This is a genomic window from Micromonospora sicca (genome assembly GCF_003172935.1).
GTDB classification, from domain to species: Bacteria; Actinomycetota; Actinomycetes; order Mycobacteriales; family Micromonosporaceae; genus Micromonospora; species Micromonospora sicca.
The window spans coordinates 1-57,671 of sequence record NZ_QGKS01000182.1; the positions used below are offsets into that span (position 1 = coordinate 1).

At 69.3% G+C, this 57,671-nt stretch carries 48 protein-coding genes and 3 pseudogenes (1 of these 51 running past the window's edge); 25 read left to right on the forward strand and 26 right to left on the reverse strand.

Annotated elements, in window-relative coordinates; all coding sequences use genetic code 11:
- Window positions 1-427: 427 nt before the first annotated feature.
- The gene (locus DKT69_RS10720; protein WP_201749581.1) at window positions 428-757 is read left to right on the forward strand and encodes an integrase core domain-containing protein; all 330 of its coding nucleotides are present in this window, start codon (window positions 428-430) and stop codon (window positions 755-757) included.
- 313 nt (window positions 758-1,070) lie between these two features.
- Here DKT69_RS10720 and DKT69_RS10725 read toward each other — a convergent pair whose 3' ends face one another.
- From DKT69_RS10725 to DKT69_RS10735, 3 genes are all read right to left on the reverse strand, one after another.
- Window positions 1,071-3,731, reverse strand: a complete 2,661-nt coding sequence (locus tag DKT69_RS10725) for a M14 family metallopeptidase (protein ID WP_161557799.1) — start codon at window positions 3,729-3,731, stop codon at window positions 1,071-1,073.
- Between the two features lie 470 nt (window positions 3,732-4,201).
- Entirely contained in the window at window positions 4,202-4,459 is a 258-nt protein-coding gene (locus DKT69_RS38910) for a penicillin acylase family protein (protein ID WP_201749574.1), read from the reverse strand.
- A 179-nt stretch (window positions 4,460-4,638) separates the two neighbouring features.
- Window positions 4,639-7,242: a M14 family metallopeptidase gene (locus DKT69_RS10735; protein ID WP_146231029.1), complete on the reverse strand. Its 2,604-nt coding sequence runs from the start codon at window positions 7,240-7,242 to the stop codon at window positions 4,639-4,641.
- Window positions 7,243-7,417: 175 nt separating this feature from the next.
- Here DKT69_RS10735 and DKT69_RS40600 point away from each other — a divergent pair, with 175 nt between their 5' ends.
- Window positions 7,418-7,897 (forward strand): response regulator transcription factor, encoded by a 480-nt coding sequence (locus DKT69_RS40600; protein WP_109801416.1) that lies wholly within the window; start codon window positions 7,418-7,420, stop codon window positions 7,895-7,897.
- Window positions 7,898-8,315: 418 nt separating this feature from the next.
- The gene (locus DKT69_RS10745; RefSeq protein WP_109801417.1) at window positions 8,316-8,513 is read left to right on the forward strand and encodes a hypothetical protein; all 198 of its coding nucleotides are present in this window, start codon (window positions 8,316-8,318) and stop codon (window positions 8,511-8,513) included.
- 51 nt (window positions 8,514-8,564) lie between these two features.
- Here DKT69_RS10745 and DKT69_RS10750 read toward each other — a convergent pair whose 3' ends face one another.
- The 11 genes and pseudogenes from DKT69_RS10750 to DKT69_RS10800 all read right to left on the reverse strand — a co-directional run.
- Window positions 8,565-9,032, reverse strand: coding sequence for a hypothetical protein (locus tag DKT69_RS10750; protein ID WP_146231030.1), 468 nt, complete (start codon window positions 9,030-9,032; stop codon window positions 8,565-8,567).
- A 125-nt stretch (window positions 9,033-9,157) separates the two neighbouring features.
- Complete coding sequence (locus DKT69_RS10755; RefSeq protein ID WP_109801419.1) at window positions 9,158-12,007, reverse strand: FAD-binding and (Fe-S)-binding domain-containing protein; 2,850 nt, start codon at window positions 12,005-12,007, stop codon at window positions 9,158-9,160.
- A 146-nt stretch (window positions 12,008-12,153) separates the two neighbouring features.
- Window positions 12,154-12,987 carry a DUF6282 family protein gene (locus DKT69_RS10760; protein ID WP_109801420.1) on the reverse strand — a complete coding sequence of 278 codons (834 nt, stop codon included), beginning with the start codon at window positions 12,985-12,987 and terminating at the stop codon, window positions 12,154-12,156.
- A complete protein-coding gene (locus tag DKT69_RS10765) occupies window positions 12,980-13,801 on the reverse strand; it encodes a carbon-nitrogen hydrolase family protein (RefSeq protein WP_161557800.1) in 822 nt (273 codons plus the stop codon). Before DKT69_RS10765 ends, DKT69_RS10760 begins: the two co-directional genes overlap by 8 nt.
- Window positions 13,802-13,830: 29 nt before the next feature.
- Window positions 13,831-14,781, reverse strand: coding sequence for a glycine betaine ABC transporter substrate-binding protein (locus DKT69_RS10770; protein ID WP_161557801.1), 951 nt, complete (start codon window positions 14,779-14,781; stop codon window positions 13,831-13,833).
- 57 nt (window positions 14,782-14,838) lie between these two features.
- Entirely contained in the window at window positions 14,839-15,597 is a 759-nt protein-coding gene (locus DKT69_RS10775; RefSeq protein WP_109801423.1) for an ABC transporter permease, read from the reverse strand.
- Window positions 15,594-16,565: an ABC transporter ATP-binding protein gene (locus tag DKT69_RS10780; protein WP_201749575.1), complete on the reverse strand. Its 972-nt coding sequence runs from the start codon at window positions 16,563-16,565 to the stop codon at window positions 15,594-15,596. Before DKT69_RS10780 ends, DKT69_RS10775 begins: the two co-directional genes overlap by 4 nt.
- A 25-nt stretch (window positions 16,566-16,590) precedes the next feature.
- A complete protein-coding gene (locus DKT69_RS10785) occupies window positions 16,591-17,238 on the reverse strand; it encodes an ABC transporter permease (RefSeq protein WP_109801425.1) in 648 nt (215 codons plus the stop codon).
- Between the two features lie 175 nt (window positions 17,239-17,413).
- Window positions 17,414-18,202 (reverse strand): IclR family transcriptional regulator, encoded by a 789-nt coding sequence (locus DKT69_RS10790; RefSeq protein ID WP_109801426.1) that lies wholly within the window; start codon window positions 18,200-18,202, stop codon window positions 17,414-17,416.
- Window positions 18,203-18,336: 134 nt separating this feature from the next.
- Window positions 18,337-19,257 (reverse strand): alpha/beta hydrolase, encoded by a 921-nt coding sequence (locus tag DKT69_RS10795; RefSeq protein WP_109801427.1) that lies wholly within the window; start codon window positions 19,255-19,257, stop codon window positions 18,337-18,339.
- A 406-nt stretch (window positions 19,258-19,663) separates the two neighbouring features.
- Window positions 19,664-19,809 (reverse strand): annotated as a pseudogene (locus DKT69_RS10800) (DUF2277 family protein); the annotation flags it as partial.
- A gap of 1 nt (window position 19,810) precedes the next feature.
- On the opposite strand from DKT69_RS10800, the gene DKT69_RS38255 reads away from it, so the two are divergent.
- The 3 genes and pseudogenes from DKT69_RS38255 to DKT69_RS37700 all read left to right on the forward strand — a co-directional run bounded on the left by DKT69_RS38255 (window position 19,811) and on the right by DKT69_RS37700 (window position 21,838).
- Complete coding sequence (locus DKT69_RS38255; protein WP_161557802.1) at window positions 19,811-19,951, forward strand: hypothetical protein; 141 nt, start codon at window positions 19,811-19,813, stop codon at window positions 19,949-19,951.
- A 378-nt stretch (window positions 19,952-20,329) separates the two neighbouring features.
- A pseudogene (locus DKT69_RS10805) lies at window positions 20,330-20,797 on the forward strand (DUF2218 domain-containing protein); the annotation flags it as partial.
- Between the two features lie 801 nt (window positions 20,798-21,598).
- The gene (locus tag DKT69_RS37700) at window positions 21,599-21,838 is read left to right on the forward strand and encodes a hypothetical protein (protein WP_146231031.1); all 240 of its coding nucleotides are present in this window, start codon (window positions 21,599-21,601) and stop codon (window positions 21,836-21,838) included.
- Window positions 21,839-22,746: 908 nt separating this feature from the next.
- Here the strand turns inward: DKT69_RS37700 and DKT69_RS10815 are convergent.
- The gene (locus tag DKT69_RS10815; RefSeq protein ID WP_161557803.1) at window positions 22,747-23,388 is read right to left on the reverse strand and encodes a TetR/AcrR family transcriptional regulator; all 642 of its coding nucleotides are present in this window, start codon (window positions 23,386-23,388) and stop codon (window positions 22,747-22,749) included.
- Window positions 23,389-23,643: 255 nt separating this feature from the next.
- Here DKT69_RS10815 and DKT69_RS38260 point away from each other — a divergent pair, with 255 nt between their 5' ends.
- Together DKT69_RS38260 and DKT69_RS10830 are read left to right on the forward strand one after the other, a co-directional pair.
- Complete coding sequence (locus DKT69_RS38260) at window positions 23,644-23,823, forward strand: hypothetical protein (RefSeq protein WP_109801430.1); 180 nt, start codon at window positions 23,644-23,646, stop codon at window positions 23,821-23,823.
- The gene (locus DKT69_RS10830) at window positions 23,820-24,398 is read left to right on the forward strand and encodes an aminotransferase class I/II-fold pyridoxal phosphate-dependent enzyme (RefSeq protein ID WP_109801431.1); all 579 of its coding nucleotides are present in this window, start codon (window positions 23,820-23,822) and stop codon (window positions 24,396-24,398) included. Before DKT69_RS38260 ends, DKT69_RS10830 begins: the two co-directional genes overlap by 4 nt.
- A 74-nt stretch (window positions 24,399-24,472) precedes the next feature.
- Here DKT69_RS10830 and DKT69_RS38915 read toward each other — a convergent pair whose 3' ends face one another.
- The 4 genes from DKT69_RS38915 to DKT69_RS10850 are packed head-to-tail and all read right to left on the reverse strand — an operon-like array spanning window position 24,473 to window position 26,937.
- Window positions 24,473-24,877, reverse strand: a complete 405-nt coding sequence (locus DKT69_RS38915) for a DUF202 domain-containing protein (RefSeq protein WP_109801432.1) — start codon at window positions 24,875-24,877, stop codon at window positions 24,473-24,475.
- Window positions 24,874-25,335 (reverse strand): YidH family protein, encoded by a 462-nt coding sequence (locus DKT69_RS10840; RefSeq protein WP_109801459.1) that lies wholly within the window; start codon window positions 25,333-25,335, stop codon window positions 24,874-24,876. Before DKT69_RS10840 ends, DKT69_RS38915 begins: the two co-directional genes overlap by 4 nt.
- Window positions 25,336-25,343: 8 nt before the next feature.
- On the reverse strand, window positions 25,344-26,069 hold the full coding sequence (locus DKT69_RS10845) for a sulfite exporter TauE/SafE family protein (RefSeq protein WP_109801433.1): 726 nt from the start codon (window positions 26,067-26,069) through the stop codon (window positions 25,344-25,346).
- A gap of 1 nt (window position 26,070) precedes the next feature.
- Window positions 26,071-26,937, reverse strand: a complete 867-nt coding sequence (locus tag DKT69_RS10850) for a hypothetical protein (RefSeq protein ID WP_304598675.1) — start codon at window positions 26,935-26,937, stop codon at window positions 26,071-26,073.
- A gap of 139 nt (window positions 26,938-27,076) precedes the next feature.
- Between DKT69_RS10850 and DKT69_RS10855 the strand changes: the two genes are divergently transcribed.
- The 12 genes from DKT69_RS10855 (at window position 27,077) to DKT69_RS10910 (ending at window position 39,505) form a co-directional block, all read left to right on the forward strand.
- The gene (locus DKT69_RS10855; RefSeq protein WP_109801435.1) at window positions 27,077-27,844 is read left to right on the forward strand and encodes a DeoR/GlpR family DNA-binding transcription regulator; all 768 of its coding nucleotides are present in this window, start codon (window positions 27,077-27,079) and stop codon (window positions 27,842-27,844) included.
- A gap of 225 nt (window positions 27,845-28,069) precedes the next feature.
- The gene (locus DKT69_RS10860) at window positions 28,070-29,236 is read left to right on the forward strand and encodes a mandelate racemase/muconate lactonizing enzyme family protein (protein ID WP_236647634.1); all 1,167 of its coding nucleotides are present in this window, start codon (window positions 28,070-28,072) and stop codon (window positions 29,234-29,236) included.
- A complete protein-coding gene (locus DKT69_RS10865) occupies window positions 29,233-30,684 on the forward strand; it encodes an aldehyde dehydrogenase family protein (RefSeq protein WP_161557806.1) in 1,452 nt (483 codons plus the stop codon). The genes DKT69_RS10860 and DKT69_RS10865 overlap by 4 nt, the downstream gene beginning before the upstream one ends.
- 2 nt (window positions 30,685-30,686) lie before the next feature.
- Window positions 30,687-31,790, forward strand: a complete 1,104-nt coding sequence (locus DKT69_RS10870; RefSeq protein ID WP_146231033.1) for a 6-phosphofructokinase — start codon at window positions 30,687-30,689, stop codon at window positions 31,788-31,790.
- 11 nt (window positions 31,791-31,801) lie between these two features.
- Window positions 31,802-33,097 carry an ABC transporter substrate-binding protein gene (locus DKT69_RS10875; protein ID WP_109801439.1) on the forward strand — a complete coding sequence of 432 codons (1,296 nt, stop codon included), beginning with the start codon at window positions 31,802-31,804 and terminating at the stop codon, window positions 33,095-33,097.
- Window positions 33,098-33,102: 5 nt separating this feature from the next.
- Entirely contained in the window at window positions 33,103-34,056 is a 954-nt protein-coding gene (locus DKT69_RS10880) for a carbohydrate ABC transporter permease (RefSeq protein ID WP_109801440.1), read from the forward strand.
- Window positions 34,053-34,868: a carbohydrate ABC transporter permease gene (locus DKT69_RS10885; RefSeq protein WP_109801441.1), complete on the forward strand. Its 816-nt coding sequence runs from the start codon at window positions 34,053-34,055 to the stop codon at window positions 34,866-34,868. Before DKT69_RS10880 ends, DKT69_RS10885 begins: the two co-directional genes overlap by 4 nt.
- A 5-nt stretch (window positions 34,869-34,873) precedes the next feature.
- On the forward strand, window positions 34,874-35,863 hold the full coding sequence (locus tag DKT69_RS10890; RefSeq protein ID WP_109801442.1) for an alcohol dehydrogenase catalytic domain-containing protein: 990 nt from the start codon (window positions 34,874-34,876) through the stop codon (window positions 35,861-35,863).
- Entirely contained in the window at window positions 35,860-36,720 is an 861-nt protein-coding gene (locus tag DKT69_RS10895) for a 2-deoxy-5-keto-D-gluconate 6-phosphate aldolase domain-containing protein (RefSeq protein ID WP_201749577.1), read from the forward strand. Before DKT69_RS10890 ends, DKT69_RS10895 begins: the two co-directional genes overlap by 4 nt.
- Window positions 36,717-37,367 carry a GntR family transcriptional regulator gene (locus DKT69_RS10900; RefSeq protein WP_161557807.1) on the forward strand — a complete coding sequence of 217 codons (651 nt, stop codon included), beginning with the start codon at window positions 36,717-36,719 and terminating at the stop codon, window positions 37,365-37,367. Before DKT69_RS10895 ends, DKT69_RS10900 begins: the two co-directional genes overlap by 4 nt.
- Window positions 37,354-38,382, forward strand: a complete 1,029-nt coding sequence (locus DKT69_RS10905) for an alcohol dehydrogenase catalytic domain-containing protein (RefSeq protein WP_109801444.1) — start codon at window positions 37,354-37,356, stop codon at window positions 38,380-38,382. The genes DKT69_RS10900 and DKT69_RS10905 overlap by 14 nt, the downstream gene beginning before the upstream one ends.
- Before the next feature lie 130 nt (window positions 38,383-38,512).
- A complete protein-coding gene (locus DKT69_RS10910; RefSeq protein WP_109801445.1) occupies window positions 38,513-39,505 on the forward strand; it encodes a helix-turn-helix domain-containing protein in 993 nt (330 codons plus the stop codon).
- Here the strand turns inward: DKT69_RS10910 and DKT69_RS10915 are convergent.
- Complete coding sequence (locus DKT69_RS10915; protein ID WP_146231035.1) at window positions 39,458-41,836, reverse strand: PA domain-containing protein; 2,379 nt, start codon at window positions 41,834-41,836, stop codon at window positions 39,458-39,460. The two genes, DKT69_RS10910 and DKT69_RS10915, sit on opposite strands and share 48 nt — an antisense overlap.
- Window positions 41,837-42,151: 315 nt before the next feature.
- Here DKT69_RS10915 and DKT69_RS40605 point away from each other — a divergent pair.
- Window positions 42,152-43,120 (forward strand): annotated as a pseudogene (locus DKT69_RS40605) (amidohydrolase); the annotation flags it as partial.
- A 103-nt stretch (window positions 43,121-43,223) separates the two neighbouring features.
- On the forward strand, window positions 43,224-43,652 hold the full coding sequence (locus tag DKT69_RS40610) for an amidohydrolase family protein (RefSeq protein WP_255420194.1): 429 nt from the start codon (window positions 43,224-43,226) through the stop codon (window positions 43,650-43,652).
- Window positions 43,653-43,811: 159 nt separating this feature from the next.
- On the opposite strand, the gene DKT69_RS10925 is transcribed toward DKT69_RS40610, so the two are convergent.
- The 4 genes from DKT69_RS10925 to DKT69_RS10940 are packed head-to-tail and all read right to left on the reverse strand — an operon-like array spanning window position 43,812 to window position 48,376.
- Entirely contained in the window at window positions 43,812-44,834 is a 1,023-nt protein-coding gene (locus DKT69_RS10925; protein ID WP_109801447.1) for an ABC transporter permease, read from the reverse strand.
- Window positions 44,831-45,793, reverse strand: coding sequence for an ABC transporter permease (locus DKT69_RS10930; RefSeq protein WP_109801448.1), 963 nt, complete (start codon window positions 45,791-45,793; stop codon window positions 44,831-44,833). The genes DKT69_RS10925 and DKT69_RS10930 overlap by 4 nt, the downstream gene beginning before the upstream one ends.
- Window positions 45,786-47,312: a sugar ABC transporter ATP-binding protein gene (locus tag DKT69_RS10935; RefSeq protein ID WP_109801449.1), complete on the reverse strand. Its 1,527-nt coding sequence runs from the start codon at window positions 47,310-47,312 to the stop codon at window positions 45,786-45,788. Before DKT69_RS10935 ends, DKT69_RS10930 begins: the two co-directional genes overlap by 8 nt.
- On the reverse strand, window positions 47,312-48,376 hold the full coding sequence (locus tag DKT69_RS10940) for an ABC transporter substrate-binding protein (protein WP_201749578.1): 1,065 nt from the start codon (window positions 48,374-48,376) through the stop codon (window positions 47,312-47,314). The genes DKT69_RS10935 and DKT69_RS10940 overlap by 1 nt, the downstream gene beginning before the upstream one ends.
- 131 nt (window positions 48,377-48,507) lie before the next feature.
- Between DKT69_RS10940 and DKT69_RS10945 the strand changes: the two genes are divergently transcribed.
- Window positions 48,508-49,644 carry an RNA-guided endonuclease InsQ/TnpB family protein gene (locus tag DKT69_RS10945; protein WP_109801451.1) on the forward strand — a complete coding sequence of 379 codons (1,137 nt, stop codon included), beginning with the start codon at window positions 48,508-48,510 and terminating at the stop codon, window positions 49,642-49,644.
- Between the two features lie 119 nt (window positions 49,645-49,763).
- Here DKT69_RS10945 and DKT69_RS10950 read toward each other — a convergent pair whose 3' ends face one another.
- Window positions 49,764-52,658 carry an MGH1-like glycoside hydrolase domain-containing protein gene (locus DKT69_RS10950; RefSeq protein WP_109801452.1) on the reverse strand — a complete coding sequence of 965 codons (2,895 nt, stop codon included), beginning with the start codon at window positions 52,656-52,658 and terminating at the stop codon, window positions 49,764-49,766.
- A complete protein-coding gene (locus DKT69_RS10955) occupies window positions 52,655-55,141 on the reverse strand; it encodes a LamG-like jellyroll fold domain-containing protein (RefSeq protein ID WP_109801453.1) in 2,487 nt (828 codons plus the stop codon). Before DKT69_RS10955 ends, DKT69_RS10950 begins: the two co-directional genes overlap by 4 nt.
- Window positions 55,142-55,400: 259 nt before the next feature.
- On the opposite strand from DKT69_RS10955, the gene DKT69_RS10960 reads away from it, so the two are divergent.
- Both DKT69_RS10960 and DKT69_RS10965 read left to right on the forward strand, forming a co-directional pair.
- On the forward strand, window positions 55,401-56,237 hold the full coding sequence (locus DKT69_RS10960; RefSeq protein ID WP_201749579.1) for a DeoR/GlpR family DNA-binding transcription regulator: 837 nt from the start codon (window positions 55,401-55,403) through the stop codon (window positions 56,235-56,237).
- Between the two features lie 73 nt (window positions 56,238-56,310).
- Window positions 56,311-57,671: the 5' portion of a sugar ABC transporter ATP-binding protein gene (locus DKT69_RS10965; RefSeq protein WP_109801455.1), read on the forward strand. 148 nt of this gene lie beyond the right edge of the window; the window shows 1,361 of its 1,509 coding nt (coding positions 1-1,361); it begins with the start codon at window positions 56,311-56,313; its stop codon lies off the right edge, out of view.

Sequence of the window (57,671 nt, forward strand, 5' to 3'; positions counted from 1 at the left end):
ACTTCGCCGCGGTCCGCTCCTACCTGTCCACCGCCGCCAAGCACGGCCTGGACGCACTCGACGTGCTCAAACAGCTGTTCACCACCGGACCGTGGATGCCCCCAGCTCACTCAAGCTGAATACGTACCTTCGACCGGCCGCGGCTCGTGCTGCTGCGGACTCATCGCGGACCGAGCCTAAGGGACGTCTCGTAACGGGGTGAAGGTGTTGCCCGGCGCGGGACCGGTGGTCAGCCGGTGAGGATGATGTTGTGGAGGTTGGCGATGCCTGAAGCGACGTCGGTCAATGTGTGGGCGGCGCGGCGGTAGTCGGCGCAGGATCTTGAAGCACTTCATCCTGGCCAGGGCGTGTTCGACCCCTGCCCGGACGGTTCGGTGTTCGACGTTGAGGGTTTGCTGCGGTTCCTGCTCCGCGACCGCGATACGAAATTTACGGCGGTCTTCGACGCGGTGTTCACCGCGGAAGGCATCGACGTGATCAAACCCGGCCGCAGGCGCCTCGGGCGAACGCCAACGCCGAGCGGTGGGTTGGCACCGTACGCCGGGAGTGCACCGACCGGATGCTCATCGTCGGCGAACGCCACCTCGCAGCCGTCCTCGCCGGGTACACGACCCACTACAACAGCCATCGCCCACATCGATCACTCGGCCAGCAGCCGCCCAACCCGTCGCCGGGAGTCATTGACCTGACCGCCACCAGGATCCGACGGCGCCCGATCCTCGGCGGGTTGATCAACGAGTATTCGCAGGCAGCGTAGCCGAACCGACTTTGCGAGCCCCACAGGTCGTGCGGCCAGCGCAGCGGAGTTCACCGCCTCCGCCGTCGCGGACGCACCAACGTCCTCGTCGGCTTGCGCTTACATCTTCATGACGATGGCAACAGCGGCAAGGAACGAGTGTCGTACGACGGCCAACCATTGTCGGTCTCAGGTCGACGCCCTCGGTCGCCAGCAGCGTCAGCAGCGTCATCCCCGGACAATCATGAGACCTGAACCCACGAGAACGTCAGTAGAGCCGGATCGAGGCTAAGGCGGCGCCGCAGTGCGACCCCGCCTTAGCCGGCGGGTGGGACTATCGCCCGAGGCGCTGGAACTGATCCGGCGTGAGCTTCTGCGACGGCCCTTGGTACATCGCGTTGAAGATCATCTTCTCTTCGCCCCGGTTCCAGGTGCGGAACCCGATCTCGCTACCGAAGGTGACGACGGAGCCGCGACCCACGGTCCAGGACAGACCGTTCACCGCGCCGTTGAGGTACTCGCCACCAATTAACCAACCGCTCTGCAGTTGCTCGCCGCTGTGCGGGTACTTCGACACGACCTGCACCGGGTACTTGATCGGGTCGGTGAGCTCATATGCACGGTCCTCGTCGAACCAGGCGGGGTTCTTCGGATCCATACCCCAGGCGACCGGGTTGTTGCTGTCGATCTCCTGACTCAGCAGCGCTCCAGGGCAATAGAAGACCGACGAGTCGGACGGCAGGATGGACCGCAGCGGCAGCTCGAACAGCTGCTGCGCGGTGTTCGCCCCGCTGCCGTACGCGACCAGCGTCCCGCCAGCGGTGACGAAGTCGCGAAGCTTGTTCCAGCCGTCCTCGCCGACGCCGAACGCCCAGCTCCACTCCGCCGTGTAGTTGTTGGGGTTCAACCCGTTGGTGATGGAGCTCTTGCTCACGCCGGTCGGCATGATGATGGCGTCGAACCTGCCGGCAAGGTTCGTGTAGTCCTGCGCCTTGACGACCGAGTAGTTCACGCCGTACTGGTCGAACATCCACATCAGCCAGCCGGACTGGAGGTTGTTCGCCGGCTTGAGCAGACCGATCTTAGTGTCGGGCTTAAGCTGTACGCCTTCGATGCGCGGCACCGCCGAGAGGGCGAAGACCGCAATTCCGGTGCTGCTGGACTGGTTGTGCAGGATCTGCCGGGCGGCGTCGGTCGGCGGAACGATGAACGTGCCCGCCGGGAAGGTGCGGCCACCGTCGGCGAACTGCTTGGCAACCCGGAAGGTGGGGATGCCCTGCTTCTGCAGCTTGGACACGATCTGGAAAACGCCGTACGACTCCGCGCCGAGCGCGTACGCGCCGGTGGCCGGGGGTGGCGCCGGCATCGTGACCGCCGCCGGCTTGATCGCGCTGAGCAGCTTGGTGCTAACCGAAAACGCGCTGGTGACCAGGTTGGCCTGGAAGCCGAGCAGCATCGGCAGGGTCTGCGCGGTCACGTCGTACGGTCGCTGCGGGGGTCCGTCGGGGTATTGCAGGAGGTGCGGGTACTCCTGCACCTCCAGCAGCGTCTCGGCGAACCCGCTGTAGGGCTGGTTCATGTAGATGATGTACGACCCGGCTGGGTACTGCTGCCCGCCGGCGCTGAACGCCGACTGCGCCTGACGAATTTCGACGGCGCCGGTGTGCAGGATGTCCAAGGCGTCGCGGACCGCCTGCGGGTCCCGCTGGCCGGCCGGGATGATCCAGGCGCCGGTCCGGGAAACCGCCTTGGCCCCGACCCGGTAGAAGTTGTAGAGCCAGTTGTAGCGGTCGTACGCCACGGCCTCAATGCCCGAGTAGAAGGCCTGTGAGACGTAGTCGACGATCTGCCGCAGCGTCCAGGTGTTCTGGTCGTACGGCTCGATGAAGCTGATGGTCGATTGCTGGGAACCGATCGGACTGTTGCTGACCAGCGGGTAGGCGAGGTTCGAGCAGCTGGCCGCCTCGGTGAGGATGCGCACGGCGTTGTGGTAGACGCAGTACTGCCGCGACGGGGTCCAGTAGTCGTACGTCATGCCCCAGCCGACGCCCTTCATACCGGCGGCGGTCATTCCCCGCTGCATCGCGAGGCCGAGCGAGTCGCTCTGCTGCACGGTTATGGAGTCGATGTTGGGGTCGTACGGCGACAGGTAGGGCGGCGTGAACATCCGCGGCGCGTTCGAGCCGGCCTGGTGCGAGTCCTGCAGCACCTGCGGGTGGTACTTGTTCTGGATCTGTGTGGCCAGATGGCTTTCGACCTGAGTCAGCATGAACCAGTCACGGTTGTCGTCGTGGCCGGTGTACTTCTGGTAAAGGTCCGGATAGGTACGGGAATAGTTGGTGCCCGCCGTGGCGGCGAAGTGGTCGTTGACCTTGACGAGCCCGTCCGGGTTCTGACAGGGCACCAGCAGGATCACCAGGTCATCGAGGATGTTGTTCATGTACTCGGATTGCTCGGTGGCGAGGCGGTGCGCCCACTCGATGGTGGCCTGCGAGTTGCCGACCTCGGTCGAGTGGATGCCGGCGTACACCATGTAGAAGGGCTTGCCGGTGCGGGCGAGCTCCTCGGCCTCGGTCGGGGACAACCCGCGGGGGTCGGCCAGCCGACTGTTGATCTCGACGAGGTTGTCGAGGTTGGCCAGGTTCTTCGGCGAGCTGATCGTGAGCAACACGTACGGGTTGCCCTCGGTGGTCTTGCCGACCTCCTCGAGGTTCACCCGGTTGCTCTTCTCGGCGATGAGCTGGAAGTACGGGAGCATCTTGTCCCAGGTCGCCAGCTTGCCGTCGGACCCGATGCGGAAGCCGAAGTACTGCTCCGGGGTCGGAATCGCGGCGGCCTTCGCGGCGGCCAGCGCGTCGATGGGCTGGGCCGCGCGCGGCTGAGCCGACGCGGCATCGGGGTGGATCACGGTCGTCGCGGCTGCCGCGGCACCGACCGCCGCCGTGGACTTGAGCAACATGCGACGGGACAGGCCTGAGGTTTCACTGCTTGTCATCTGGCATCGCCTTCCGTGGCCGGTCTGCCGACCGGCCGTCATCTGGTGTGGAGATAGCGCGTCCCCACGCGGCTACCGGTAGGTCCTTCGTGCTGCCTCCGCAGCGTGGTTCCCTGGTACGCCAGGGCGACCAGGTGGCGTCGGCCCGGATTCCGGATGCTCCCGTTCTTTCAGACAGCGATAGGTCAGCAGCGCTGTCAGCCCCTGATCAGACGGACGTGCCCGGGGGAGCGCGGCCACGCTCCCTCAGTGGATGGCCGTGGCCGTTCAGCCCGTCGGCCCAGGCCAGCATCAGCCTGCGCAACCAGGCCGGGCTCTTCGCAAAATCCGCCTTCGGCACCTCGGGATCGACGAACAGCCCGGCGGCGCAGGTCCTGCCAGACCACACTCTCGCCCTCGCCCTCGGCCTCGGCGAGGCGGCCGAGGCTGACCAGATAGTTGGTCTCGATCCGGCTAAAGTCGTCCTCGGCCTAGCCATAGATCATCCCGAACACCGCATCGGCGTCGGTCTTGCCCGCCACATGCGCGACCCCCCAGTCATCGCGGATGATCGTCACGTGCGCCGCTTGCTTGCGCCAGCTGGCGAGATCGGGCGCGGTTTGCGCGGAAGCGGCGGACGCGCCGCCGGACGGCAGTCCCGCCGCGACGGGCGCGGCTCCAGCGGCCAGTCCGACTGCTCCGCCCAGGATGCGGCGCCGGCTCAGCCCTTCGTTCTGCGCGTGGTTCATGAGTTGGTCCACCTTGCTCGGGGGTCAATGGATCGTGCGGGGTTTACGCGAGCCGTCAGCATCGCGGCGACCACGCCGGTGTTGTGGAGGGAAGGGGTCGGCTCAGCTCGACGTGGCGCTGCCGCGCAACGCCCCTCGCCAGCGAGCCGGCCGGGGACGTTGCGCGGGCGTGGTACCTGCTAGCCCGTCGCCCCGAGGTAGAGGGCGTTGAAGAGCATCTTGTAGGTGCCGTGCGACTGCGCCCGGTGCTGCGGCTTGAAGCCGAGGACCACCACTTGGCCTTCCCCGAGCTCGGCGGTGAGGACGTTGGCCTTGCCGGAGATGACGTTCTCGCCGAGGAGCCAGCCGCTCTTCAGCAGCCCCGAGGCCGGGTACGCGCCGACCGTGGTGACGCCGACCGCGCCGTCCGCGACCGCGAACGCCGGGCTGGACGACGCGAACGCCGAGTACTCGGGGGTCATGCCGTAGGCGACCGGGCTGGTCGGGTCGACGGTCGAACGCAGGATCGAGCCGGGAACGTACAGCTTGTCGCTCGGTACCCCGGCCGTGACGTCGGTGATCGGGAGGCCGAACGCCTGGATCGGTAGCTGCGACGCCTGGTTGAGGGTCACCAGGGTCCCGCCCTGCTCGACGAACTTCTTCAAGTTCGCCACGCCGGCGGCGGTCATGCCCCCGGTGTACTCCTCCGGCAACGTGCCGGGCTTGCGGCCGTTGAGCATCGAGGAGTACGACGCGTCGGGCAGCACGATCACGTCGTACGACTTGCGCAGCGACGTGTTCGTGCGGATCTCCTTGTCCAGCAACGAGGTGCAGCCGAAGCCGAACCGCTCCAGGATGTAGCGGGTCCAGCCCTCGTCGGCGTTGCCGCCCGCCGCCTTGTAGAGCGCGACCTTCGGCGCGGCGATCCGGCGCTGAGCCGCCGGCGCCTTGTCCACCGCCGCCACCGACAGGCCGAGTTGCTGGGCCGCCGCGGCGACCCGGCCGTCGGCGCCGGCCCGCGTCTTGACCACGAACGTGCCGGCCGGCAGCTCGCCGTCGCGGGTCCTGACCGCGGCGGTCGCCCGGTAGACAGTCTCACCCTCGGTGAGCAGCTGGTTGATCGCGGTCGCGCTGTCGTTGACCCGCGGGTCGAACGCAAAGCCGTACGTGGGATTGCTCTGCACCGCGCCGGTGGGCACCTGCGCCCACTCGACCGGTTGCGAGTTGATGGTCAACGGCTGGTTGAACTTGTCGACCGTCACACCCATCTGCATCGGCAGCGTCCAGCCGGCGATGTCGTAGGGACGCTCCGGCGGCCCGCCGGGGAACTGCCGCCGGTCCGGATAGACCTGCGGGTTAAGCAGGTCGACCACGGCGGCGCGGTATGCCTGAGCGGCCCGGATAACGAATGAATTGGCCGGATAGTCGCGGTCACCGATGCGGAACGCGGCGCTAGCCTGCTCGACCTCGATGCCCTCCCACCGCAGCGCGTTGATCATCTTAACGGCGGTGGGGAAGTCAACCTGATCGGCGGGGACCACGTAGACCTCGTTGCCGCCGGCCTGGATCTGCCGGTGACCGGTCTGCCAGCTGTCGTACAGCCAGTTTTCCCGATCCTTGCTGGCAATGTCGAGCATCGCAAACGACGCGGTGTTGATGTATTCGCAGCTGTCCCGCAGGTGCCACTCGCCACCCTGGTAGGGGCTGGGGTAGAAGGTCGAGGGCTCCGAGGTGGAGGTGCCGTCCGGGAACGTCTTGGGGAAGGTCGCCTTGTCGTAGAACGCCGGCGTCGCCGAGGCGTGCGCGGTCTCGGTGAGCAGGCCGACCATGTTGTGGTACTGCGGCACGGACCGCATGCCGCCGTTCCACCAGGCGTCGTACTGCTGGCGGGAGACCGCACCGGTCTTGCCCTCCCGGTCTAGTTGCGCGGTCATCGCCGAGCCGACCAGGTTGACGCCGCGGGTGACCTCCGCCGGGATGTCCGGGTTGGTCGGGTCCTTGAACGGCGGCACGAAGATGCGGGCCGGGAACGCGGCCGTCTGGTGGGTGTTGTGGATCAGCTGCGGGAACCACTCGTGGTAGAGCTGGTTACCGATGTTGCGGGTCTCCGCGAGGTTGTACATGTACCAGTCGCGGTTGTCGTCGTGCCCCGCGTACTTCTGATACAGCCACGGATAGGTGCTGTCCTGGTACGGCGTGCCGAGATTGTTCATATACCAGTCGGCGACCTCGGTAGTCCCGTCCGGGTTCATGTTCGGCACCACCAGCGTCACCACGTCCTCGCGGATCCGCTTGCCCCGCTCGGACTCGTCGGTGAGCAGGTTGTACGCGAACAGGGGCGCGGTCTGCGAGCTGGCGACCTCGGTGCTGTGGATGCCGAAGTCCACCCAGGCGATTGCCTTGCCCTTCGCGGCGAGCCCCTTCGCCTGCTCGGCCGTCAGGCCCTGCGATCTTGAGAGCTGAGCCGAGATCTTCCGGTACTCGTCGAGGTTCTTCTTCTTCAGGTTCTTCTCGGAGGAGATGATCGCCATGAGCTGTGGGCGACCCTCCTCGGTCTTGCCGATCTCGACCAGCTGCATCCGGTCGCTGGCCTTGTCCAGTTTGCGGTAGTAGTCGGCGACCTGCTCGTAGGTGGCGAGCTTGTAGTCGGCGCACGGCTCCCAGCCGACCACCGAGGCGAACGTCGGGACGTTCGCCGCCGCGGCGGCGCTACCGGACGTGGTCAGGCTGATTGCGGGTACGCCGGCCAGCATCACCGCGAGCACCGAGAGCTGGGCGAGGCGGGGGTACCTTCTTCGCTTCACGGCTTCCTCTTTCCAGACGTGCGGGGTAAGGGGTGCCAGGGCAGGCGGCCCTTCCAATTGAAGACTGTCTAGCAGTGGCCAGAGTGGCCAGGAAGACGCCCGCAGCGACCTTGAGGAATTCTTGAGCTTCGATCGATAAGTATCGGAATCGGCGCTCTACGGACAGAATCGCCGCATGCGACTGCTGCTCGTGGAGGACGACATCCGGGTCGCCGGCGCACTCGCGACGGCGCTGCAACGGCGCGGATATCTGGTCGAGCACGCCGGCACCGTCGCGGCAGCTGTCGCCGCCGGGCCCGCCGACCTGGTGCTGCTTGATCTGAACCTGCCTGACGGCGATGGGCTGGCGGTCTGCCGATCGCTGCGGGCGGCAAGCGCCGCTGTCGGCATCATCGTGCTGACCGCTCGCGGCGAGTCGTCGACCTCCGAAGCTTCTCTGCCGGACCTGATCCGCGCACTGGGAGCCGACCACCCGGACGTACTCGATTCGCGCTGGGACCTTGCGCGATACCACCGCCAGAACGGCAACCGATCCCAAGCCGCGCGACAATTCCAGGAGGTCCTTGCCGACCGCGATCGGATACACGGCGCAGAGGACCAACAACTGAACCTCGCACGTCAGGAGCTTGAAGACTTCCTGGCCCAACCTGGATAGTCGCTGCCAACCCGGCCGGTCTTCATGGGCTTCACGTAGGCCGAAAGGTACTCCAGCGCAAGCACGGCTGGCCTGCCTTATGCGGGTCGAGGCTCACCCGGGCGACGGCGTGGAACCACCCAGGCTCGCCCTAGCCGCAGTGTGGCGCGCCCACGGGCTCGACGACGAAGGTGACCCAGTCGGCGAGGCCGCCGCCCGGCTGCTGGCCACGGCACGCGCAGGTGGAGCAGCCGCCGCAGGCCACCGACAACCGGTCCCCGCGCCAATCACAACGGCATGGGGACCGGCTGCCTCCTGGACCCGGCAGCAGGCGGAGCCGATGAGTCATAGCCTGCCTTGCAGCCCTTCCCACCCCCGTGTCGGAGGCGAGCGCTCGTACTGCACACTGCCTGCCCGGAGGCCACATAACCTCAAGCGGGTGGACGTGCTGCTGCGCGGCGGGCCAGGCGACGGTCAGGTCGTCCCGGGAGGCGGGGAGACTGTTGTGTGGCGAGCCTGCCTGTACGAGATCACGCCGGCGGTGGAACACCGGCACGGACGGGACCTGCGCGTGTACCGCCACCGCCCCGACTGCTGCGAGCCATACGGGCGAGGCTCCGAAGACCGCTGCGAGTAGCCCGTGCAGCTCCTGGGGACACCCTGGGTGAAGCGCTCGCCGCTCGTTCTCCTAGCAGTCGTCCTGCTTCCACTTTCCGTCTTCCCGCACCCACGGCTCCTTGGTCTGGTTCAGCGCAGGCACGTCGTACGTGTAGGTCACTCGAGCGAGATCACCCGAAACCTCTGCGTCGAAGGTCTTGAGCGGCATCGCCTTGCCGTACATCTGCTTGGCCGCAGTCAGCATGCCGGTGAACTCGCTGAGGGTCACGCGATCCTTGCACCTGGCGGAGAACAGGTCGTACGCGACCGTGGGCCTCGCGTCGAGGAAGGCGTCCGAGTACGCCACCACCGCCTGGCGAAGCTCCTCCTGCCCATCTGGCGAGTGCGCGGTCGGGCTGGCAGCCGCAGTTGGCGGCGCGGTCGCCGAAGGAGCCGCGGATGTCGAGGACGCAGCGGCGTCTGGCTTGTCGGCGGTGCCCGCGCAAGCGGTCAGAGGCAGAGCGAGGAGAGGGATTATGATCATGGCGTTGCGGATCATGGCGCGCACGGTACTGCCGCGACACGCCTCGATACCCGACGGGCTCCCCTGCCGCGCCAGGCAGCTGGCGACTCTGCGCTGATGACCGCCAAGGCTTGGCCGCCCGGAACTCGGCATCACGACGGTTACCTTTGTGTGGTCGTTTCGTGCCGGAGGGCTTCGGCGATGATCTGCACGACGTGGCGGCTGTCGAGGCCAGCGAGGTCGTGCACTTGAGTTCGGCAGGAGAATCCGTCGGCAAGGATCTGCCGGTCCGGGCTGGCGGATGCCTTGGCGAGGATGCCGCCCTGTGCGATCTTCTCGGAGACTTCGTAGTGGCCCTTCTCCATGCCGAAGTTTCCGGCGAGGCCGCAGCATCCTGCGGAGGTCTCGACGTCGCAGCCCATGGCTTCCAGGAGCGCCTGATCCGCGTTGTATCCCATGATGGAGTAGTGGTGGCAGTGGGGCTGGACGAGGAGTTTCTCGGCTGCCTGCGGCGGTGTCCAGTCGATGGAGGTGAGGAACTCGGCGATGGTCTTGACCGAGCGGGAGAGCTCGGCGGCGCGGGGGTTGTCGGAAAGGAGCTCGAGGAGGTCCGAGCGGAGCGTGGCGGTGCAGCTGGGCTCGAGGCCGACGACGGTCCTTCCGTCCCTGACGTGGGGAAGGAGGAGGTCGAGTGTCTTGCGGAGCTTGGCTTTGGCGGCGGTGAGCTGGCCGGTGGAGATGAGGGTCAGGCCGCAGCAGGCTCCGGGGCTGGCGATCTCGACGTCGCACCCGGCGGCGAAGAGGACCTTGAGGGCGTCCCGGGGGATGTCCGGAGCCATGGCGTCCGAGAAGGAGTCGACCCAGAGCAAGACCTTGTGCCCGTCCGTCTTCCCTTTGCCAGGCTTGGGCGGCTTGCTCCAGCGGAACGGCGTCAGGGGCAGCGGTGGCAATGACCGGCGGGTGTCTGCGCCCATCATCGTCATCATGGTTTTGCGAAGCAGGGGGATGCGGCTGGCGAGGTTGACGAGTGGGGCCAGTGGCGCGGCGAGCTTGAGCCACTGCGGAAGCCGGCCGAGGGTGTAGTGGCTGAGCGGACGCAGGCGCCCCTTGTAGGTCTGGTGGAGGGTCTCGGACTTGAACATGGCCATGTCGATGCCTGTGGGGCAGTCGTTGGCGCAGGCCTTGCAGCTCAGGCACAGGTCGAGGGCCTCGTGAACTTCGGGGGAGCTCCAGCCGAGCGTGAGGACTCCGCCGTTGAGCATCTCCTGGAGCGTCCGCGCGCGGCCTCGGGTGGAGTCCTTCTCGTCCCGGCTGGCGGCGTACGAGGGGCACATGAATCCGCCCTGTCCGCGCAGGTCGGCCCGGCACTTCCCCACCCCGACGCATCGGTGAACGGACTTGGTGATGTTTCCGCCATCGTGCGCGAAGGCGAAGCCGTCGGTGGCGCGGATCTGGAGGGCCTGAGGACGACGGAGGTCGGCGTCCAGCGGTGCCGGGCGGACAACGACGCCGGGGTTCATGAGGTCCTCGGGGTCTAAGAGGGCCTTGAAGGCCTCCATCGCGCGCAGGGCTTTCGGGCTGTACATGGTGGGCAGCAGCTCGGAGCGGGCGCGCCCGTCCCCGTGCTCGCCGGACAGGGAGCCGCCGTGCTCGGCGGCTAGGGCCGCGGCGCGTTCGAGGAACCTGCGCATGAGTGCGCCCCCGACCTCGAGCGGGAAGTCGATGCGGACGTGGACGCACCCGTCGCCGAAGTGGCCGTAGGCCAGCCCGGAGACGCCCTCCTCGGCCATGAGGGCTTCGAGCCCGCGCAGGTAGTCTCCGAGCCTCTCCGGGGGAACAGCGGAGTCCTCCCAGCCGGGCCAGGCCTGCTCGCCGGCGGCGGTGCGTCCGGCCAGGCCGGCACCGTCGGCGCGGATCTGCCAGAGCCTGGTCGCCTCGGGGCCTGCGGGCAGGACGACCGCGTCAGCTGAGCTGGCGGCGGTGACGAGCTTCTGCGCCGCCTCGACTGCCTCCTCTGAGGTGGCGCCGCCAACTTCCGCCATCAGCCATCCCCCGCCCGCGGGCAGCCTCGGGACGCTGGCGCTGCCATGCGCCCGGCGGACGACATCGACGAGCTGTGCGTCTAGGCCCTCCAGGGCGAGCGGGTGGAAGGGGAGCAGGTTCGGCACATCATCCGCGGCGGCGGCCATGTCGCTGTAGCCGAGGACGGCCAGAGCCGGCGCCGATGCCCGGGGGACGAGCCTGACCGTGGCTTCGAGGAGGATCCCGCAGCTGCCTTCGGTACCCGTCAGGGCAGCTGCGACGTTCCGTCCGTTCTCTGGGAGCAGGTGCTCGAGGGAGTAGCCGGAGATCTGGCGTCCGAAACGTCCGAACTCGGTGCGCAGCACGGCCAGGTTCTCCGAGACGAACGAGTCCAGGCCGGGCACGGCCTTGAGCGCATTGGTCCCCGAGCCGGCCGTGATGACCTCGCCGTGGCCGGTCAGCCAGGTCATTGACACCACGTTGTCGGCCGTGCGCCCATAGGAGAGGCCGTGCGGACCGCACGCATTGTTGCCGATCATCCCCCCGATCGTGCAGCGGGTGGCGGTGGAGGGGTCAGGGCCGAACCGCAGCCCGAAGGGCAGGGCCGCGTTCTGGAGCGTGCTCAGGACCGTCCCGGGTTCGACCACGGCTGTCGAGGACTCGGGGTCGACCGAGAGGATGCGGTTCATGAAGCGGGAGAAGTCGATCACGAGGCCGGGGCCTACCGCGTTGCCGGCGCAGGAGGTGCCTCCTCCCCTGACGGTGACGGGAATCCCGTGGGCGCGGGCGATGCCGACAGCTGCGACCACGTCGTCCTTCGACTTGGGCATGAGCACGGCCTGGGGGACGATCCGGTAGTTCGAAGCGTCGGTCGAATAGAGCGCTCTGGTCAGGGACGAGTCATCGACGAGGCCACCGAGGCGTACGCGGAGGTCGTCGAGGAACGCCTCGGCGGAGGCCTTCGGGGAATCTGTCACGGTCGAGGCCATTTTCTCGTGCCACTCCTGATGGGCCCTGGTCTGCTGGGGTTGGTATGGATCCGTTCGCAGCGGAGTCGTGTCTGCGTCTCTCGATCTCGCAGACGGACTGGGGACGAAAAGACTTCTCGCGGCTCAGCCGCTTCCCCTGATGGCCGTTACGGGAGAACGAGTTCGCTGGGGGTATCGCTGGCGGCGTCCTGGAGCCATCCAGGGTCCAGTCCTTGGGCGGAGAGCGCGGCGATGAGCTGTTCGAGGGCCGAGGGAGGTTCTGGGCTGTCGGGCTGTCCCGCGTCAGAGGCAAGGACCAGACGTGACCCTGCTGCTTGAGCAACGGCGGCCAGTTTGGAAGCTGTCATCCCGGGCTGGTGGAAGAGTTGGTAGGCGGTGATTTCGACGTGGGCGCCCTTATCGGCGAGCTCGGCGATCTCCTGCACCTTCATGGCGGGGACGGTGTAGGAGGGGTGTGTGAGCAGGAACCTGCTGATGCCCCGGTTAAGGGCCTGTTCGAGCAGCCACCTGCATTCCTCGCCACTGAGATGCCCTGTGCACAGCACCGCGTCGTGCTCGGCGATGAGGTCGAGCACCAGGGCGACGTCCTTCGCGGCTTCGTCGTCTGGGGCCAGGACCGGGGGGACGGACAGCACGGAGCGGTCCAGACGCTCGTCCAGGTCTGCCAGCCGTGGCAGGTGGGCACTCTCCTGGGTGTGGGCGTCTGCCGTGGGGAACCACACGACCCGACCGCCTGTGGACAGGGCCGAGAGGACAGCTGCCGGGTTGATCCCGCCGACGGCACGGTTGAGGGCGATTCCCCCCACGACCTCCAGCCCTGATGAGCGGCTGAGGGCGCTGGCCCGGCCCACGGTGGATTCGTGGTGGGCCTTCAGGACGAAGCCGCTGTAGCCGGCCGCGGCGTAGCTGTCCCCGATCTGGTCGTCGTAGCCGATCCGTTCGAGCACATCGGGGGCGGCATGTACATGGACGTCAAACATGCGCCTGCTCTCGTTCGGAGATGCGGCCCGTCGCGAGTGCACCGGCAAGGAAACCAGTTCGGGATTCTGCGAGCAGGGGGACTTCGGCCCGAAGCCGGCGCAGGGCCGTGATGTCGAGCTCGGCGACGGCGGCCCCTGGCTCGTCCCCGAGGCATGCACGGACGCTGCCGTCCGGGCCCAGAACGCGTGAGCCGCCCCAGAACCGGGCCCCGCTGTCCGTGCCGCAGCGGTTGACGAAGACGACGTAGCACTGCAACAGCACGGCTGCGTGTTCCAGAATCACCTCCCATGTGCGACGGATCCCCGTGGGGTCGGATGCCTCAATACTGGCCACGGGCACGACCAGGACTTCGGCCCCGCTTTGGGCCGCCAGCCAGGGGACGACGGGATGCCACATGTCATTGCAGATGGCTGTGGCGAACCTGGCGGCGCGGAAGCCGGCGGTCTGCAGCTCCGTGCCGGGCTGGAACGACAGGTGCTCGTTCCACGGCGCGTACGAGACGGGATGGAGCTTGCGCTGGAGGTGTCGGGTTCCTGTCAGGGGATCGCACAGGAGGTAGGCGTTCCAGGGCAGGCCGGAAGGGCTCTTCTCGGCAAAGCCGACTCCGACTCCTGTGGATGCGAGTGCGGCGAGCCGAGGGTCGTCGCTGGCGAACAGGTCTGTCTCCCGGTGGGGAGCGAACCCGTAGCCGTTGACCGAGAGCTCCGGGGTGAGGGCGAAGTCGATTGGGCCGAGGCTGCCGCGCAGTTCGGCGATATGGGCGAGGTTGTCTTCTATTGCGCCGAAGACAGGCGCGGTCTGGAGAAGCCCCACACGGAGCGTGTGAGGCTCCTGACCACCTGTCACTTCAGCTTGTTGGCGCTGAGCCACTGGCTGGCGACCTCCTCGGGGGTCTTGCCGTCGACGTCGATCTGCGCATTGAGCTTCTGCAGCTCGGAGGTGGTGAGCAGTTTGCTCACCGGTTCCATCACCGTCTGGATCTGCGGGTTCTTGTCTAGGACGGTGCCCCGGACGTTCAGGGAAAGGTTGTAGGGCGGGAAGAACTTCTTGTCGTCGTCCAGGACGGTCAGCTCGAGGGCGGAGATTCGGCCGTCAGTGGCGAAGGCCTCGCCGAAGTTGCAGGGGTTGCCCTTGGCGACGGCGTTGTAGATCGGGCCCTCTGCCAGCTCTGCCACCTTGTCCTTGGGGAGGCTGAAACCGTAGGCCTTCTGCAGCCCGGGCCACCCGTCGTTGCGACCGAAAAACTCGGAGGCGCCGCAGAAGCTGGCGCTTCCCGGATCCGTCGTGGCGAGCTTGGCGTAGTCGGAGAGGGTGGAGACGTTGAGCTTCTTCACCGTCTCCGTCTTCGCTGCGACGGCATAGGTGTTGTTCGCCGCTGCGGGCGGGAGCCACACCACGTCGTTGTTGGCCTTGTCCATGGCGCTGAGCTTCTGGTACAGGGCCTGCGGGTCGGTGACGCTCTCCGTCTGCTGCAGGGCCAGCCAGCCGGTGCCGGTGTACTCCCAGTACGTGTCCACAGCGCCGCTGGTCAGCGCGGCACGGACGGCGTTGGTTCCGCTCATGCCGCAGGTGCGCTTGACTGTCGCTCCCTGCGACTCGAGCCGCTCGGCGGTGATCTCGCACAGCAGCAGCTGCTCGGTGAAGTTCTTGGAAGCGACATTCAGGGTGGCCCCTTTGAGGGGGCCGTCCTTCGCGGGGCCGCCGCCCTGGTCGGCGCCGCTGCTGGTGAGAGCGCAGCCGCTGGTGAGCACAACGCTGAGCAGACCTGCGGCAGCAAGCATGATCTTGCGCATGTGGGAATCCATTCGTGGTGGTTGATGGTGCGTTCGGTTATGGGGGGAGAAGTGGTCTCAGATGCCGCGCGGGTGAAGGACGCGCTCGGCGAGTCCGGCCAGCCAGTCGACGGTCAGGGCCAGGGCGATCGTGAGGGCGCTGCCGACGATGAGCACCGGCATCCTGTTGAGGGAGATGCCGGAGGAGATGACGGAGCCGAGGCCTCCGGCGTTGGTGAATGCGGCGAGGGTGGCCACGCCGACGTTCAGGATCAACGCCACGCGGATGCCTGCCAGCATCACCGGGACCGCCAGGGGCAGTTCGACGGTGTAGAGCACTTCTCTGGGGCTCAACCCCATTCCACGTCCTGCGTCGATCAGCGCGGGGTCGACCTGACGGATCCCGACCATGGTGTTGCGCAGCACGGGAAGGAGGGCGTACAGCACAAGCGCCACCACGGCCATCCAGAAGCCGACGCCGAAGACCATGGCCAGCACCACCAGCACTCCGATGGACGGCACTGCCTGGCTGGCGTTGGCCGCGGCGAGCACGATGGCGCCTGCCCTTCTGGTGCCGGGCCTGGTCAGGAGCACCCCCAGGGGGACACCGATGGCGATGGTCAGGAGCGTCGATGTGATGACGAGCTGGACATGCTGCCAGAGTGCGGTCAGGACGACCTCGGGGGCCAGGGTGCGGGTCTCGATGGAGTCCAGCGTGAGGGAGCTGACATAGGCCCAGACGCCTCCTAGCAGGACGAGGACGACCAGCGGGAGCACCCATATCGTGGAGCGACGTGTGCCAGGTACAGAGGCTTCCTCGATTGCTACGGTGCTCACGAGAGCACCTTCGTTGGCTGCGCGGCGGCGGTAAGAAGGGCCTGGAGGTCGAGGTAGCGGCTGCCGCCCCCGGGAACGCAGACTTCGATACCCTCTGCCCTTGCCGTCAGCACGAGCTCGAGTGCCCTGTGGACGGTTTCACCGGCGTCGACCGGAATGGCGTTCAGTGTGCCGGGCGCGTCGGACGCGGAGGAGGCGATGACGTCCGAGACCTTCAGGAGGGACAGCCGCCGAACCGGGGCGCCGGATCCCACGAAGTCGCGGACGAAGTCGTCGGCGGGGTTGCTGAGGATCGCCAAGGGGGTGTCGAACTGGGCCAGGCGGGAGCCGGGGTCGAAGATGGCGATGCGGTCGCCCAGGCGGAGCGCTTCGTCGATGTCGTGAGTGACCATCACGATCGTCTTGTGGATGCGTCCCTGGAGCCGCAGGAACTCCATCTGGAGCTTTTTCCGCGCTATGGGGTCCACGGCGCCGAACGGCTCGTCCATCAGCATCACCGGCGGGTCTGCCGCGAGGGCACGGGCAACGCCTACCCGCTGCTGCTGTCCGCCGGAGAGCTGCCTCGGGTATCTACCGGCGTAGGTGGCCGGATCGAGCCCGACCATCTCCAGCAGCTCCTCCGCCCGCTGGCGGCGTTCGGACTTCTTCACGCCGAGCATTTTGGGCACGAGGGCGATGTTGTCCGCGATGGTCAGGTGGGGCAGCAGGCCGATCTGCTGGATGACGTAGCCGATGCCGCGCCGCAGGCGGTCCACGTCGGCGTGGGTAACGTCCTTGCCGTCGATGAAGATCCGTCCCTGGGTCGGCTCGACGAGGCGGTTGATCATCCGCAGGGTGGTGGTCTTCCCGCATCCGGATGGGCCGACCAGGACGACAAACTCTCCTCGCTTGATCTCCATCGAAAGCTCGGAGACGGCCGCCTTTTCCTGGCCTGGGTATCGTTTGGAGACGCCGTCCAGGAAGATCATGGCGTCCGGGCTCGGGGTGGGCCTTTCAGACATTCAGTCCTCGCAGAGCGGTGATCTTGGCAATTACGATGAACAGCAGGTCGAGGACCAGAGCAACGAGCATCACTCCGATCACTCCCGAGAGGACTTCCTCCAGCGCGTTCGCTCCCCCGATGCGCTCGAGCCCTCGGAAGATCAGCTCTCCCAGACCCGGGCCGCGTACGACGGCTCCGATGGCTGCTGTTGCGACCAGCATGATCGTTGCCGTTCGGATCCCGTTGAGGATGACCGGCCAGGCCAGAGGCAGGACAACGGTGCGCATCCTCCGTCCCGCGCTCATGCCGAGGCCGCGCGCCGCCTCAACGATGGCCGGGTCGACTCCTTCGATGCCGGTGACCGTGTTGCGCAGGATCGGGAAGACTCCGTAGACGGCAAGGGCCGCAATCGTCGGGGCGACGCCAAGTCCCAGGAGGGGGATCATGAGGGCAAACAGGGCGAAGGAGGGGATGGTCAGCAGGGTTCCAGTCAGTGACAGCAGTCCGTGGCGCAGGCGTGGGCTGGACTGGGTGAGGAGAGCAAGCCCGATCCCCACGACCGCGGAGATCGCGACGCTGATCAAGACGAGTTCGATGTGCTGCTGGGTCAGGAACAGCAGGCGGCCGGCATTGTCGGCCATGTAGGCGACGAGGCTCATGGGGTGCCCAGCCCGCCGCGGGCACGGCTCTGAACCGCGTTGAGAACCGGCTGCCGTGGGCCGGTGGCGCCGGGCTCGGGCAGAGGTGTAGCAAAATGCTGCATGGTTGTTGTCCTGACCTCTAATAGATGAGTATCGGTAGGCCTCGGCGGGCCGTCAGGGATCTCTCGGATCATCAGGCGGAGGAGCGCACGTCGGAGCAGAGGTAGGTCTGCAGGGCCCGCACTGTCGAGAGCAGGTGCCCGGCAAATGCCTGGATGTGCGGCTCGATCCTGAACGCGGGACCGGAGATGTTCACCGCGGCCTTGATGCGGCCGGAGAAGTCCCGCACCGGTGCCCCGATGCCCAGGAGTTCCGGGTCGAAGATCCGGTTCGCGACCGTGTATCCCCGCTTGCGGGCCTCCTGCACCTGGGCAAGGAGTTCGCGGGCTTCGCGGGCCGAGACCCCGTCTTCGCCGCGCCGGACCATCTCGAGGATGTGCTCGTCCTCGTGGTCCATCAGCAGGGCCATGCCGCTGGAGCTCCTGTTCACCGGCACCGTACGGCCCACCCAGTTCACGGCCTCGATCGATCGCCGGGAGCTCTCCGAGTGAACGGTGAGCACCTCGCCGTCGCTGAGAACGGTCAGGTAGGTGCGCTCCCGGACGGTTTCGGTCAGCCTGAGCATCAGAGGGGCTGCGAGTTTGGTCAGCCGCTGGTCTCCCGCCCGCACCGCCAGTGCGAAGAGCCGCCAGCTCAGCTCGTAGCGCCCCGAAGGGTCCCTGGAAACCAGGCCTGTCTCGAGCAGGCTCTTGAGCTGGCGGGACACGACGGACTTGTCGCGCCCCAGGATCCTGGCGACATCTGCCACGCCCAGCCCGTCCGGGAACACGGCCGGATCGGCCGACGTGAGTGCGTCCAGTATCGCCATCACCCGCGAAGCGCCGGTCTGCGCCGTGGGAGCCTGCTTCTGCTCGAGAGCCATACCGAAATCCTAGGCAGGGGGTGTGATACACGCAACACCCGGTTGCATTTTCTGCATCGCTTGCCCGCGGGCAACCTCCTGCTGCGGGGCGGAGCCAGTCAGGCTCCGCCCTGCGCCGGCGGCTCCGGTCACGGTCAGGCCGAGATGCTCCGGGCGGGAGCGGCGGAGACACTGAAGGCGTCGTCGAAGAACTCCTTCAGGCGGTCGCACAGCAGCAGGAACTCCGGGTGGTCGCTGTACATGAAGTCGTTGTGCCGCCCGTGGACCGTGTAGAGGGTCTTGGGCGAAGCGGCGGACGCGTACAGGGACAGGGCCTCGTCCAGGGGGTGCAGCGAGTTCCGCTCGCCGTGCGCGATGAACAGTGGTGTGGGCGAGAGGTTCGCCACCACGTTCTCGACTTTCAGGTCCAAGATGGACTCGGTGAACTGCAGCCGGGTCGGGTGCCCGAAGCCGTAGACCTGCGCCAGCTCCTTCCGGACGTAGTCATCGGTCGCAGGGTCGAGCGGATAGTGGGCGAAGGTGTCAGCGAGCTTGGACTCGCCATGGAGCACCCGGCGCACTCGGTCCTCCTCCACTTCGTCGACGATCTTCAGGAACTCGTCGTAGGTGTGGATGGACTTGAGCCATCGCTCCCCGTCGTAGAACCCGTTCAGGGACGCCACGCCCGCGACATCCCCGCCCTTTTCGGCGGCGAGGATGACGTTCGCAGCGCCCATGCCCCAGCCGACGAGGCCGACGCGGCAGGTGTCGATGTCTTCCTGCGAGCGGATGAACGTCACGGCGTTGCGCACGTCCTGGGCCTGCTCCTCGATCAGGACCCGCCCCTTCTCCCCTCCGCTGTCCGCCATGCCCCGGTAGTCGAAGCCCAGGCAGACGAACCCGCGCTCGGTCATCCGCCCAGCGAACATCTTCGGGTAGAAGTCGTTGAACCCCTGATAGCCGGAGTTGATGACAAGCGCCGGGTGTTGCCCGCCTTCGGGCAGATCGTCCGGGTAGTAGATGGTGGCCTTGAGACGGCTGCCCTCGCTGTAGAAAGCCGTTTCCTTCTGGATCACGATGATTCCTTAGTGCTAGTCCGACCGAGCTGGCCGAGTCCCCCGCTTGCTCTCAGGCCGGCGCCTTCACCGCTTCTGCTTCCCAGGGAGGCCAGCGCAGATCGCCGAGAGTGTGCTGCAGGTCTCAACGGGCCTACTATCAGCGCAAGATGTAGTGAGTGCAATCAGGCGATGCATATTTTGCAACCTCGACCGAGGCGGGGCTCTCAAAGACGCCGTTGCGTTATCGGATCGGCGGACGTGTTGAACCGGGGTCGGGTCCGCGGTCAGCGGACCGCGACCACGATCACCTCCGGCGGGAACCGGAAGCCGGCGGACGCGACGTCGGAGGCAGCTACGAGTCAGGCCGGGTCGACGACTTCACTGCTCAAGTCTGCCTCGATCTTGGCGACGCCCAACGCAACGGAGCCTCGCCGAACGCCTCCTCGTTGGCCGCGGACGGCCCTGTCGTGCCGATGACCTTGCGCACGTATTGGTGGCGGCGGCCTCGATCTCATCGCCGGTCGCAGGCGGTTCAAAGTTGTGCGGCTGGCTCGGGGAGTCCTCCGGCACCGTGCTGGATAGCGAGCTGCTGGTCCAGGTCCTCGGTGACCAGCAGGACCGCACCGCCTACCTGCAGGGGCTGCACGCGGTCATGCCGTCGGGTGGTCGCTACTTCGTCCTGTGCTTCCGGGAGTCGCAGGCCAACTCCTGACTGCGGCACCTCGTGCGGAGGACGTCACCGCCTGCTTCACAGAGTGCCGGCGCATCGACTCGATCGAAGCGGCCATCCTCGACAGCCTCACGGACGAGGGCGGCATCCCGGCCTGGCCCATCGCCCTCATTCGGACCTGATTCTCGACCACCCCGGCGCCTCACCCGCGATCAGTCGGGGGCCAGCTCTCCACCGACAGACGACCAAGAAGGAACACCGTGCCGATCCTGCAAGCTCAGATCCAGACCGACTGAGCCAGCCGCTACCTGGTCCAGTTCTGCAAGCACGCCGCCGCCATGAGCCGCGGCGGCCACACCCCCGAATGCATCTGCACGCAACGATGGCCCGCCGCGAGGTGCAGGTAACGCCGAGTGGTCGGACACCAACGAGACCGTCACCTTCACTCCATGGGGCCAGGCCACGCTCACCGCCGACGGCAACACTCTGACTGTACGAATCGGCGCTTCCGACGAGGACAGCATGGCCCGGATCCGGGACGTCATCACCCGCGACTTCGAGCGGTTCAGCCTCCGCGACCCACTAACGTTGGCCTGGCAGCGGTCCGAAGCTCCCGGTGCCGCCCCCTTTCGACTCACCAGCGAAATGACAAAGAAGCCCCGAGGCTTCCCACGATCCAAGCTGCAGGCGATCCTCCTCGCGTTGGCCGTGGTCTTGGTTATCGGTCTGCATGTCGGGCTGGCGGGCGCGGTCGTGGCGGAATCGCGGTGGACGGGCGTCGCCGTCAACGTGGTCGTGGCACTCGTCGTACTCAAGATCGCGCTGGTCGCCTTGACCCGCTTCGGTATCCGCCGCCGCCGGGCGACCAAGACCCCGGACCACACCTGACGTTCACCGCGGCCACACCGCGCACCAATGCTGTCGTTGGCAGCGAAGTGACGGCGGCTGTTTCGGCCCGCAGCCGGCGTTGGTCGGCGATGACTTCTGCGCTGGGCAGGGATCGGGCACGCAGCCAAGGCTTTGCCCCGTCCGGTTGCATTTGTCGCTCCCGTGGGGCTCGTCGGCCCGGACGGGTGATACAGGCGGCGGCGCCTCCGACGGGACGGCGGGCTGCATACCGTACGAGAATGGCGAAGATGCGATCTTCGCGGTCGGCGGAGGGGACTGTCCGCGTACCAAGGAAATGGCGGCGATGGACGGCGGTCGGGACCGCCGCGTTGCTCGCGCTGATCGGGATGTCCGGGCCGGCCTCGGTGGACGGCGTCGGTTTGAGGCCGGTGCATGGGGCGGCCGGCGCTGCTGTGTGGCTGGCCCTTCCCGGCGGGGTCTTCTCGGTCGACACCGTCGACCGTACCGTCCGCTACCGGGCCTGCGAACCACATCGCTGCCGGCCGGTGCCGCCGTTCCTAGGACGCGGCGTTGCGCTTCGCTGGGGTCAAGCTGGCGTCATCTGACACCCCGCCATGCAGCACGGTTCGCCAACTACCGGTAGCGGTGACGGCTCGGCGCGGCGGTACTGGGTCGGTGGAGGGCCGGTTACGGCTGACGCCACCGTAGGGCACGTCTACAGTGCGGCCGTGGCTCCTCAATTCGACCACTGGACGGATCACGTCGGCGCAGTGGTCACGTCCGCCTTCGGCCCGGCGAAGGTGAACGGGCAACTCGTAAGCCTGTTCGATCTCAACCGCCGTGATTTCGGCATTCGAGGAGCAAGGCGTCACGGCGGAAACCGTCGCGCGGTACGTCGCGGGATTGCATGGTGTGGCTGGCGCCGAAAAACTCATGGTCGCGCCCGGCTGGCGTGCTCGGCGGGCGTGGAGGCGCCTGGGGCGTTCCACAACACCGCGGAAATCGTGGCGACGGGTCCTGTTTGCGGCCAGCGCCGTCGTCGCGCTCGCGGTGATCTTCGTCGGCTGGAGCATGTTCTGAGCCAGGAGTAGGGGGATCCATCCTGCGGCGGATCTCCTCGTCGGGCAGCCGTAGACCTTCCGGCCTCCCCTGGCGAGGACAGGCGCAGCGCCCTACCGGACGAGTCTCAATGGCGGTTGTCAAGCGTCGGCGTGGCACCCTGGCCCGGCCTGGGGGTTGGAAGAAGATCGCGGCGGCCTGCTGGGAGGCCGGTACCCCTGTTCAGAGCGTCTGCTGGCGTCTGGGGATGCCGGCCCGGATCGGGTGGCTTGGCTGTACCGCTGGCTGTATAGCCATCGGAGTCCGCACCGTGCGCTTCGGCGCTGGTCGCAGCACCTCAGCGGTACAGCTCGCCGGGGTGTGAGTCCAGCTGGCCGTTGTTCCGCTTCACCATGAGGTGATATTGCGGCCTTCGGTGTTCAGCTTGTCGGTGGTCCTCGATCCAGATGGTCTCGCCGGGTTGGACCAGGACAGGGCGCTCGGGCACGAAGTTCCGCCAATGAGTGATCAGCGTCAAGCGGTCCGCCTGCTCAGGCACCCCCCTGTATGGCCTGCTCATGCTGGGACCGATGTATCGGCTCTTCTTGCTCATGTGTCCCCCAGTCGGTCGCCCGTCCGTCACGGTGCCACATGGGTTAGGAAGTGTGGATACGGCCAGACGTCGCGCGGCAGTGACGTGGGTTGACCTGCGCCAGTCTGCCGGTGGGCACGTCCGGGAGCTGACCGCCGTCGACCGTCAGCTCCCATGCCAACGGGCACGGTGACCGAAGAATTATGAGATCGAATTGCCAGCGCCGACGACCTGGGCGCATGGGGGTCTAGCAGCGGAAACGCCCCTCGACGTCTCACACCACTCCCCCGCCGTCCGCCGACCTCTTGCGGACTGGATGCGGACCGCTCGCCAGGCAGATCCGGACGCCCGCGGCTACCTATCGGCTCGAAGGCAGCGGCTCACCAGACACGATGCCGTAGGCAAAAACGATCAAGAACATGACGCCGACCGCAGCGAAGATCACGCCAATCACCCGTTCCAGCAGGACGAAGCGCGCCAGACGCTTGTCGTACTGGACATCTGGGATTGAGTCCTTCGCCTGCATCACCAGCAGGCCACCCTGCAGTGCCGTGAAGATCATCATGGCCAGCCGCTCGGGGTCGGCGTCCGGGCGGATCAGGCCTTTGGCGCGCATCCGGCGTACGCCCGCGGCCCAATGGTCGTACCAGCGGTCGGCGCGCGCGCCGACCGTGGCCGCGAGCTGCGGGTCCGCCGGGGTGAGCTCGTTGACCAGGGCGGTGATCGAACAGTACTTGTGGGTGAGGTTGCGGTAGTGCGTGACCACCGCGTCCCGCCAGCCCTGCCACGAGTCCCAGCTGTCCAGCTGGTCGAGCCACGGGCGCTGGGCCTCGAGCACGCGGCTGCTCTGGAAATCGGCGATCGCGGCGACCAGGTCGCGCTTGCCATCTGGGAAGTAGTGGAACAGCTGGCTCTTGCTGGTGGCGGTGCCGGCCCGGATCTCGTCGAGGGTCATGCCGCCGACGCCGCGTTCCAGGATGAGCTCGGTGGCGGCGCGCACGATGCGGTCGCGCGTGGCGGCGCCCTTGGCCGTAAGCCCCGTTACGGCTAGGTCCCTGCCGGCATGAGGGCGGCCCTGCGGCTGGCGCGCAGGCTCTCGATGCCCGCGTCGAGCGCGGCCTCCAGGTGGGCGAGGCTTCCGGTGGCCAGCAGCACCGCCACGGCCGCCCTGGATGCCCGCGAGCAGTGCGGGCGGCCGCCCGCTCGGCGTCCAGCCCGGGATCGATCTCGCCAATCTCCTGCATCGCGGTCCGAGGTGATCCCGGTCCCCCGCGACGAGCGCGGTCCCCGGCCGGACGCCCTGGCCGACGCGGTACGCCGTAAGCCGGTGCTGTTCATCTACCAACCGCACGCCCACTCCCCGGCCGGGCACAGCGTCGACCCGGCACGCAGCGCGGAACTCGCCGCCGCACTACACGGCTCGGAACCCTGGTGATCGAGGACGACGGCCTGGCCGACCTCGCCCCCGGGCCGGTGCAGACGCTCGGCACGATCCTTCCCGATCGGGTGGTCTTCCTGCGCTCGTACTCGAAGTCACACGGCCCCGACCTGCGCCTCGCCGTCCTCGGTGGCGCGGCAGCGCTGATCGAGCGGGCGCGCGTCTATCGGACGTTCGGCAGCGGCTGGACCAGCCGCATCCTGCAGAACTGCCTCGCCCACCTGCTCACCGACTCGCACACCCGCGCGCTTGTCGCCGAGGCCGGCGAGACGTACCGAGCCCGGCGGCGAACGCTCGCCGAGGCGCTGGCCGCCCGCGGCGTACACACGGGCGGCACAGAAGGATTGAGCCTGTGGATGCCCGTCGAGGATGAACGCTCCGCACTGGTCACCCTCGCCGCGCACGGCGTGGCCGTCGTTCCGGGAGGCCGCTATTTCTCCGGCCCGCACGAGCCTTTCCTCCGCGTCGCGACCAACCGGCTCCACGAGCACGTCGACGAGGTGGCCGACCTGCTCGCCTTCGCCGCATTCGAGGAGCATGACCGCGGACAGCCGATCATCACCCGGGGGTGACCAGCTTCGCCGATCAACGACAGCCCCGCGGCTCGCGGGATGTGGGCGGATACCGGGACTCGCGGGGCCCACGGTCATGCCGGAAATTGACGAGGGTGCGTGTCAGTGTGATCTGCACCCAGAACAGCGACCGCCACGCTGAGACCGCCAACCGCGGTTGCGATGGTGACCGCCGCCAGCCAGGGACCGGATGGGAGGGCCGAGCCCGGCTCGGCCGGGGCATCGGAGTGCCGAAGGCGCCGTCGCAAAGCCGCCGCGGCGACGATGACGACCGTCATCGCGGTGCCGACGGCCGCCAGGAAGGCCCATCCGCCGAGGTGCGGCACGAGGAGACGGCCGGCCACGGCCGCCGCGACGACAAAGGAGGCTGCCGTACGTCGCCACGCCAGCACCGTCCGTTCCACTTGCAATCCGCGATCACCTGACGAGAGAGAACCTGGGGAGGTGCCTGAGGACGGCGAGGAGCCGACGCCGGTCACAGGATGAGGCCCAGGAGGACCAGGACGCCGACGAGCATGAGACCTGCACCGACCGGCACGGCCATCAGCGGCGGCGGGAGGCCTCTTCCCAGCCTCAGGGCGAGCTCGGTGCGGACCCAGCCAAACCATGCCTGGGCTGGGGCGGCGGCGCCCAGCAGGATCAGCACGATCGCTGACGCCCGGCGGAATCCCGGCACGATCGGCAGGTTCACCGCCTCCAACGCCACGCCTGCGGCGAAGAGCGCCAGAGAGGTACGGATCCACGCCAGAAATGTCCGCTCATTGGCGAGGCTGAACCGTGGATCCGGGTCGCTGCCCAGACTGAAGACCCGGCGAGGCCACCGCGTCGACGCGCCCGAGGACGTCGGCCCGCCCAAGCAGGTGGAGCCGGCAGGAGAAAGAGCGCCACGTGACGCGCCTGCGCCGGTCGGGTCGGCCTGTCGACGCGGACAGGACATACGCCTCTTCACCACGCCGCCAGCCCTTTGACGATCGCTATGACGCTTCCCGCGAGGGCGAGCGCCATCATCCACCGCCGCGTGGCCGACTCCGGCAACCACCGCTCCAGACAGTGCCCGCCACCGATCCCTGCCAGCATCGCCGCCCCGCAGGCCAGCAGCAGTGTCCTCGACAGGACCGGGGTGCCCTTCGCGGCCAGGGACAGCACGTTCGTCACGAGGCCGACGAGCTGCACGGTCGGGACAAAACTTCGGTGTTCCCAGTCGGTGCTCACGGCGTAGACGGCGAGCGGCGGCCCGCCCGTCCCCGCCGTGATGTTGAAGAAGCCTGACGCGAACCCGGACGCCATCGCCCCACCCCGATGCCTGAGGAACGGCATGCTCTGGCCCACCGCCACCCAGGCCACAGATCCTGCCGTGATCAAGCCGATGCCGACGAGCAGGACCGGGCCCGGCAGCTCCCGGACCACCCAGACCCCCAATGGCAGGGCCAGGATCACCCCGGCGATCATCTGGACGGCCAGGCGGCGGCGCAGTGCCCGGGCGGTCGCGCACAGCACGATCAGGTTGATCACCGCTGAGAGCAGGTTGGCCAGGGTCACGCCCGAGAAGGGGCCGAGGATCACGACCAGGAACGGGGCGGCGACCAGGGCGAAGCCCAGCCCGGTTGCTCTTTGCATCGTGGCACCCAGCGCGACCGCGACGACCGCGAGCACGTCGCCGACTGGCGCCACCTCAGCGCGACACGGCGTCGTCGACCACGTCGGCGAGGCGTCGCAGCCGGTCGACCGAGATCGTGCGCAGGTCGTCGGCCATGGTCGGACTGCCGACCACCGAGGCCCAGACCGCGCGGCCGGCGAGGAAACCCGAGGCCCCGGCCCGGCAGGCGAGTCGCACGGCTTCGGGAAAAACCTCCGCGGGTACGCCGGAGGACAGCACCACCCATGGGCTGCTGATGGCTGACGACAGCGAGGCGCACCCGGCGGTGATCTCGTCCGGGGTGCCCTTGCCGTGAGTTGGTACCTCCGACTTGTAGAGGTCGGCACCGAGGGCGCCCAGCTCGCGGGCAGCCGCATGGATTCCCGCTTCGTGGTCGTACGCGCCGCCCTCGCGGGGGCCACGGGACACCGGCTCGATGATGCTGATCAGCCCGGCCTCGCGGCAGCGGGCGACGAAGTCGGTCACCATGGCGATCCGGGGTTCCGGCGACTCATCCGGTCGGTAGAGCACGAGCAGCTTGAGGGCCTTCGCGCCCTCCTTTCGTACGGTCGCGGGGTCGACCTCGGGGTCGATCACCACGTCTGCGACGAACTCGGTGGCGCTCGGGGTGAACGCGTCGGCCGCCACGATCAGGGCGCAGGACGGGTCGACGGCGTTGTCCGCGATCACCGCGTCCCAGCCGAACTGCTTGTCGATGAGGATCGCGGACGCGTAGGGGCTCAGCGCGCGTGCCGCGTCCACCTTGAACGCGGTCAGCTGCGCGTCGGTCACCGGCTCCGGCTGGTGTGCGGCGAACATGGCCCGCAGCGCCTCGCGCTGATCGACGGCGAGCATGGCGTAGCCGCCCGAGGGGCGGGCGAGGATCGAGGGGTCGACGGTCACTGTTCCTCCAGCGCGAGAGCGGCCGGCGCGTCGCCGAGGTCGGCGACGTCGAGGCGCTGAGATCAAAGGATGTTTGAAAAGTAACATCCGTTGGTAGCCGAAGAACAGAGGCTAGACTGCGGACGTGTCAGTGGAAGCCATGCGCTACGACGGCGCCCCGCAGCGGCGGACGCACATCATGGCCGCGCTGCGCCGGGCCGGGTTCCTCTCGGTCGCCGACATCAGCGCCCAGCTCGGCGTCTCGCAGATGACGATCCGCCGTGACCTGCGGCGACTCGCCGAGAGTGGCGAGGTTCTGCTGGTTCATGGCGGCGTCAGTCTTCCGCAGGGCGGCGTCGGGGGCCCGGGGTACGCGTCCCGCGCGCTCAGTCACGCCGGCGCCAAACTGGCGATCGGCGCTGCGGCGGCTCGCCTGGTCCAGCCGGGCGACACGATCGGCATCGACAGTGGCACGACCGCGGCCGAGGTGGCCCGAGCGCTGCCCGAGGACTTCGACGGCTGCGTGATCACCCACTCCGTCCCTGTGCTTGCCCACATGCTGTCCCGGCCCAGGTCAAGGGTCATCGGAATCGGCGGCGAGCTGCTGCATGACAATCAGGCGATGGTGGGTTTCGCCGCGCTGGATCTCGTCAAGCGCATGCGGGTGCGCCTGCTGTTCCTCGGCGCGAGCGCGGTCGACGAGCGGGGTGCGTACGTGCGCTCGCAGGTTGAGCTGAGCGCCAAGCACGCCCTCATGGACATCGCCGACGAGGTCGTGCTGCTCGCCGACGCGAGCAAGCTGGCGGCCACCGCTCCGGTCCAGGTGTGCGGCTTCGACCGCATCGACACCCTGGTCGTGGACGCTTCGCTGCCCGACCCGGTAGCCGCGGCCGTACGCCGCACCGGCACCCGCGTCCTGACCGCCTAGCCGGGCAGACCGCCCGAACGCGGTGTAGACCGTCCACAGCGGTGGCCGAATCCGTCCGAGGTGCCACGAGAAGCGGGAGACAGCGGAACGCAAGCTCCCCCTGCGAGGCATAAGTACCTTTCGCCGGTAACGAACTCGCCGCCTTTTCTTGTTTCGCACTCTTGACGTCCCGGTCACATGCGTTCAACACTGCATGCAGAAAGCGTCTACTGCGAGAGAAGGCACATGGACCTCAAGGCCGCACCCTCAGCCGCGGAGACCCGCGTGGTCACGCTGCCGGATGCCGCGGTGGCGGAGGTGCGGTGCCGGGTCTTCCGGGCGCGCCCCACCGAGCCGATCGCCATGTCCTTCGCGCCGCTCACCCACCGCGTGATGGTCTTGATCGAGGTCGAGCTGGCCGACGGTTCGGTCGGCGTCGGCGAGAGCTGGGCGAACTACCCGTCCTGGGCGTGGCGCGAGCGGATCGCCACGATTCAAGACGGCATCGCCCCGCTCTTGAAGGGGCGCAGCTTTCCCGACCCGGCCACCGCCCAGCGCGCCCTGCTCGCGCGGCTTGCGCCACTCGGCCGACAGTGGGGTGCACCCGGCCCGGTCCACCAGGCGATCAGCGGCGTCGACATGGCCCTGTGGGACCTCGCCGCCCGCCACGCCGGCACCAGTCTGGCCCGGCTGCTCAGCCCGAGCCCACGCACCGAGCTGCCGGTGTACGGCTCCAGCCTCGGACCCACCGGGGTCGCCGAGGTCGCCGATCGCTGCGTCGCGCTCGGGCTCACCGCCGTCAAGGTCAAGGTCGGGTTCGGCGCGGACACCGACCTCGCCAACGTCGGGACTGCCCGGCGGATCCTTGGCGACGAGGCGCAGATCTTCGCCGACGCCAACCAGGCCTGGCGGCTGACCGAGGCGCTCGAGATCGTCCCCGCTCTGGCCGATCTCGGCGTCGCGTGGGTCGAGGAGCCACTCGCCGGCGATCGCCCCTCCGAGCTGGCCGAGCTGACCCGTCACACCGGGATGCCGCTGGCCACCGGGGAGAATCTCTACGGGGCCGCGGCCTTCACGCCGTACCTGGAGGCGGTCGAGATCCTGCAGCCCGACCTCGGCAAAGCCGGCGGCGTCACCGAGTACCTGGCCGTGCTCGCGGCCGCGGAAGCGGCCGGGCGGACGGTCAACCCGCATCTCTACAACGGCGCGGTCGCCACCGCCGCCACCGTCCAGGCCGGCGCGATCTCGTCCGCGACGCGGCTCATCGAGTGGGACATCCGCTCCAACCCGCTGCGGCAGGCCGCCGACGGCCTGCTCACCGCCCACGGCACGGTCCGCGTGCCGGACGGGCCCGGATTCGGCATCGATCTCGACCAGGACCAGCTCGACGCGTACGAGGAGCAGCTAGCGTGACCGATTCCATCGTCAACGACATCCTCTCGGCCGCCACCGCCGTGCGCGTGGCAGGCCGGGCGGCGGGCGGACCGCGGCTCGCGGTGCTCGACCCGGCCACCGGCGAGCCGTTCACCGAGGTAAGCACGGGTAACGGCGCCGACGCCGACGCCGCGCTCGCTCTCGCGCAGCAGGCCCTGCCGGTCTGGGCGGGCACGCCGCAGGCTGCGCGGTCGGCGGCGCTGCGGGCCATCGCCGCAGACGTCGAGGCGCTCGCCAAGGAGCCCGAGTGGCCGACGTTGATCACCCGGGAGAGCGGCAAGCGGCTCGCCGAGTCGGTGGCCGAGCTGGGGCTGACGGTCGCCTACTTCCGGATCATGGCCGACCTGCTGGATCGGCAGGAGGCCGAGCAGTTGTCCGTCGTACCCGGGATCAATCACCGGGTGACGACGCGGCCCGCCGGTATCGCCGCGGTCCTGACTCCCTGGAACTTCCCGGTCTCCATCCCCGCTCGCAAGATCGCTCCGGCGCTGGCGGCGGGCTGCCCGGTGCTGTTCAAGCCCTCCGAGCTGACGCCGCTGTCGTCGCTGGTGCTGGCCGCGGTCGTCGAACGGCACGTGCCCGCGGGGGTCCTGTCGACCGTGCTCGGCACACCCGCCGACGTCGTCGACCCGTGGCTCTCCGCCAAGAGTGTCGGCGTCGTGTCGTTCACCGGGTCGACCCGGGTGGGGCGGCTGGTCGCCACGGCCACGGCGCCGCGCTTCCTGCGTACGGTGATGGAGCTCGGTGGTTGCGCACCTTTCCTCGTGCTGTCTGATGCGGATCCGCAGGCAGCCGCACAGACGCTGCTGGTGGCGAAGTACCGCAACAACGGCCAGTCCTGTATCGCCGCGAACCAGGTCCTCGTGGCCCGCGAGGTGGCGGCCGAGTTCACCGAGGCGTTCATCGCGGCGACCGAGAAGATGGTCGTCGGCGATCCCACGGATCCGGCCACCGACCTCGGCCCCCTCGCGCCGGCCTCGGACCCGGCCCGGATGGCCTCGCTCGTCGAGGAAGCGGTGAGCAAGGGCGCGAGGAAGGTCACGAGTGGAGCCGTCCCCGAGAAGGGCCATTTCGCCCCGGCGACCGTGCTGCTGGACGCGCCCGTCGACAGCCGGGTGATGACCGAAGAGATCTTCGGACCGATCGCGCCGATCCACGTGTACGACGACCTCGACGACGCGCTGGCCCTGCACCATGCCACCGGGTACGGCCTGGCCGGCTACGTCTGCGGCGCAGACCTCCACCGCGCCCACGCCGTCGCCGACCGTCTCTCCGCCGGGATCGTCGGCATCAACACCGGCACGCCGAACACGCCGTGGATCCCGTTCGGCGGCGTGCAGGACTCGGGGCTCGGATACGAGGGCGGCCGCCCCGGCCTGGAGGCGTTCCAGACCTTCCTGTCCGTCGGCTCGAAGGCGCAGGGGTAGTGATGCGTTTCCTCATCGGACAGACCGGCGCACCGACCAGCGTCGTCAACGCCAGTCTCCGCGGCTTCCTCGAGGCGGCGGCGGATCACGAGGTGCTGGCGCTGCGGGGCGGCCCGGACGGCCTGATCGAGGGTCGGCTCACCCCGGTCACCGCCGCCGACGTGCCGGCCGCCGCGACCCTGCACGGCGGATCCTGGCTCGGCGCCGGGCGGCGGGCGGTTACCGCGGCGGATCTCGAGATCGCACTCGACGTCCTGGCCGCCAACGGTGTCGAAGGCCTCGCGCTGATCGGCGGCAACGGGACGATGGCGCTGCTGCACGCTCTCGCCAACCGGGCCGCCGCGACCGGGCGCGAGCTGAGCGTCGTCGGTATCCCGAAGACCGTGGACAACGACCTGGTCGGTATCGACCACTCTCCGGGGTACGGCTCCGCCGCGCGGTACCTCACGAAGATCGTCCCGGACCTGGCCCGTGACCACGCAGCGATGTCCGGCATCGAACCGATCCGCATCGTGGAGACCCTCGGCCGCTCGGTGGGTTGGCTGGCCCTCGCCGCGACCTGGCACCGTGACGATCCGGTGTACGCCCCGCACCTGGTCCTGATCCCGGAACTCACCTTCGACCGGGCGGCGTTCCTCACTGCCGTGCAGGACGCACTGTGCGCGCACGGGCGGGCGTTCGTGGTCGTCAGCGAAGGCGCGGCGAGCGAGATGACCGACGAGCCGTTCGAGGCTGTCAACCACACCCGGATCATCCTCGGCGGCGTCTCCAGGGCGCTCGCCGGGCTCGTGCGCACCGAGCTGGGTGTCGCCGCCCGTGGCGAGGTGCTCGGCATGGCCCAGCGCAGCAGCGGCGCTCTCGCCAGCGACGTCGACCGGGCGGAGGCGGCGGAGGCCGGGCGGCACGCGGCGAAGCTGCTGGCCGACCACTCCACCGCACTGATGGTCGGCCTGCACCGCAGCGCCGGCGAAACCGTGTACGACCCGGTGCCGCTCGCGGAGGTGGCCGGCCGGACCCGGCCCGTACCCCCGCAGTGGCGCAGCACCAATCCCGCCGACCTCGGCGACTTCCACGACTGGCTCACCCCACTCCTCGGTCAGAACTGAAAGGCATAAAGATGCGGCACAAGATCTTGAGCGCCGGGCTCGCCCTGGCCCTCGTCGGCGGGCTCGCCGCCGGCTGCGGCGGTGGTGACTCAGGCGGCAGCGCCAACGAGATCTCCCTCGTCATGTCCAACCACCCGTGGCAGAAGGCCATCGAGCCGCTGATCCCCGAATTCGAGAAGGCCTCGGGCGTCACGGTGAAGGTGCAGACCTTCGCCGAGCAGCAGGCCCGCGACAAGATCTCGCTGAACCTGCAGTCACGCAGCTCCTCCATGGATGTCTTCATGACGCTGCCGTCGCGCGAAGGCCTGCAGTTCAGCAAGGCCGGCTACTACGCTCCGCTCGACGACTACACGAGCAAGTCCGCCGCTTACGACGCCGCCGACTTCCCAACCGCGGTCAAGACCGGCATGACGATCCAGGACAAGATGATCGCCGCGCCCGTGAACGTCGAGGGTGTTGTCCTCTACTACCGGACGGACCTGTTCGAGCAGTACGGCATCACGCCGCCGAAGACCCTCGACGAACTGCCCACAGTCGCCGCCGCGATCAAGCAGAAGTCCGGTGGCAAGGTCACCCCGATCGCGCTGCGCGGCCAGTCCGCCGCTCTGCCGTTCACCTTCGGCCCGTTCCTGCACTCCCAGGGCCTGGAGTGGACCAAGCCGGACGGCACCCCGAACTTCGACGCACCCGGCGCCGCTGACGTGATCAACCGGTACGCGACCCTCGCCAAGGATTACGGCCCGCCCGGCGTCGTCAACAACACCTTCACCCAGTCCTCGGCGCTCTTCGCGGCCGGCAACGCAGCGATGGAGCTGGAGTCCAGCAACGAGATCAGCAGCATCAACGACCCGAAGACCTCGAAGGTGGTCGGCAAGATCGGCGTGCTGGACTTCCCGGCCGGCACCGCGGGCTCGAAGTCGACCGTCCTGAGCTGGGGCATCGCGATGTCCTCGTACTCCAAGCACAAGGACGCGGCCTGGAAATTCATCGAGTGGGCGACCGGCAAGGCCACCCAGCTCAAGCTGACCACGAGCGGCATCGCGCCGCCGCGAACCTCGGTCGCGCAGGACAAGACGTACACCGACACGCTGAACACCGACACGCTGCAGCAGTGGAGCAAGGCGCTCGCCAACGTGCAGACCAACGGCTCCACCGAGGTCGGCCCGGTCGGCGTCTCCGCCCCCGAGATGCGCAAGGTCGTCGGGGACGCGATCGGCAAGGTGATTCTCGGCCAGTCCGACGCCACGGCCGCGGCCAGGGAGATCCAGGACGGCCTGACCCCGCTGCTGGCCAAGAACGCCGGCTGAGTCCCATGAGCGACCTGATGACGAAGCCGCCCGCCGCCTCCGGTTCCTCCAGCGGGGAGCCGGGGGCGGGGGCTCCGCCCCCGCGTCGCCGCCGGGTCGACCCGACGGCCCGGGGTGTCTGGCCGTTCGCGCTGCCGGCCGTGCTGGTCACGGCCGTGCTCGTGCTGGTGCCGATCGCGTACACGATCTGGCTCTCCGTCAGTGACCGGCAGTCCGACGGGACCAACTCGGGGTTCCTCGGGTTCGCCAACTACGCCGAGATGTTCGGCAACCCGCAGTTCTGGAACTCGCTGAAGGTCACGCTGTTCCTCTTCGTGGTCTGCCTGCTGGTGGAGACCGTCCTCGGGCTGGCGCTGGGCTACGTGATGAGCCTCGACGTGCCGGGCCGGCGGATCTTCCAGGGCATGATGCTGATCCCGGCGATCACGGCATCGGTCGCGGTCGGCCTGGTCTGGCTGCTGATCATGGACCCGTCGCTCGGCGCGGCCAACCAGATCCTCGCCAAGGTCGGTATCGACCCGGTGGTGTGGCTGGGCGACCCGGACATCGCGCCCTGGTCCATCGCCCTGGTCGACATCTGGCAGTGGACGCCGTTCATGGCGCTGATCATCTCAGCCGGGATCCGGTCGCTGCCCGAAGAGCCGTTCGAGGCCGCCGCGCTGGACGGAGCGAGCGGCTGGCGTACGGCCTGGAACATCGGCCTCCCGCTACTGCGCCCGGTGCTCACCGTGGCGATGCTGCTGCGCACGGTCGACCTCGTCCGCTTCTTCGACACGATCTACATCATGACCCAGGGGGGCCCGGTGAACTCCACGAACACGCTCAATGTGTACGGATACCACGCCGGCTTCGTCGACAACGAGCCGAGCTACGCGGCCACCCTGCAGATCGCCCTGCTCGTCCTGGTCATCGTGATCGCGGGCGTGTTCACCTGGTTCCGGCAGCGGGCCGCGCGATGACCAAGCGGCTCAGCGGCGTGTACGCCGCATACCTCGTCTTCGCGGTCATCTTCTTCGGCCCGGTGCTCTTCATGCTCTGGTCGTCGCTGCGCAACAACGTCGACATCACCGGCTCGCTGTTCAACCTCGCGTCGCCGCTGACGTTGGACAACTTCACCAACCTGTTCGAGCGCTTCGAGTTCGGCCGCTACATCGCCAACAGCTTGATTGTGGCCGGCGGGTCGACGATCCTCGGGCTCGTCCTGGGCGCGCCGGCCGCGTACGTGATCGTGCGCCGCAAGCTGGCCACGCTGGGCTTCGTCACGCTGCTGGCCCGCATGGCGCCGGGCGTGCTGTTCGTGCTGCCGCTGTTCGTGCTCTCGATCCGCATCGGTGGCCCGGACAGCGTGGCGCTCAACTACACGCTGTTGATCGTCGCGCACCTGATCATCACGCTGCCGCTGTGCATCTGGCTGCTGGTGCCGTTCTTCGAGGAGATCCCGATCAGCATCGAGGAGTCGACGCTGATCGACGGCGCGAACGCCTGGCAGCGTTTCCGCCGGATCGCGCTGCCGCTTGCCCTGCCCGGGCTGTCCGTGGCGCTGACGCTGAGCTTCGTCTTCAGCTGGAACTACTTCCTCTTCGCGCTGGCCCTGGCGAACGAGCGGACGCTGCCGCTGACCGTCATCGCGTTCAACTTCATCGGCCAGGGATCCAACGACTTCGGCGGCCTGATGGCCGCCAGCACGCTCATCTCCGCGCCCGCCCTGCTGCTGACGATCTTCGCGCAGCGCTGGCTGGTCCGCGGCATCACCGGAGGAGCCGTCAAGTGACATCCATGCGGGCCCGGTTCAAGGGCAACGGCGAGATCACGTTCGAGAAGGTCGCCCTCGGCGACATCGCCGACGGCGACGTGCGACTGCGGGTCGACGTCTGCGCGCTCTGCGGGTCGGACAAGCGGCTGCTGCACAGCGGCTCGGCCGTCGTTCCCGGCCACGAGATCGGAGGCACGGTCGTCGGCGGCGCGCTGCCCGAGGGCACGCGCGGCATCGTCTACATCCCCGTCTTCTGCGGTACGTGCGTGCGCTGCGCCGCCGGCCGCACCAACCAGTGCCTCAACCTGTCGCAGCTGATCGGCTGGCAGCGTGACGGCGGTTTCGCCGAGCACGTGGACGTCCCCGCGCGTTGCGTCCTGCCCGTGCCGGACGACATCCCGCTGTCGGTCGCGGTCCTCGGGCTCGACACGGTCGGCACTGCCGCGCACGCCCTGCGGCTGGCGCTGCGGACTCAGGACTCGGTGGGCCGCGCGCTGGTCGTCGGCGCCGGGCCGCTCGGCCTCGGTGTCGTCGCGGTCGCCCAGGCCATGGGGCTCGCCGTGGACGCCTTCGACCCCAATCCCACCCGGCTCGAGGCCGCGACGACACTCGGTGCCACGGCCGCCGGTGACCTGTCCGCAGAGAACCAGTACGACATGGTCGTCGAGGTCAGCGGCGCGAACGCGGCCCGGGAGACGGCACAGCGGGTGATCCGGCCCGGTGGCACCGTCGTCGCGCTCGGCGAGTCGAACGAGCCGTACACGATGCCCGCGACGCCGCGCTGGCGGCGGACCGACTGCTACACCGTCCGGTCCTTCTACTTCCCGGTCGACGAGGTCGAGGCGAACTGGGAGCTGCTGCGCGTCATGGGCGCATCGCTGCGCGACCTCATCGTCAAACCACTCACCCTGCCCGACCTGCCCGAAGCGTTCGCCCGCTTCGTGGCCGGCGACTACGTCAAGCCCTGCATCGTGTCGGCGGACGCCCATCTCATGTCGGAGGCAACCCGATGAGCCTGTTGATCCTCGCCGTCGACCAGCGTCCCTGGCTCACCCAGGCCCTGTACGGCCACACCGCCACCGCACTGCCCGCGGAGCGCGCGGCGATCACCGACGGCAAGCACATGGTCCTCGAAGGACTGCTCGCCGCCCTCGAAGCCGAGCCCCGCCTGGCCGCGCACGCCGGAATCCTGGTCGACGAGCAGCTCGGGGCGGGCGTACCCGAGCGGGCCCGGGCCCATCACGTCACGCTGAGCATGCCGGTCGAGCGCGGTGGCTGCGACGTGTACGAGACCGAACCGGCCGACCTGCCAGGGTTCCTCGCCCACTTCCGCCCCGAGTTGCCCAAGGTACTGGTCCGCTACAACGTCGAAGGGTCGGCGTCGGACAACCGCGAGCAGCGGTCCCGGCTGGCCAAGGTCTCGCAGGCGGTTCGGGACTCCGGCGGCCGGTTCCTCTTCGAGCTGCTCGTGCCGCCGACGCCCGAGCAGCGGAACGTCCCGAGCGAGGTGTTCGACGCCGAGGTGCGGCCCGCGCTCATCCACCGGGCGATGGCGGAAATCGTCGAGGAGGTACCGGTCGACGTCTGGAAGCTGGAGCACCTCGGCGCGCCGGAGCACTACCGCACGGCGGCCGACCTTGCCGCGCAGAACGGCGGCGAATGCATCCTGCTGGGCGCGAACGCCCCGGCGGACACAGTCGACGGTTGGCTCACCGACGCCGCCGCCAACGGGTTCACGGGCTTCGCCATCGGCCGTAGCATCTGGTGGGACTCGCTGCGCGGACTTCTGGCCGGCGACCTGACGCGGCCCGAGGCGATCGCGGCGGTCGCTGCCAACTACCGCCACTTCGCAGGGACGTTCCTTCAGTGACCAGCTCTCTTCAGGCCGACCCGCAGCGCGTCGGTGAGGTGCTCTACAAGACCCTCCGCGACCGGATCATCTCCGGCGAACTGCGGCCGGGCGCGCGGCTGAGCGTCCCGGCCCTCGCCGAGGAGTTCCACGTCAGCCGCAGCCCGGTCCGGGACGCGGTGATCCGCCTCGTGCAGGAAAACCTGGTCGCCGAGACGATGAACCGCGGCGCGGAGGTCGCGCGCATCTCCCGTGCCGAACTGGTCAGCCTGTACGAGGCCCGCGAGGTCCTTGAAGGAGCTGTGGCCCGGCTGGCGACGGAGAAGTACCAGGCCTCGCTGCGACGCAGCCTGCTCGCCCTGCTCGCCGAGCACCGCACGGTCGCGGAGCAGGGCGACTTTTCCCGCCACATCGAGCTGGACGCGGCGTTCCACCGGGAGATCCGGCAGGCGGCGCAGAGCCCGGTGCTGGCCCGGATGCTCGACGGCGTCCAGGGCCGGGTCTTGGTGGCGATGCGCTCCACCAGCCTGACCGGCGGCATGATCCAGGCCGTTCACGACCACCAGGCCATCTTCGAGGCCATCGGCTCCGGCGACGCGGAAGCCGCCGAGGAGGCCGCCCGCCTGCACATCCGCCGACTGAGGGAGTTGCTCCGTGCTGCTGACTGAGGCCCGTTTCTTCGGCGCCGGCGACGTACGGCTGCTCAAGTCAGAGCCGGCCCCGCTCGGCCCGGAGGAGGTGGCGATCGCACCCCTCGCGGTCGGCGTCTGCGGCACCGACAGCCACATCGTCGCCGGCAGCTTCGCCGCCGCGCCGCAGGTCGTGCTCGGCCACGAGGTGTGCGGCCGGATCACCGAGGTGGGTGCGGCGGTCGACGGGCTCACCGTCGGCGACCTGGTCACCGTCGAACCACACGACTACTGCACCCGGTGCACGTACTGCCGCCTGGGGCAGGAACACCTCTGCGACAGCAAGCGGGGGTACGGCGTGAAGCTCGACGGCGGCATGACCGAGCGGATGGTGGTGCCGGCGCGGATCGCGTACCGGCTGCCGGCGGCGACGCCGCCGTGGATCGGGGCGCTGACCGAGCCGCTCGCCTGCTGCCTGCACGGGATGGACCAGCTGAACCCGCGCTCGGGGCTGCCGATCCTCATCTTCGGCGCCGGACCGGCCGGGGCGATGATGGTCGCCCTCGCCAAGGCCCGCGGACTCGCACCGGTCGTGGTGCTGGACCCGCGCGCCGACCGGCGGGAGGCCGCCCTGCGGATGGGCGCGGACGCCGCCCTCGACCCGGCGGCGCTGGACGAGGCCACCGCGCTGACCGACGGACTCGGCTTCCCGCACGTGATCGACGCGGTCGGCTCCGGCCGGATCCTGGAATCAGCCATCACCGTGTCGTCACGCGGCGGCCGGATCCTCGTCTTCGGAGTGGCTCGGCCCGACGACGAGGCCCGGGTACGCCCCAACGAGATCTTCGCGCGAGAGCTGACGCTCGTCGGTGCGGTGATCAACCCGTACACGCACCACCGCGCCGTGCAGATGCTGCCGACCCTGGGCCTGGACCGACTACGTCCGGCCTTCTACGGCCTGGACCAGCTACCGGAGGCCCTCGAAGCGCAGCGGACAGGCACGGCCGACAAGGTGTTCATCGCCCCGCACGGCACCGCCGCCGCACAGGGCTGACGAATCGGTGTCGGGACACGGGCTGGTCACCGCAAACATTCTGTAACGTCGGTCTCGGGCGCGACACAGGTGACTGCCGGCGGACGGGGTGCCTGGGTGGCCGCCCGGCCGACGGGGGCAAGATGGGCGGATGCTCGAGCCGATCGGTGTCCGCGCCGAGGACGAGAGGGTTTACCGCGAACTCCTGTCCCGCCCCGAGGCGTCCCAGCGCGACCTCGCCGCGGCACTCGACCGTGGCGCGGCCGAGGTGGGCAGCTCGTTGAGCAGGCTCGAGGAGCTGGGCCTGGTGCACCGGCTGCCCGGCCAGCCCGTCAGGATGCGGGCGGCGCGACCCGACGTCGCCGTCGACGCGCTGGTCGATCGACGCCGTGAGGAGCTGGCGCGCACGCAGCTCGCCGCGCGCGACCTGCTCGCCGAGATGCCCGCCGAGGAGCGGTTCCGCCCGGAGGAGATCGTCGAGGTGCTGGTCGGTGACGCAGCGATCGCTGCCCGGTTCGAGCACCTGCTCAGCACCACCCGGCACGAACTCATGGTGCTCGATCGCCCACCGTACGTCGCCGATCCCCGAGACGGTCGGACAAGTCGGTCCGCCGGCTCCTGCGCGAAAGTGCGGGTGCGCGGCATCTACGCCCCAGAGGCGCTGGAGCTGCCGGGTGCGCTCGAGGAGGTCCAGGACGCAGCCGGCGCGGGTGAGCAGTCCCGGGTGCACACCGACCTTCCGATGAAGCTGGCGATAGGCGACCGCCGGCTGGCGATCCTGCCGATCGGCGCGCAGAGCGGCGATGCGGCGGTCTGCATCCGGCCTTCCACCCTCCTCGACGCGCTGGTCCAGCTCTTCGAGCTGCTGTGGGCGCAGGCGACGCCGATTGTCGCCCCGGCACAGGAGGGCAGCTTCAGCGATCGCCAGCTCGCCGCGCTGCTCGCCTCAGGCGCGAAGGACGACGTGGTCGCCCGCCGGCTGGGCGCCAGCACCCGCACGCTCAGCCGCCGGATCGCCGAGCTGATGGACCACCTGCACGTCCGCACGCGGTTCCAGGCGGGCGTGCAGGCGGTCCGGCTCGGTTGGCTCGACAGCTCAGTGCACGACGTCGAAGGCCCGGACGATGGTCTGGTCGACCGCTGAGCCGCCGGTGTCCTCCGCGTGTAGCCGCAGCGACACCAGGCCGCTGCCCGCCGGCAGCTCGACGCGCCAGCCGTCGGTGCCGCGGGTGACGGCCGCCGGTCGCCAGGTCGCACCGTCGTCGTACGACGCGTCGATGGTCGGCTCGCCGGCCGGCGTGGACGGTACGCCGTCAGGGCGCCGCAGGCGCAGGTCGAACGCCACTCGGCCCTGGAGGTCGGCCCGTACCCGGTTGTGCAGGTCGACGCTGACGTCGTAATTCGGCAGCAGCAGCGGCTGGGTCTCCGCCGCACCCCCGGCGGTCGTCGCCGACGGGAAGCTCCAGGCGGTTTCGGTGTGTGTCGACAGCTCGTTCCAGGCCTGCGGGTTGTCCGCGGTGAACGAGATCGAGACACGAGACTCGCCGCCCGCAAGCCGGACCGTGCCGGAGGGGAGGTTGTCCGTCTCCCCGACCAGGGCTCCGTCGGCCCTGATCTCGAGATGGGTGCGCACCCCACTTGGGTGGGTGTACTCCGTTCCGTGGTTTCCGTCCGCGTCGGTGAAGCCGTCAACGGCCACGCGCAGTTGATCACCGGAGCGCTGGACGGGACGAGCGGGATTCGGGGCCGCCGTGATCGGCGCCCGGCCGAAGGGCAGCTGGTCCTGTTCGCGGTCCGAGTAAGCCTGGCGGCCCGGCATGGTCAGGTTCATCGGCAGCACTGGTGCCTTGGGGAACATCGCGTTGTAGGGGGATTCCGGAGCGAACACCGCGTAACTCCATGCCGTTTCCGGGTCGGGGATGCGGTACTCGGTGCGCGTCCCCGGCCCGCCCTTGAAGGGGAACACCGTCGAGACGACGAACGAGTTGCCGGGCTGCCACGGGTACGCCGCCTCGGAGAACGCCGAGGGAAGCGTCGGCTGCCCGTGAACCTGACGCACCTGAGTGGCGAGCTGCCCGAGGAGGGCGACGTAAGTGGGGTCCTCGGCGATCCGATCCTTCACCTTCAGGTAGAGGTCGTAGACATACAGGCTGGCCGGCTCTCCCTCGACGGTCACCATGGCTCCCTCAGGGAGGTGGGCGAGCGCGAGACCCTCCGCCCGGTTCAGCCGGATCGTCGGCACCTGCAGCTTGACCCCGGTGCCGCCCGGATCGCTGATGTCACCGGGGCCGTCGTTGCGGATCACGACCACGCCCGCACCGTGCGCGGCGGCATTGTTGGACTGTTCCGCGATCGACATGTCGGCGGAGTGCGTGACCAGCGCCAACGCGCCGTGCAGCTGCCGGCCGGCGAGATCGGCCGCCGTGGCGTGGCCGACGTCCACCACGGGGAGGAGGGACCGGCCGTTGACGACCGGGAAGTCCGAAGAGACGTCGGAGAACCAGGTCTGGTCGACGTACTCGGGGTGCAGGGTCGGCGCGGTCGGCGCGGACAGGGCGATGTCGGGCGCCTCCAGCCGGACCCGGGTGCGCGCCTGGAACGCCCCGATGGACACCTGCGGCGTCGGCTGCAGGTAGAAGTGCTGGTCGAGGAGGTATGCCGGGCGCATCTCCAGGTGGACCGCGGACCCGTCCGCGGCGGTGCGGTCGTAGCCGATGAGCATGGCGCCCTGCGGCGGCACCTTGGTGCTGCGCCCCGGGGTCGTGATCCTGAGCTGGCGAGCATCGCGGGCGTCGAACGCGAAGGTCCGCTCACCGCTCACCGTCGTCTCCGGCTCGCCCACGAGCGAGATGTTCTGGAACGTGCGGCTGCTTCCGACGGTCGGCTTCTCGGCGGGCAGAGTGGAGACGAACGCCATCACCGAGTACTCGCCGCGCGGTACGAGCACACAGGTGGTCCGGGCGAAAGTGGCCTCGGAGCAGTCGTTGCTCGGAGCCGGGTCGGTGGCGAGCTGCCGGGTCCACGCCGCGCCGTGCTCAAGGTCGAACACCGTGATGTAGGCCTGGGCGGCCCGGCCGTCCCGGCCCACTGCGGAGAAGTGCAGCGGCACGGCGTCGGCAGCGCTGGCGTCCAGAAGCGCGGCGTGGCCCTCGATCACGGTCGGCGTGCTGGCGACATCGGTCGTCTGGACGGTCGTGCCTGTCCTGCTCGTCGCGACCACGAGGCCCGGAGTCGCACCGTCGGCGCCGGGCAGCGCGGCGAGCGAGGTGGCGCCGGTGTCTCCGAGCGGCGTCAGGGCGACCTCGGCTCCGCCGCCCGTGGAGACAACCCGCGCGGCCGGCGCCGGGGCGGGGCCGTCAGTGGTGGCCGCGTTCGCCGCGGACCACGGCGCCGCGGTGAGCAGGCCGACCACGACGGCGAGCGAGGTGAGGGAGGCGGCGCTCGTCCGGTGCAGGGCCGAGAGTGGCATGGTCATGGGACTCCCAGTGGTCAAAGGTGCCTCCCCCTTTCATAGTCGAGCCTGTCGGCGGTGGACAGCATGACCGCTGGCGACTACCGGCCATGGCGACCGTTCGCCATCGGCTGGCCCGGCCCGATCTGACCGGTCCGCCTACCGCGAGGTCAGCGTGGTGGGCCGGCGGGACGTGGTTGAGGGGTACGGTGCCCGGGCGTGACGCCGTCTACTGCGTGGAACCACCGCCTCTGGAAACGTGGGAGTCACATGAGCATCCGCGTGTACCGCAACGCCGCCATCCACACGGGAGACAGCGGCAACCCGCTGGCGGAGGCCATGGCCGTGGACGGCGATCTCCTGCTGGCCGTCGGCGGCGAGGCGGAGGTGCGCGAGGCCGCGGGCCAGGGAGCGGAGCTGATCGACCTGGAGGGCGCCGCGGTGCTCCCCGGGCTCTACGACGCCCACATCCACACCGCGCAGTACGCGCAGAGCCTGGGCGCCGTGGACCTGCGCGGGGCGCGCTGCCTGGACGAGGCCCTCTCCCTGGTGGCCGCGCACGCGGCGCGGCTGCGGCCGGGCGCCTGGCTGTTCGGCGGCCGGTGGAACAGCAACACCTGGGATCCGCCGGCGCAGCCGGACAGGTACTCCCTGGACTCGGTCTGTCGTGAGCTGCCGGTCGCGTTGCCCAGCGTGGACGGCCACACGGTGTGGGCCAACTCGGCGGCCCTGCGGCTGGCCGGTATCGACGCCAGCACTCCCGACCCGGTGGGCGGCGAGATCGTCAGGGGCGCGAGCGGCGAGCCGACCGGCATTCTGCGCGAGGCGGCCTCGTACCCGCTGCGCGACCTCATGGTCTCCCCCGACCTGCGCGACCTGCTGCACACCGCGCAGGAGGAGCTGCTCGCGCTCGGCCTGACCAGCGTGCACGACATCGACGGCGAGGACTGCCGTGCCGCCTACCTGGCCCTACGCGACGCCGGCGAGCTGAAACTGCGCGTTCACAAGGCGATCCCGCTGGTTCACCTGGAGGCGGCCATCGCCGAGGGCCGCCGCACCGGGCAGGGCGACGACTGGATCCACACCGGCCCCGTGAAGATCTTCAGCGACGGGGCACTCGGCTCGCACACCTGCCACATGAGCAGGTCCTTCGCCGGCGAGCACGGCAACGTGGGCATCGCGGTCACCCCGAACGAGGATCTGGTCAGGCTGTTCGCCAGGGCCGCGGGTGCCGGCATCGCGGTGGCCACGCACGCCATCGGCGACCGGGCCAACCGCCTGGTCATCGACGCCTACGAGACGGTCGGCCGCACGCCGGGGCTGCGACACCGCATCGAGCACGCGCAGCACCTGCGACCCGCCGACCTGGCCAGAATGGCCACGCTGGGCATCGTCGCCTCGATGCAGCCCGGTGCACTGCACCAGCGACATCGATCTGGTCGACTCCCTGCTGGCCGGCCACGACCTGGCCTCCTACGCCTGGCGCGGGATGCTGAACGCCGGCGTCACGCTGGCGTTCGGCTCCGACGCCCCCGTCGAAAGTCCCAACCCCTTCGCCGCGCTGTACGCCGCGGTCACCCGTGCCCGCCCCGACGGCACACCCGCCGGCGGCTGGCAGCCTGAGCAGCGGCTGACCATGGCCGAGGCCGTCAGCGCCCACACCCTGGGCGCTGCCTGCGCCGCCAGCGAGCAAAACCGCAAGGGCATCCTCGCGCCCGGCAAACTTGCCGACTTCATCGCGGTGGACACCGACCCCTACCGGGAGTCGCCGGAGGCGGTGCTGCACACCAAGGTCATGACGACCGTCGTCGGCGGCGAAGTCCGCTGCCAGCAGCCCTGAAGCTGCTGAGACCATCCGACGTCCAGGTCCCCTTGGGCGGCGGCTCGTCGCCCAAGGGGACCTGCCGGTGATGGTCCCGAACCACCAACGGCCGTCGGCCGCAGCACGTCCGGCAGCGTCCTGCTGCGCCCCCGGCTCTGGTGCGGCCCGGGGCCGCCCTCAGGACAGCCGCTGCGCCCGGTGCAGGATCCGCTGGGCGACCACCACCAGAGCGAGGAACGCGCCGCTGACGACCTGCTGGAACGACGAGGTGAGCACGCCGATCTGGTTGATCAGGCTCTGGATGACCCCGAGCAGGAGCACGCCCGCCATCGTTCCGATGAGACCGCCGGAACCACCGGTGAGCAGCGTGCCGCCGATCACCACGGCGGCGATGACGTCGAGTTCCATGCCGGCGCCGAGGATGGTGACACCAGAGGACAGGCGGGCGGCGTTGAGGGCGCCCGCCAATCCGGCGAGCAGTCCGGAGATGAGATAGACGAGGACCTTGACCCGGGTGACCGGCACGCCCATGAGGACCGCGGCCTCCTCGCTGCCGCCGATGGCGTAGACGTTCTGGCCGAAGCCGGTGCGTTGCAGCAGCACCCCGCCCAGCAGGGCCAGACCCAGCGTGATCCAGACGGGCACGGTGAGGCCCAGGAAGGACGCCTGGCCCAGGGCGCTGAACGCGTCGTTCTGCACCAGGTAGGTGTTCGCCCCCTCGTCGGATACGGCGAGCATGAGGCCCCGCATGCCGAGCAGCCCGGCCAGGGTCACGATGAACGGTGCCATGCCGGTGCGTGCCACGATCAGCCCCTGCACCAGCCCGATCGCGCCGCACACACTGAGCGGCAGCAGCAGTGCGACGAGCAGCCCGTACCGGGAGCCGTAGGCGGCCAGCACCCCGGCGAGCACGAAGGACGAGCCGACGGAGAGATCGACGCCGCCGCTGATGATGACGAAGGTCATCCCGATCGCAACAATGGCCAGGAACGACGACGACACCACGATGTTCGCGGCGTTCTGCGGGGTGGCGAACGAGTCGAAGACGAGGGCCCCGACCACGACGGTGACCGCCAGCACCATGAGCGCGCCGTGGTGCTGCAGCAGGTGGCCGATCCGTTCGCGGCGCGACATGCCCGGCCCGCACCGCGCATCGGTGCCGGGGTCCGCGTCCGCAGCGGTAGTCGTTGTGGTGGTCATGCGCGCCTCCCTCGGGCGGCGTAGACGGCGGCCAGGATGATGACCGCCTGAACCATCTGGGTCCAGGACTGCGGCAGGTTGTGCTTGATGAGCGTGGCCTGGAGGAGCTGGATGAGCAGGGCGCCCATCACCGTGCCGAGCACGCGGACCCGGCCGCCGGTGAGCGGGGTGCCGCCGACGACCACGGCGGTGATCGCGGACAGCTCCATGAGCAGGCCCAGCGAGGTGGGGTCGCTGGCCTGCAGCCGGGACGTGGCCAGCACTCCGGCCACCGCGGCGAGCAGGCCGGAGATGACGTAGACCGTGACCAGGACGCGTCGCACCGGCAGGCCGGACAGCCGGCTCGCGGCCCGGTTGCCGCCCACGGCGACCAGTTGCCGGCCGAAGATGGTGCGCTTGATCAGGAACGCGACCAGTACGGTGAGCACCGCCGCGACGATGACCACGAGCGGCAGCCCCAGCACCGACCGGCTGCCAAGGGTGATCAGCGTGGGGTTGCGGAACTCGGTCAGCTGCGGCACCAGCACGTTCGCCACGCCGCGTACGCCGACCAGCAGCGCCAGCGTCGCCACGATCGGCTGCACCCCCACGTGCGCCACCAGCGCGCCGCCGGCTGCGCCGGCGGCCGCGCCGGCGATCAGGGCCGCGACGATCGCGACCGGAGCGCCGTAGCCGAGGTAGAGCACCACCATCGCCGAGGCGAGCGCCATGACGGCACCGACGGACAGGTCGATGCCCTCGGTGCCGATCACCAGCGCCATGCCGAGTGAGGTGATCACGACCGGCGCGACCTGGATGAGCTGCGTCCGGAAGTTCGCCACCTCCAGGAAGTGCGGCGTGAACACCACGTTGAAGAGCAGAAGCGCGAGCACCGACGCGTAGACGCCGTACTCCTGCAGCCACGCGAGCAGGCGTGCCCGCCCTCCCCACACGCGCGGCGCGGCCGCAAGCTCAGCCATCGGTCTCTCCCGTCGCGGCAATCGTCGCCATGATCGCTTCTTCCGTCACCTGGTCGCCGCTCAGCTCGCCCGCGACCGCGCCGTCACGCAGGACCACAACCCGGTCCGCCCCTTCGACGAGTTCCTCCAGATCGGATGAGATCAGCAGCACGCCGAGCCCTTCGGCCGCAAGCTCGTCGATGAGCGCCTGCACCTCGGCCTTGGCGCCGACGTCGATGCCCCGGGTCGGTTCGTCGAGCAGCAGGACCTTGGCGCCGGTGGCCAGTGACCGGGCCAGCAGGACCTTCTGCTGGTTGCCGCCGGACAACTCGGAGACCTTCTGGTACGGCGAGGCGGCCTTGATGCGCAGCCGCCGCATGAAGCTGTCGACGATCCGGTCGATCCGGGCGTCGGACACCACTCCGGAGCGGGACAGCTGGGGCAGGGCGGCCAGCGCGATGTTGTCCCGTACCGACAGGGTCGGCACGATCCCCTCGGCCTTGCGGTCCTCGGGGACGAGGCTGACGCCGGCCCGGATCGCCGCCGCCGGAGAGCCACGACGTACCTGTTGCCCGGCCACCGTCACCGTGCCGGCGTCGACCTGTAGGGCACCGGCGATCGCCTTGGCCGTCTCGCTGCGCCCGGCGCCCAGCAGCCCGCCCAGTCCCACCACCTCGCCGGGACGGACCTGCACGGACACGTCGCGCAGGACCGGCCGGCGTGACACCGAGCGGGCCTCGACGAGCGGCTCGCCGGCCGTGGTGGTGTGCTCGCCGGTGAACCTCGTCGCGCCATCCCGCCGGATCTCGGCGGGGTCGCGGCCGAGCATCAGGGCGACCAACTCCACCCGGGCCAGCTCGCCGAGCGGCCCGTCGTGCGCGACCCGGCCGTCGCGCAGCACGGTGACCCGGTCACAGATCCGGTACAGCTCGTCGAGGCGGTGGCTCACGTAGATCACCGAGATGCCCTCGGATCGCAGGTCGGCGATGACACCGAAGAGGGTGTCCACCTCCCGCGGTTCCAGGGCCGAGGTCGGCTCGTCCATGATCACCACGCGGGCCTCGATCGAGACGGCGCGGGCAAGGGCCACCATCTGCTGGGTGCCCATGCCGAGCGAGCACAGCGGGCGGCGCACGTCGGTACGGATGCCGTACCGGGTCATCACCCGCTCAGCCTCGGCGTACAGCTGCGTCGTGTCGATCACCCCGAGCCGGCTGCACGGTTCCCGCCCGAGCAGCAGGTTGTGCGCGAGGCTCATCTGCGGGACCAGGTTGACCTCCTGGTAGATGGTCGAGATCCCGGCCCGCTGGGCGGCGAGGGGATTGTCGAAGGTGACCGGCTCGTCGCGCAGCAGCAGCGTCCCACGGTCCGGCCGGTACACGCCAGTGAGGACCTTGATCAGGGTGGACTTGCCGGCGCCGTTCTCGCCGACGAGGGCGTGGACCTGCCCCGCGTCCAGCCGGAAGGACACGTCGTCGAGGGCGAGGACGCCGGGGAATCCCTTCGAGATTCCCCGGGCCTCCAGAACCGCGGTCGCCATCAGTACGCGTTTCCCAGGCTCTCCTTGGCGTTCGCCGCGGTGTACTCCTGGTCACTGATGATCACGGTGGCCGGGATCCCCTCCCCGTCGAGGAACTTCTGGGTGGTGGAGAAGGCGAGCGGGCCGAAGCGCGGGTTCGACTCGACGACCGCCGACAGCCAGCCGTCGACGATGCCCTGCGCGGCGGCGCGGGTGCCGTCCACCGACACGATCTTGACCTGGCCGGGCGACTTGCCGGCGCCCTTGAGCGCCGTCACCGCACCGAGCGCCATCTCGTCGTTCTCGGCGTAGATGCCCTTGGTGCCGGGTCGGGACTGGATCAGCTGCTCGGTGACCTGCTGACCCTTCTCCCGGGTGAATTCGCCCGTCTGCTCGAACGAGATGGTGATGCCGGGTGCCTTCTCCTGGATGCGGTCCTTGAAACCCTTCGTCCGGTCGGTGGTGACGTTGTTGCCGGGCGCGCCGAGGAGGATGGCGACCTCACCCTGGCCGCCGAGGGCCTGGACCATCTGGTCGGCAGCCCGCTTGCCCTGCTCGTAGAAGTCCGACCCGATGAAGGTGAGGTAGTCGGTGCACGGTTGAGCGTTGATCTTGCGGTCGATGGTGATGATCGGGATCTTCTTCTCCGCCGCCTGCTTCAGCACCGGTTCCCAGCCGTCGGAGTTCAACGGCGCGATGACCAGCAGCTTGGCGCCCTGGGCGATGAGTTGCTGAACATCCGAGATCTGCTTGGAAAACTGGGACTGGGCGTTGGTGACCCGCAGGTTGGCGATGCCGAGCTTGGCGGCCTCGTCCTTGATGGACTTGGTCTCGGCGATGCGGAACGGGTTGGCTTCCTTCTCCGACTGGGAGAAGCCGATTACGTCCTTCTTGAGGTCGAACTTCTGCCCGCCGAAACTCTGCAGGGTGCAGGTCGGGCCGGTGGCGCCCGCGCTCTGCACGACCTGCTGGCCCGCGCTGCCGGCTGGTGTGGGCGTGTCGCCGCTGTCCTCGCTCTTGGCGCACGCCGCGGTGGTGAGCAGGGCGGCCAGCGCGACCGCCGCCAATCCGGATGTCCTGGACATTAGAGGTCCTTTCGCTGAGGGATTCTTCATCGGAATTGCGGCGTGGAAACCCGGCCGTTCAGGGCCGGGAGGAAACGCCGCTGTCTCCCGTTGATGTGTGTCTTACATGGACGGTTGGTAGGGTGTGAGGCATGGGTGGGGTGGTGAAGCGGGCGTTCAGGTACCGCTTCTACCCGTCCGCCGAACAGGCTGGGCAGTTGAACCGCACCTTCGGGTGCGTGCGTCTGGTGTACAACCGGGCGTTGGAGGCCCGCACTCGGGCGTGGGTGGTTGACCGTCAGCGCACCACGTACGTGCAGTCCTCGGCGTGGCTGACCGAGTGGAAGCGCACGCAGGAGTTGGCGTTCCTCAACGAGGTCAGTTCGGTGCCGTTGCAGCAGACGCTGCGGCACTTGCAGGCCGGGTTCGCGGCGTTCTGGGACAAGCGGTCCCGGTATCCGAGGTTCAAGTCCAAGCGCAAGTCGCGGGCGTCGGCGGAGTTCACCTGCTCCGCGTTCCGTTGGCGTGACGGTCAGCTCACTCTGGCCAAGATGGACGCTCCGTTGAACATCGTGTGGTCGCGGCCTCTGCCCGAAGGGGCGGAACCTTCCACGGTCACCGTGTCTCGGGATGCCGCCGGCCGCTGGTTGGTGTCCCTGCTGGTGGAGGACCCGACGGTGAAGCCCCTGCCGCCCGTTGCGGCGGAGGTGGGTGTGGACGCGGGCATCACCAGCCTGATCACCCTGTCCCACCCTCTTGCCGGCGTGAGCGACGAACACGGCAAGGTAGCCAACCCGCGTTACGGGCAGGCCGACCGGCGCAAGCTGGCCAAGGCCCAGCGGGACCTGGCCCGCAAACAGGACGGCTCCGCGAACCGGGCCAAGGCCCGAATGAAGGTCGCCCGCATCCATGCCCGTATCGCCGACCGGCGGCGGGACCACCTGCACAAGCTGACCACCCGACTCGTCCGTGAGAACCAAACGGTCGTGATCGAAGACCTCAGCGTGCGTACCATGCTCCGCAACCGCCGCCTGGCCCGCGTCATTTCCGACGCGAGTTGGAGTCAGTTCCGCAGCATGCTGGAGTACAAAGCCCAGTGGTACGGGCGTGAGGTGATCCCCGTCGACCGGTGGTACCCGTCGTCCAAGACCTGCTCCGTGTGCGGACGGATCAACACCACCCTCGCCCTCAATGTCCGCGCCTGGACGTGCCCGGATTGCGGGGCCGAGCACGACCGGGACATCAACGCTGCCAAGAACATCCTCGCCGCCGGGCTGGCGGAGAGGTAAAACGCCTGCGGAGCTGATGTAAGACCTCAAGGGAAACCTCCCGGCAAGGCAGTCGGCGATGAAACAGGAAACCTCACGGGCGACCGTGAGAACCCCGGCCCTCCAAGGCCGGAAGGATGTCAATCGGCAGGGGGATACAGCGCACAGGTCTCGACGGCGCCCTTCGGCTGGCTCGGGCTCTGCCAGCGCAGGTGCAGGTTCGAGCCGCCGTAGTGCTCGAAGTACTCGACCTTGATGTCGTAGCTGGTCCCCGCCCGCAGGGTGATCGGGGCGGCGGTCCGCTCGACGTCCCAGTTGTCCATCCAGTTGTCGATCAACAGTCGCCCGTCGACCCACAGCCGGAAGCCGTTGTCGCCGATCATCGAGAAGGTGTAGGTCTCCGAGTACCTGGGCACGATCGAGCCGGTCCACCGGACCGTGACGTCGTCGGACTGGCCGGTGCGCTGCCGCAGGACCGGTTCGAGATCGTCGAAGTCGAGGTTGGGGTCGACCGCGGACGATTTCAGCGCACCGAAGTCGAAGGCCCCCGGTCCCGTACTCACGTAGTAGTCGCCGCGCAGGCCGCGCGGCTGCGCCGGGTCGTAGCCGACCTCGACGGTCGCCCGGGCGTGCGTCGGCTGCCGCACCCCGCCGACGGTGTAGACAGCCTCGCCGGTCAGCGCCGCGTCGTCGCACGGCGCCACACCGTCCGCCGGGCGGACCGACCACCTGGTGGTGATCGTCCCGACCGGTGGCACGCGCCGGGTGAGCACGGCGTCCAGGGGCGTCACCGTCCATCCGCGCGGCGCCGCGAGGCTGACCGAGACGTCCTCGGCGGGCCGGTCGGACCGGTTGGTGAACGTGGTGGTCACGGTGGTGGCCTGGCCCGGCCGCACCGACACCTGGCCGCCGTCGCCGACGACGAATCCGGCGGCCGCGCTGGAGGTGCTCCATGCCTGCAGTTCGTTGACGCCGACGAACGCCCCGACGGGGTTGGTGAAGAGCAGCCGGAGCCGGTCGGTCGTCAGCGCCGGGAAGGTGATCCGGTTGAGGCCGTTCCCGATCGGCTGCTGGCTGGAACGGCGCTGCTCCGGGACGTCGACCCAGGCGCCGTCGGTCCAGTACTGCAACCGGTAGTCCGCCGCGGCCTGTACGCCGCCCCCGTCGTCGTAGCCGTACCAGCGCACGTCCTGGACCCGGGTCGGGCCGCCGAAGTCGACGCCGTACCAGTCCTGCGCGTTGGGCGACCGGTAGTTGGTCCACCGGGTGTTTTGCGGCACCTCGTTGAACCACACCTTGCCGTCGAGCGCGTTCCAGGGATTGTCGTACGGCGAGGTGTAGGACGCGATGGGCTTTGGGTAGCCGGTGCGCAGGGAATTCGCCGCGTCGTTGACCAGGCGTACGGTCTGCGGGGCCGGTTCGGTCGCGCCGACCGGCACGGTGAGCGGGCCGGGCTCGGCGGCCACCGTACGCAGCGCGCCGTCGACGTACACGCGCAGCCCGGCGCCCTGCCCGTAGTGGGAACCGTCGCGATCCCACAGGACCGTCACGTTGTGCCCGTGGTAGGGCACGTTCTCGATCGCGTAGTGGTCCCAGGCGTCCGGCACCAGCGGCTTCAGCTTCAGCGTGCCGCCGTCCTGTGGGCGCAGGCCGAGCAGACCCGAGATGACCAGGTCGGTGTACGACGAATGGAGGTAGTCCTCGCTGTGCGAGTGTCCGTCGTAGATCCAGCGTTTCTCGTCCGGGTGGTGTGCCTCGGCGACGTACGGCCGGCCGTCGCGGTACTGGGTGAGCGCATAGGTCCGCAGCAGGGCGTAGTAGTCATCGCGGCCGATGTCGTCCTGCGCCGGCTGGTCGTCGAGCAGGTTCGCCAGGCCGGTCAGCGCCTGTGAGGTGCTGTACGGCCAGGACGGTCCGTCCCAGTGGCAGCACCCCTGGGCGGCCTCGCTCATGAAGTAGGGGCTGCGCCGTTCGACCGTCGTCGGCCCGTACGCCGAGGCGAAGCCCTGCGGGTCCAGCAGCTGCCGCCAGGCCACCGAGTCGGCCGGCTCGGCCAGGCCGAACTGCCACGGGATGAAGCCGACCTCGGTGCGGACCTGCTGCCGCTCGTGGGTCGGGTTGTTCTCGTCGACGATGTCCAGCCAGAACTTCGCCTCCGGGTCCCACAGCCACCGGTGCGCGTTGGCCTTGAGCGCCGCCGCACGCCCGGCGTACTCGGCGGCGACCTTCTCGTCGCCGTTGCGCCGGGCGATCGCGCTGATCGCCAGCGCGTCGCCGTACTGGTAGGCGTTGATGGACGGCCGGAAGGTGTGCACGCCGCCGAAGTGGTCGCTGGAGGCGTAGCTCGCCGGGGAAAGCTCCTTGGCGTCCCAGACCGGGCGCTGCCAGTAGAGCCCCAGCTCCGGATCGAAGTGGTTGTCCCAATCGCGGTACTGGGCGATCAGGGCGTCCTGCAGGCGCTGGAGGAAGGCGAAGTCGCCGGTCACCTGCGCGCGATGGTGGGCGGCCGTCGCCGCCCAGAAGCTGTACTCGTGCGCCCAGTCGGGCGCCTCGGGGTTGACCGTCTGCGGCCGCTGCCCAGGGCCGGTGAGCCAGAACGTCAGATAGTCGTTCAGGTAGCTCCGGTCGCGCACCCAACGACCCTCGGTGACGTGGTGCCCGGCTGCGGCGTTGATGGCCTGGTACGGCGCGGCGTACCCGCAGCAGTCGAGGAATTCGGTCAGCACCCAGCCGTCGGTCGGGCCGGTGTAGCGCAGGTGCTCCTTCCACACCCGCCAGCGGTAGTAGTAGACGTCCTGGATCTGCTGGTCGGGCAGGTCCACGAAGGGGATGTTCGCCTCGTACCAGGCCGGCTCGGCGTACCCGGTCAGGTAGCGCCGGTGGTCGAGGAAGTGGGTGCCCGCGCCGACGGTGGGATACGGCGACGCGGCAGCCAGCGGCGGCGGGCCCTCCGGCGGTGCGGCGGCGCCGGGGGCGGCCGTCGCCGCCGCGGTCAACACCGCGGCGACGACGGCGACGAGGCCGGTCTGCCTCACTTGCTGGCTCCCGCTGCGTAGAGCTGGGCGACCTCGGCGGCGGACAGGGCGCGGTCGTAGACCTGCACCTGGTCGATCGCGCCGCGCCAGTAGTCGACCGGGCCGCTGTTGTACCAGGCCCGTCCGATGACCGTCGGTCCGCTGGACGCCTCGCCCAGGCAGGAGCTGGCCGTGCCGGCCCGCTGCCCGTCGACGTAGAGCGTCAGCGTGCCGGTGGCGGCGTCCCGCACGCCGACCAGGTGGTACCAGCGGCCGGTCTGCGGTGCGGTCGGCGCGAGCGCCCGGACCCCGGCGAAGCTGAACGCGAACCGGTTGTCCGCGCCGGAGTACTGCAGGAAGAAGGCGCTGTGGTTGCTGCCGTCCTGGCTCACCGCGGTGGCGAACCCGCCGAGGCTGTCCAGCTTCACCCAGGCGGACGCGGTGTAGTTGCCGGTGGTGTCGAGGATCGCGGCGCGGGTGTCGACGTACTGGTTCACGCCGTTGAGCTGCACCGCGCTGCCGGAGTGGCCGGTGGTCCACGTCGCGCCGTTCATCAGCGTCCCGTCGTGGTTGCCGGCCTTGTCGTCGGTCACCGTGCCGGTGCCCTCGTCCAGCGGCCACCAGCCCACCCCGGTCAGCCCGGGCGTGCCCGGCGGCAGCTGCGGCGCGTTCGCGCCGGTGCCGTCGACCGAGCGGACGATGGCGCGGTTGACGTCCCGGACCCGGTCGAAGTCCATCTTCTGGATCTGGCGGTCGTAGGTGTAGAACCCGTTGACCTCGTGCTCCACGTCGGTGGTCTGGGTGTAGACACCGCCGGAGAGCCCGCAGCGGTTGGCCACGGTCAGCAGGTCGCGCTGGTTCTCCACGTAGCGATGGGTGAGGGTGGCGCTGTCCGGCGTCATCTCGTAGCCGTGCCCGTCGCCGAACCACATGTGGCCGGGCACCTCCAGCCCGAGGCCGCCGTGCTCGCCGTCCACGGCGACCCGGTCCCCGCTGGGGATCGGTGAGGCCGGGCCGAGGTACTGGTGGAAGTCGATGATGTCGCCGCGCCCCGAGTCGCCCTTGGAGGCGCAGCAGTTCACGCCGCTGTGCGCGTTGACCATCCGGCTCGGGTCCTGGGCGCGCAGCTCGTCGGCGATCCGGCCGGTAGCGGTGCGGTCCCACTCGCCCCAGCCCTCGTTGAACGGCACCCAGACCGTGATGGACGTCCAGCTCTGGTGCTCGTCGACGATCTCCTTCAGCTGCCGCTCGAACTCCTGCTGCGCGTCGACCGGCGGGATACCGCCGGTACGCATGGCGGGCATGTCCTGCCACACCATGAGGCCCAGCCGGTCGGCCCAGTAGTACCACCGGTCCGGCTCCACCTTGATGTGCTTGCGAATCGTGTTGAAGCCGAGCCGCTTGGTCTCGGCGATGTCGAAGCGCAGCGCCTCATCGGTCGGCGCGGTGTAGATGCCGTCCGGCCAGAAACCCTGGTCCAGGGTAGACAAGTTGAACAGAATCTTGCCGTTGAGGGCCAGGTGGAGCTTGCCGTCCGCGCCCTTGACCTTGGTCACCTCGCGCATGCCGAAGTAGGACTCGACCCGGTCGACCTCCTTCGGGCCGTCCAGCACCCGCACCGTCAGGTCATAGAGGTACGGCGAGTCGGGCGACCAGAGCTGCGGGTTCGGCACCGGGACGCGCAGCTCGGCGCCGGCCGGTCCCGAGGCGCGGCCGACGACCCTGTTGCCGGCGTACGCGACGGCCTCGACCGTACGGCCGTCGCCCTCGGCGACCTGCGCGGTGAGCCGGAGGCTAGCGTCGTCCACGTCGGGCGTCATCCGTAGCCGGTCGACGTGGCTCGCCGGCACCGGCTCCATCCAGACGCTCTGCCAGATGCCGGACGACGAGGTGTAGAAGATTCCCCGGTCCGGCACGTTGCGCTGCTTGCCGATCGGCTGCCAGGTCTTGTCGGTGCGGTCCTCGACGCCGACCACCAACTCCTGGGCGTTCCGGCCGCGCAGGGCGTCGGTGACGTCGACGCTGAAGCTGTCGTAGCCGCCACGGTGGGTGGCGACCTGGACGCCGTTGACCCAGACCGTGGCGTCGTAGTCGACGGCGCCGAAGTTGAGGCGCAGCCGCTCGTCGCCGCCGATCCGCCAGTTCGCCGGCACCTGGAAGGAGCGCCGGTACCACATGCGGTCCTCGTGCCGCTGAATGCCGGACAGCGCCGACTCGATCGGGTACGGCACGAGCACCCGCTCGCTGAGCTGCTCGCCGATCGGCGGGGCTTCGCCTTCCTGTGCCCCCGCGAACTGCCAGACCCCGTTCAGGCTCTCCCACCTCTTACGGACCAGCTGCGGGCGGGGGTAGTCGGGAAGCGCGTTGTCCGGCGACACCTGGCCGGTCCACGGCGTGGCGATCGGTGGTGTGCCCGGATGCCAGGTCGCCTCGGCGCGCGCGACCCCTGGCACGCCGCCGATCACGCAGGCCGCGGCGATCAGCGCGGTGGCTGCTCTTCTCATCGTTCAGGGCCCCTTTCTCACGAGCATGGCGTGAGAGCGCAGGCCGCAGCGCCCGGGCCCGGGCCAGCGGTGGAGCCGGCCAGGCCGGGTGGAGGCCTGCCTGAAATCGTTGAGAAACAATCAACCACCGTCACGATCCCAAGTCAATACCATTCGATCAGATCCGGTCAGAAACGATCCGGGGGCGCTTTCACCAGGGTCCGGAGCGGTGCAGAGTACGATCAGAAGCAGACCGACCCGTTCACGAAGAGAGGACAACGTGGCACCTGGCGACGACTCCCGGACGGCGACCGAGGGCCGGCGAACCATGTTCGCCGCCGAGCGCCGGCAACGCATCCTCGAACTGATGCACGCCAACGGTGCGGTCTCACTGCGGGACATCGCCCAGGCCGTCCAGTCCTCAGAGGTCACCGTGCGACGTGACCTGCGGATCCTGGAGGCCGACGGGCTGCTCAACCGCCATCACGGCGGCGCGACCCTGCCCGGCGCGCTGGCCACCCCACCCGGCGCGCTGTCCCGGGAACCCACCTACGCCCAGAAGGCCCAGGTCGCCGCCGCCGAGAAGGCCGCCATCGCCGAGCTCGCCGCCTCGCTCGTCGAGGACGGCGACGCCATCGTCATCGGCGCCGGCACCACCACCCAGCTCTTCGCCCAACAGCTCACCCGGTACGCCGAGCTCGCCGTCGTGACCAACTCGCTGCTGGTGGCCCAGGCGCTCGCCAACGCGCCGCGGGTCGAGGTCGTCCTCACCGGCGGCACGCTGCGCGGCGCCATCCTCGCGCTGGTGGGCAGCGCCGCCGAGCGCTCGCTCGCCGGTCTACGGGTGCGCCGGGCCTTCATCTCGGGCAACGGTCTCACTCCCGAACGGGGCGTCTCCACGCCGAACATGCAGGTCGCCAGCGTCGACCGGGCGCTCGCCGCGGCCGCCGAGGAAATCGTCGTACTCGCCGACCACACCAAGATCGGAGTCGACACCATGGTGCAGACCATCCCCACGGACGAGATCGACCACCTCGTGACCGACGACGCCGCCCCCCGCGACGTGCTCGACGAACTGGCCAACCGGGCCGTCCGGCTGCACGTCGCCCGCCCCTGACGTCTTTACCTTTGCACCCGCCGTGCGCAATCATTCGCCTCAGCCGACTCGCCGGCCGCTACGAGGAGGCACCGTGGCAGGCAGCAGCACCGTGATCGAAGCCGCAGGCGTGGTCCGCGACTTCCCCGGCACACGCGCCCTCGACCACGTCTCGATCACGCTCCGGCGGGGCGAGGTGCACGCCGTTCTCGGCGAGAACGGCGCCGGCAAGTCGACGCTGGTCAAGGTGCTCTGCGGCATCGACCGACCGGACGCCGGGGTGCTCCGGCTGCACGGCACGCCGGTACGCTTCTCCTCCCCCCGCGACGCCGAGCGCGCCGGGATAGGCGCGGTCCACCAGGAGGCCAATCTCGTCCCCCAGATGAGCATCGCCCGCAACCTGTTCCTGGGCCGCGAACCGCGCCACCGGCTCGGCCTCATCAACGTCGCGCGAATGAACACCCGGGCGCGCGACATCATGGCCGGCTGCGGCCTGAGGATCGACGTACGACAGCCCCTCGAGTCGTTCGACGCCGGGATCCAGCAGTTGGTCGCCGTGGCCCGCGCGGTCGCCACCGGCACCTCGGTGATCGTCCTCGACGAGCCCACCGCCGGCCTGGACGACGACCAGGTCGAACGACTGCTCAGCATGCTCGACACGCTGCGCGACCAGGGCCGGTCGATCGTCTACGTCAGCCACCGTCTCACCGAGATCGAGCGGATCTGCGACCGGGCCACCGTGCTGCGCGACGGCCGGCTGGTACACACCGGCCCGCTCGCCGGCCTCGACCGGATGCGACTCGTGTCGCTGATGCTCGGCCGCCGGGTGGCGCTCGGGGCGACCGCCCCCGGCGGCGCATCAGCCGTCGAGCCCGCCGACCCGCCGATCCTGCAGGCCACCGGCCTCACCCGCCGCCACGTGCTCGGCGGCGTGTCGATCAACCTCCGACCGGGCGAGGTCGTCGGCCTCAGCGGCCTGCTGGGCGCCGGTCGGAGCGAGACGGCGAAGGCGATCGCCGGCGCCATGCCGCTGGACGCCGGGCAGGTGACCGTCTCCGGCGCCCGCCTGCGCCAGCGCTCGATCGCCGGCGCCGTCCGCGCCGGAGTGGGACTGCTGCCGCAGAACCGTACGACCGAGGGCATCATCGCCTCGCTGTCGGTCCGCGACAACATCGCGCTCGCCGCACTCCCCCGACTCTCCCGCGCCGGCATCGTCTCCGAGGCCCGGCTCGACCGGATCGTCGAGAACTTCACGCGGCGGCTACGGATCAAGGCGACCAGCCCGCACCAGCCGGTCGGGGAACTCTCCGGCGGCAACCAGCAGAAGGTGCTGCTGGCACGCTGGCTCGCCACCCACCCGCGGGTGCTGATGCTCGACGAGCCCACCCGTGGCATCGACATCGGCACCAAGTCCGAAGTGCAGGCCCTCATCGACGATCTCGCGGTGGACGGGCT

Coding starts and splice junctions, on each gene's coding strand:
- DKT69_RS10785 (WP_109801425.1), bottom strand. CDS start 17,238: ATGAGCCTCGTCGCCTACATGGCCGACAATGCCGGCCGCCTGCTGTTC.
- DKT69_RS10930 (WP_109801448.1), bottom strand. CDS start 45,793: ATGGCTGAGCTTGCGGCCGCGCCGCGCGTGTGGGGAGGGCGGGCACGC.
- DKT69_RS10955 (WP_109801453.1), bottom strand. CDS start 55,141: ATGAGAAGAGCAGCCACCGCGCTGATCGCCGCGGCCTGCGTGATCGGC.
- DKT69_RS10910 (WP_109801445.1), top strand. CDS start 38,513: ATGCTCGAGCCGATCGGTGTCCGCGCCGAGGACGAGAGGGTTTACCGC.
- DKT69_RS10880 (WP_109801440.1), top strand. CDS start 33,103: ATGAGCGACCTGATGACGAAGCCGCCCGCCGCCTCCGGTTCCTCCAGC.
- DKT69_RS40600 (WP_109801416.1), top strand. CDS start 7,418: ATGCGACTGCTGCTCGTGGAGGACGACATCCGGGTCGCCGGCGCACTC.
- DKT69_RS10895 (WP_201749577.1), top strand. CDS start 35,860: ATGAGCCTGTTGATCCTCGCCGTCGACCAGCGTCCCTGGCTCACCCAG.
- DKT69_RS10755 (WP_109801419.1), bottom strand. CDS start 12,007: ATGGCCTCGACCGTGACAGATTCCCCGAAGGCCTCCGCCGAGGCGTTC.
- DKT69_RS10760 (WP_109801420.1), bottom strand. CDS start 12,987: ATGTTTGACGTCCATGTACATGCCGCCCCCGATGTGCTCGAACGGATC.
- DKT69_RS10870 (WP_146231033.1), top strand. CDS start 30,687: ATGCGTTTCCTCATCGGACAGACCGGCGCACCGACCAGCGTCGTCAAC.
- DKT69_RS38910 (WP_201749574.1), bottom strand. CDS start 4,459: ATGAACCACGCGCAGAACGAAGGGCTGAGCCGGCGCCGCATCCTGGGC.
- DKT69_RS10750 (WP_146231030.1), bottom strand. CDS start 9,032: ATGATCCGCAACGCCATGATCATAATCCCTCTCCTCGCTCTGCCTCTG.
- DKT69_RS10940 (WP_201749578.1), bottom strand. CDS start 48,376: ATGTCCAGGACATCCGGATTGGCGGCGGTCGCGCTGGCCGCCCTGCTC.
- DKT69_RS10860 (WP_236647634.1), top strand. CDS start 28,070: ATGGACCTCAAGGCCGCACCCTCAGCCGCGGAGACCCGCGTGGTCACG.
- DKT69_RS10840 (WP_109801459.1), bottom strand. CDS start 25,335: ATGTCCTGTCCGCGTCGACAGGCCGACCCGACCGGCGCAGGCGCGTCA.
- DKT69_RS10725 (WP_161557799.1), bottom strand. CDS start 3,731: ATGACAAGCAGTGAAACCTCAGGCCTGTCCCGTCGCATGTTGCTCAAG.
- DKT69_RS10915 (WP_146231035.1), bottom strand. CDS start 41,836: ATGACCATGCCACTCTCGGCCCTGCACCGGACGAGCGCCGCCTCCCTC.
- DKT69_RS10885 (WP_109801441.1), top strand. CDS start 34,053: ATGACCAAGCGGCTCAGCGGCGTGTACGCCGCATACCTCGTCTTCGCG.
- DKT69_RS10770 (WP_161557801.1), bottom strand. CDS start 14,781: ATGCGCAAGATCATGCTTGCTGCCGCAGGTCTGCTCAGCGTTGTGCTC.
- DKT69_RS10855 (WP_109801435.1), top strand. CDS start 27,077: ATGCGCTACGACGGCGCCCCGCAGCGGCGGACGCACATCATGGCCGCG.
- DKT69_RS10780 (WP_201749575.1), bottom strand. CDS start 16,565: ATGATCTTCCTGGACGGCGTCTCCAAACGATACCCAGGCCAGGAAAAG.
- DKT69_RS10925 (WP_109801447.1), bottom strand. CDS start 44,834: ATGACCACCACAACGACTACCGCTGCGGACGCGGACCCCGGCACCGAT.
- DKT69_RS10790 (WP_109801426.1), bottom strand. CDS start 18,202: ATGGCTCTCGAGCAGAAGCAGGCTCCCACGGCGCAGACCGGCGCTTCG.
- DKT69_RS10945 (WP_109801451.1), top strand. CDS start 48,508: ATGGGTGGGGTGGTGAAGCGGGCGTTCAGGTACCGCTTCTACCCGTCC.
- DKT69_RS10890 (WP_109801442.1), top strand. CDS start 34,874: ATGCGGGCCCGGTTCAAGGGCAACGGCGAGATCACGTTCGAGAAGGTC.
- DKT69_RS10875 (WP_109801439.1), top strand. CDS start 31,802: ATGCGGCACAAGATCTTGAGCGCCGGGCTCGCCCTGGCCCTCGTCGGC.
- DKT69_RS10935 (WP_109801449.1), bottom strand. CDS start 47,312: ATGGCGACCGCGGTTCTGGAGGCCCGGGGAATCTCGAAGGGATTCCCC.